This is a genomic window from Rathayibacter sp. AY2B5, from assembly GCF_002931645.1.
Lineage (GTDB): Bacteria > Actinomycetota > Actinomycetes > Actinomycetales > Microbacteriaceae > Rathayibacter.
Genome location: NZ_PSUE01000001.1, coordinates 1 through 56822, shown reverse-complemented (window position 1 = coordinate 56822; position 56822 = coordinate 1). Strand labels below are relative to the sequence as shown.

Below are 56822 nucleotides of genomic sequence, written 5' to 3'. Positions count from 1 at the left end.
GCGAGAGGGGCCGTCGTCGGTCCCGGGAGCGCTGATCGACGGCCCCGCTCCGACGGCCGTGCTCGTCCGGCTCGGCTCAGCCGGCCGCGATGCTCCGCGACCCGGCCTCGAACCGGTCGAGGTCGCCCGTCTCCCCCGCCCGCACCGCGCGCCCGCCGACGACGATCATGTAGAAGAGGAACGCGCCGAGGGCGAGCGCCCCGATCCCGATCTTGAGCCACCAGGGCCAGGGCGCCGGAGTGACGAACCCCTCGATCACGCCCGAGACGAGCAGCACGAAGACCAGGCCGATCGCCACCGTGAACAGGCTCCGCGCGTCCTCGGCGAGCGCCTGGCCGCGGGTGCGCGCGCCGGGAGCGATCCAGGCCCAGAAGATCCGCAGTCCCGCGGCCGCGGCGACGAACACGGCCGTCAGCTCGAGCTGGCCGTGCGGCGCGATGTAGAGGAAGAACGTGTCGCCCTCCCCCACATGGAACATCACCGCGATCGACGTGCCGAGGTTCTGCGCGTTCTGCAGCAGGATGTACGGCACGTAGACGCCGACGATCCCGAAGGCCACGCACTGCGCCGCGATCCAGGCGTTGTTGGTCCAGACCTGCCCGGCGAACGAGGCGGCGGGGTTCTCGGAGTAGTAGTCGATGAAGTCGCCTCGGGCGAAGCGCCGCAGCTCCTCGTCGTCGCCCAGCGCGGCGAGCAGGCGCGGGTCGCCGAGGATCCAGAGCGCGTAGAGCGTCGCCACCACCGCGGTCGCGAGGGCGACGGCGAGCGTCAGCCAGCGCAGCCGGTGCAGAGCGGCCGGGAGCGAGAGGACGACGAAGCGGGAGACCGCGGCGAGCGGCTCGTCTCGCGTGCCGGTCAGGCGTCCCCGAGCCCGCGAGAGCGAGACGGCGAGCCGCGTGCCGACGGCCGTCGATCCGGCGGTGGAGGAGATCGTGGCGAGGTCCGCGGATGCCGCCTGGTAGCGCTCGATCAGCTCGTCCGCCTCGGCTCCGGTCAGGCGGCGCCTGCGCGAGAGCTCGTCGAGGCGGGTCCACTGCGCAGTGCGGGCGGCCGAGAGAGCGTCGATGTCCATCTCCTGACAGGATAGCCAGGCACGCCGCCGAGGCCGAGCATCCGGGAGGAGCACCGTGGAGGAGCAGCGCACCGAGTTCGACGACGCCGACCTGGTCACCGGCGAGGCGATCGCGCTCGAGGTGCCCGTCACCTCGTTCGTGCTCCGCGCGGTCGGCGCGATCATCGACCTGATCGCGGAGCTCCTGCTCGCGCTGGGCCTGTTCCTGCTGGTCTCCTCCCTCTCCGGGGACGGCGGCCTGGACCCCGCCGCCTCGGCCGCCGTGGCGATCGCGGCCCTCGTCATCGCCGTGGTGATCGTGCCGGTCACCGTCGAGACGGCCAGTCGCGGCCGCTCGCTCGGGAAGCTCACCGTCGGCGCTCGCGTCGTCCGCGACGACGGCGGTTCCATCGGCTTCCGGCACGCCCTCGTGCGCGGCCTCACCGGCGTCCTCGAGATCCTGATGACCTTCGGCGGGCTCGCCGCGGTCGTCGGCCTCCTCTCGCGCCGATCGCGCCGTCTCGGCGACGTCCTCGCGGGCACGCACAGCCAGCTCGAGCGCGTTCCCCGCGCGGAGCCGCTGGTCGTCGAGATCCCGGAGCCGCTGCGGGGCTGGGCCGTCACGGCGGACACCGCGCGCCTCCCCGACGCCCTGGCGCGCCGACTGGCGCAGTTCCTCCGCCAGCGCCACGGCATGACGGAGCCGTCGCGCTCGCAGCTCGCCGCCGCGCTGGCCGACGAGACCGCGGTCCACGTCTCCCCGCTGCCCGCCGCGCCCGCGGAGGACTTCCTCCTCGCCGTGGCCGCACTCCGCCGGGCGCGGGAGGAGCGCGCCCTGCTCCTGTCCGACCAGCGCCTCGAGCGGCTGGCCCCCGTGCTCTCGAGCACGCCGCGCGGCTTCCCCGAGCGGCCCTGACGCGCGCGGCAGCGGCCTAGGCGGGCCCCGCGCCGTAGCGGACGGTCTCCCAGCCGCGCGGGACGAGGAGCCGCCGGTCGTGCTCGGCGCAGAGGTCATAGCCGTGCGGATCCGGCGCAGGACTCAGCGGCCCGACCGCCACCAGCGAGTCGCGGTAGTCGTAGGTCAGCGTGACGACGGCCTGCGCGCGGCAGCCCGTCCGCGAGCAGTGCCGTCCGGTCATCGCCGCCCACAGTAGCAATAGGCTGGAGCCATGCCCCGTGCTCGTCGTTCCGCCGCTCGCCCGACGAGCGGGTCGCGCGGAGGCTCCCGCGACCGGCACGGCCGCGGCGCACGAGCGCCGATCACCGGTCCGCACCTCCCCCTGCTGCAGACCCGCTCCGACTTCTTCGAGGCGACGATCGGCTCGGCCTTCGACTACCTCCGCGGCACCTGGCCGGAGGAGCTCGCCGGCATCCGCGTCGACGTCGCTGCGACTCCCGACGTCGACCCCGACCGGCTGCAGGGCACGGGCATCGCGCGGTGGCGCGTCGACCACGCCGCGCGCCGCATCACGCTCTACCGCGTGCCGATCGAGCGCCTGGCGAAGCTGCGCCGCCGCGACGAGTGGCACCAGCGCATGCTGATCGAGAGCTACGTGTTCCGCGCCGTCGCGGAGCTGCTCGGCCGCGACCCGTGGGACATCTCCCCGGACCGCTACCGGCACCCCTGATGCGCCGGCAGCTCTGAGGCGCCGGCACCGCCGAGGCGCCGCCGCCCCGCGTCTCAGTGCGAGTAGACCTTGATCGGCGAGGAGAGCGGTCCCGGCGGGACGATCGTGTACGAGGCGATCCGCCCGTCGCGCGCGATCGAGACCGAGGCCTGCACCGGCTGGGTGCTGCTGACGACCGCGCCGTCGCCGTCCAGCGGGGTCGCGAGAGCCGCGAACGGGCCGAGCTCGAGCGTGCGGGTGCCGCCCGGGGCCTCGATCTCGACCGAGGCGGTCGAGTCGCTGCCGTTGACCAGGTGCAGTCGCGCGTCGCCCTCGCCCGTGCCGGCGACGCCGAAGGGCGTCGTGGTCGCGGTGCCGGAGGCGAACCAGGCGAAGTCCGTGCCGGCCGAGCCGGTCGAGGTCGTCCGCCCCGCCGCGACGATCGGCTGATCGGCCCGCAGGACGATGCGGTAGGAGCCGTCCGCCAGGCCCGTGAGCGGGACCTCGCCGACGAGGCCGGCGGGGACGACGACCTGGGTGGAGGCGCCCGACCCGCTCGGGTCCTCGTTGGTGACCTCGACCGAGACCGTGCTGTCGGCGTCGCCGGGGGTGAGGATGCGCAGCACGGGGCTGCCCGCGCCGCCGCTGCCGTCGTCGCTCGCGGTCTCGGCCGGAGGCGACGTGACGGTGAAGCCGGCGATCACGGCGAGTGTGTCCGGGCCGGCGGAGGGGCCGGTGGTCTCGACGCCCTCCGGGGTGAGCCCGGAGATGGCGCTGCTCTGCATGCTCGCGGCGACCTCGCCGCCCCGTGCGGTCACGTGCACGACGGGCTGGACGACCCCGGGGGCGAGCCCCGCGAGCGGGAGCGCGCGGACCGCTCCGGCCGGAACGACGATGCCCGTGGCGCCGGTGGCCTGGACGGTGCCGGTCTCGGAGAAGAGCGTGAGGTCGACGGTGGAGGCGACCTCGCTCGGGTTCGCCAGGATCAGCACGGAGGTGCGCCCGACGTCGGTCGAGCCGGCCACGAGCCAGCTGTCGGCCGAGGGCTCGGCGCAGGCGCGGGCGGACAGTCCGGAGAGGGTGTCCGTGCCGATGGCCTGGACGGTGGCTCCACCGGGAGCGGGGTCGGAGCCCGCGGGCACGCTCAGACCGGTGATGCCGGTGCCCGGTGCGGCGACATCGTCCTCGTCGAGGACCGTGGGGTCCGAGGTGGAGCCCTCGGGCCGGACCGCGGTCGCCGCGCCGTCGAGGGCGCGCAGCTGCTCCGGCTCTCCGGCGTCGATCAGATCGCCGCCGCAGACCAGCGAGCTGTCGGCCGCGACGGGCGTCACGACGACGCCCTCCGCGGCGCTCGAGACCAGGGGGGACGGGAGGAGCTGGGGCACGACCACGGCGGCCGCGGCGATCACGACTCCGGCCGCGACCACCGCACCGCGCAGGGCCGTCCGGCGCCGACGGGCGGCCGAGGGTGCGCGATCGGGCGTCGATGCCGCGGAGCGATCGGCGCGGCGCTCCGCGCGGGAGCGGCGGGCGGAGGACTCGGGCATCTGCTTCTCCTGGTCGGCGGGGTCAGACATCGTCGTTCCCGTCGTCGAACTGGCCGGTGGCCTCGCCCGGCTCGTCGTCGATCCCGGCGACCGCGCCGCTGGAGCGGCCCCGCTCGAGGGAGAGCCCGGTGGGCACCGCCAGCAGGAGGGCGACGACGAAGACAAGGAGGAGGGCGATCGTGTAGGCGATCCCGAAGGGTCCGACCACGCCGGACGGAGCGGCCTCGGTGCGGGTCCCCTCCGTGTCGACGGCCGTCCAGAGGAGCCCGTAGCGGGTGTCGCCGACGGCCGAGAACGCCGCGTTGCCGTCGAGGGAGACGGCCGCCCGCGCGCGCACGGCGGCGGCCGCGTCGCCGACCTGGGTGCCGGCCGGCTCGGTCAGCACGACGAAGCGCACGCCGAGGCTCTCGAGCGCGGAGGGGACGTCGTAGCCCGTCCGCGAGACGAGGTTGCCCGCCAGCTCGTCGATCGCGTCCGTGCTCTCGGCGCCGGTGTTCGCGAGGGTCGACTGCTGGTCGAGGGTCGCGCCCGCTCCGCGCTCCAGCCGGGCGAGGACGCCGCCGTCCGCCTGCGGGACGAGCACGATCGTGCCCACCCGCGGGTCGTTCCGGGCCTCGGCCGCCACGTAGGCGGGGAGCGAGCGGTCCGACGTGGTCGACACCGACGTGCCGGCGCCGGTCGGGAAGGCCACCACGAGCGGACCGACCAGTGCTGCCGCCGCGGCCGTGACGACGAGCGCCGGCACCACGCGCACCGAGCGCACGGCGGCGAGCGAGAGCGACGCGCCGATCACCAGGCCGAGCCAGTAGAGGCTGAGACCGGTGCCGCTCCAGACGGAGACCGCCTCGGAGCCGGTGGTCGCGACCTGCACGCCCTGGGCGAGCGAGGCGGTCACGAGGCCCGCCGCCGCGACGCCGACGCCGCCGAGGGCCGAGAGGTTGTTCGGGAGGAGGAGGGCGGCCAGCGCCGCGACGATCAGCGGCACGACGAGCACGGCCGTGACCAGCGGGGCGGCGGAGGCGCCGATCCCCAGACCGCCGAGGAACGCGAGCCATCCGTCGGGCAGACCGGCCGGGAAGCCGGCGAGCAGCGCGACGAGGTCCGACTGCGCGGAGGGCAGCGGGACGCCCGGATCCGCGAGGACGCCGAGCCAGTCGCCCCGCGGTGCGCGGGCGACCACCAGCGGGAAGAGCAGGACGGCCGCGGGGATCGGCAGGCCGAGGAAGCGGCCGATCCGCCGCCCCGAGGTGGCGACGACGACGAGCCAGATCACCAGGAGCGGCACGGCCAGCACCGGCGCGCATGCGACGACGGCCGCAGCCAGGATCGAGGCGCTCGCGGAGGCGGACCAGGAGCGGTACGCGCCGAACCCGGCGAAGAAGAGCCAGGGAAGCAGCACGTGCACCAGCAGCGGGGCGGGGCGCCCGTCGGCCTGCGCGGCGAAGAAGGCGGGAGCGAGGATGTAGACGAGGGCTCCGGCGGCGCGGGCGGTCGCGCGCGGGGTGAGCCGCGCGATCATCAGCCAGGCGCCGAGGGCGGCAGCGGGGAGCGCGACGAGGTAGAGCAGCACCATCGAGTAGCTGGGCGACCAGAAGGTCAGCGAGCCGAGCACGGCGAGGACGGCGGCGAACGGGTCCGCCGCGCCGATGAACCCCGAGCCGAGGTCGCGCCAGCCGTAGGCCGCGTTGCGCCACAGCTCGCCGACGGTCGGCGAGAGCGTCAGCAGACCGCCGCCGCTGAGCGCGGGAGCAGCGAGGAGCGGCGTGTAGACCACCAGGCCGGCGAGCGCGGCCATGAGGACGACCCACACTCCCCCGCCCTGGAAGAAGTGCAGCGGATGGCGGTCCCGCCCGGCCTGCACGCGCACGGCGTCGTGGCGCACCGAGCGCAGCTGCCGCACCACGTCCAGCGGGATGCGCAGCGGCGCGACGGCCTTCCAGCCCACGTTCTTCGATGAGCGGAGAACGGTGCGGGCCCGCAGCACCTTCGTCCCCCCGAAGGCGACGACGAGGGCCGCCAGCAGCTCCCCTCCGACCAGCCCGGGCTGCTTGCGCAGCAGGCGCACGACTGCGCGGCCGATCGCCAGGGGGACGAGCGAGAGCCAGTGCAGGAGGAGGAGCGCGACGGGCGCGTAGGCGAGCCGGCGGTGCAGCTGCGCGGTGCGGTGCTGGCGCGCGCGGCGCCGCTCCCCGCTGTCGATGCGGCGGCCGTCGGGGCGCTGCAGCCCGATGCGGGCGGTGGTGACGCGGGCGTCCGGCACGCGGCTGACCCGGTGCCCGGCGAGCCGGGTGCGGATCGAGAAGTCGAGCGCGTCGTCGACGACCGGCAGGCCGGGGTCGAAGCCGCCGAGCTCCTCCCAGAGGGAGTGGCGCACGAGCATGCCGCCGGCGGCGACGGCCAGGACGTCGGGCGTGGAGTCGTGCTGGCCCTGGTCGAGCTCGTCCTCGACGAGGTGGACGGTCGTGCCGTGCTTGGTGATCGACTCGCCGTAGCTGCGGATGTAGCCGGAGCGCGTCCAGTCCATGATCTTGGGACCGGCGACGGCGACGGAGGGGGCGACCTCGACGGCTCCCAGCAGCGCCGCGAGGGCGCCGGGCTCGGGGGCGGAGTCCTGCGCGAGCAGCCACAGCCACTCGTCCTCTCCGGCCGGCGGCTGCATCACGCGGACAGCGCGGGCCACGGCCTGGCCGAAGGGGAGGTGCTCGGCGACCTGCACGAGCTGCGTCGGACCCCAGGACGCGAGGAGCTCGTCGGTCGTGTCCTTCGAGCCTCCGTCGACGAACACCGTCGCGTCGGGCTGACGGGTCTGCGCCCGCAGGGCCGCGAGGGTTCGTTCCAGATAGGACGCGCCGTTGCGCGCGACGAGGACGGCGGTGACTCGTGGATACATCGCGGACAACCCTAAGCGATGCCGCCGCGCCGCCCGCCTGCGGCTCGCCGCCCCGTCGGTCGGGTCGCGGCGAGGAGGGGACTAGGCCCGGCGGCGCAGCTTCCGGCGCTCGCGCTCGGAGAGGCCGCCCCAGATGCCGAAGCGCTCGTCGTTCTCGAGCGCGTACTCGAGGCACTGCGCCCGGACCTCGCACGAGGTGCAGATCTTCTTGGCGTCGCGGGTCGAGCCGCCCTTCTCGGGGAAGAAGGCCTCGGGGTCGGTCTGCGCGCACAGCGAGTCGACCTGCCAGGAGAGCGCGCCCCCCGGCGCCTCGGTCGCGGTGTCGATCCCGGGTCGGACCCCGGGCACGCCCAGACGGACCGGATCGACGAACCAGTCCTCGGGGACTCCGGAGTGCTGTTCCGGAAGCGTCATGCCGTCTCCTACCCCGCCTGCGAACCGATGATCGGCGGCCGCTCCTCCCGGAGCCACTGCCTAGGTAATTACAGCGGTGTCATTCGCTCAGGTCAAGTCGCGGACCATAAACCCTCAACCCGCCGTGGAGGGTTCACGACACACCGGCGTGTCGCGAACGTGAGATCCGATCAGGCGGTCGCGGCGCTCCGTGCGCGCCAGGCGCTCTCCACCATCTCGGCGACCGTGTGCCGCATCTCCCAGCCCAGGTCGCGGGCCGCTGTCGCGCCGGAGGCGACGATGCGGGGCGGGTCGCCCGGCCGCCGCGGGGCGACCTCCGGCGTGAAGGCGATGCCGGTGCTGTCGGCGATCGCGCGCATGATCTCCCCGACGGAGGCCCCGGATCCGCTGCCCAGGTTGTAGACCGGGTCGATCGGCTCGCCGGCGGCCAGGCGGCGCGCCGCGGCGACGTGCGCGAGCGCCAGGTCGGCGACGTGGATGTAGTCGCGGACGCAGGTGCCGTCCGGCGTCGGGTAGTCGTCGCCGTTGATCCGGGGCGTGCGGCCGTCCAGCAGAGCCTCGAAGACGAGGGGGAAGAGGTTGTGGGGACTGGTGTCGTAGACGTCCGGGTAGCCGGACCCGACGACGTTGAAGTAGCGCAGGGAGGCGTGCCGGACGCCGTGCGCCCGCCCCGCGTCCGCGAGCAGCCACTCGCCGATCAGCTTCGACTCGCCGTAGGGCGACTCCGGGCTCTTGGGGGTGTCCTCGGTGACGATCTCGACGTCGACCGCGCCGTAGACGGCAGCGCTCGAGGAGAAGACGATCGAGGAGACCCCGGCGCGCTCCATCGCCGCCAGCACGCGCATGGTGCCGGTGACGTTCTGCTCGTACGTGTGCAGGGGGCGCTGCACCGAGACTCCGGCGTACTTGAACCCGGCGACGTGGACGACGCCCTCGATGTCGTGCTCGGCGAGCACGCGGTCGAGCAGGGCCTCGTCGAGGATCGAGCCCTGGTGGAACGGGACGCCCTCGGGCACGAACGACGCGTGCCCCGAGGAGAGGTCGTCGAGGACGACGGGGTCGATGCCCTGCTCAGAGAACGCGCGCACCACGTGCGCCCCGATGTACCCGGCTCCCCCGGTGACCAGCCATGCCATGTGGATCCTCCTCGGTGCGGGCCCGCGACTCCGCGCGCCGGAAGACACCCTATCGGCGGGGATCGACGGCGTGGATAGGCCGGATGACGACGGGTGGCGATATCCTGCCGCCGTGCTCCGCTCCGTCGCCCTCCTCGCCCTGCCCGGCCTCGCGCCGTTCGAGTTCGGGGTCGTCTGCGAGGTGTTCGGGATCGACCGCGGCGCCGACGGAGGGCCCGCCCTCGACTTCCGGATCGCCACTCCCGATCCGGGCCCCGTCCGCACGAGCCTCGGATTCGACCTGCTGATCGCCGATGGTCTCGACGCGGCCCGGGACGCGGACCTGATCGCCGTCCCCGCCCACGGCCGCGGGCCCGCCGACGAGCGGGTCCTCGACCTCCTCCGCGAGGCTCACGAGCGCGGCGCGTGGATCCTCAGCGTCTGCAGCGGGGCCTTCACCCTGGCGCAGGCGGGCCTGCTCGACGGCCGGCGCGCGACCACCCACTGGATGCACGCCGCCGAGCTCGCCCGGCGCTTCCCCTCCGTCACGGTGGACCCCGAGGTCCTCTACGTGCAGGAGGGGCGCATCGTGACGAGCGCGGGCACCGCGGCCGGCATCGACGCGGCGCTGCACGTGGTGCGCGAGGAGCTGGGCGCGACGGCGGCGAGCGTCGTCGCCCGGCGGATGGTCGTGCCCCCGCAGCGCCACGGCGGGCAGGCGCAGTACCTGCGGACCCCCGTTCCCGAGGCGCGCGCGGACTCGCTGGCCGAGGTCACCGAGTGGATGCTGGAGCACCTCGACGAGGACCTCTCGATCGAGGCGCTGGCCCGTCGGGCCCTGATGGCCCCCCGCACCTTCGCGCGCCGCTTCCGGGCCGACCTCGGCACGACTCCGCTCGCCTGACTCACCCGCCAGCGCCTCCTCCGGGCGCAGGTGCTGCTGGAGGAGACGGAGCTGACCCTCGAGGCGATCGCCGCGCGGGTCGGCTTCGGCACGGCTGCGGTGATGCGCCACCACTTCACGCGCGTCCTGCGGACCACGCCGGCGGCCTACCGCCGCACGTTCGCCGCCTGAGCGGGCGGCACCGGGATCGCTGGAGGGGTCAGACCGTCGCGACGAAGAGCCTGCCCCGTCCGGTGACGGCGAGGGCGCCCTCCGACGGCGTCACGAACACACTGCCGCCGCGCTCGACGCGGACCGAGCCCTCGCCGCCCTCGAGCGAGAACGAGCCCTCGGTCGCGATCGCGATGGCGGGCCCGTGCAGGGCGACGCGGGCCGGCGTCTCCGACTCCGGCTCCACGACGGCGAGCACGAAGTCGGGGACGTCCGGACGGTAGACGCGCACGCCCGGCCCGGCCTCCTCGGCCGGGAGGTAGGGCACGGGCAGCGGCGAGAACTCGAGCACGCTCACCAGCTCGGGCACGTCGATGTGCTTGGGCGTGAGGCCCCCGCGCAGCACGTTGTCGGAGGCGGCCATCAGCTCCACGCCCGTGCCCGCGAGGTAGGCGTGGATGTTGCCTGCGGGCAGGTAGAGCACCTCGCCGCGGGCGAGGCGGACGCGGTTGAGCAGGAGCGAGAGCACGATTCCGGGGTCGCCCGGGTAGCTCTCGGCCAGGTCCCGGACCGTGGTCGTCTCGAGGCGGTCGTCGCCCGCGGACGCCGCGACGACCGCGGACACCAGCGCGGCGACCTCGGCACGGTCGCCGTCGGCGAGCAGCCACGACACGGCGCCGCGGAGGACCTCCGAGGGCTCGCCCTCGAGCGTCCGGGCGAACCGCGCGATCGCGGCCGCCTCCTCCGCCGGGGCGCGCCCGGCCAGCTCGGCGAGCAGCGCCCGGGCGTCCGCCGGCTCACGGAAGCCGCAGAGCGCGTCGAAGGTCTCGCTGAGCGCGTAGATCAGCTCGGGCTTGTGGAACGGGTCCTTGTAGTTGCGATCGGCGGCGTCGCGGGGGATGCCGGCCTCCTCCTCCTCGACGAACCGGCGCCGGGCCCGCTCGGACGAGGGGTGGGCCTGGAGCGACAGCGGCCCGCCCGCCGCGAGGATCTTGAGCAGGAACGGCAGACGGGGAGCGCCCGAGACCGGATCGACCGACCCCTCCACTCCGGCGAGCGCCGCCTCGGGGTGCTCGGCGATCCACTCGGCGAGCGTGCCGGCGCCGACCGAGGCGGGGTCGAGGACGCGCGCGGGCGAGCCCGGGTGCGCGCCGAGCCAGAGCTCGGCCTCGGGGGCGCCGGAGGGCGCGGTGCCGAGGGCCTCCGAGATGCCGGTGAGCGAGCCCCAGGCGTAGTCGCGGGGGGTGTTGCCGATCGGGATGAACACGGGAGCGCTGGCCTTCCGTCCGAGGGGTGGGTCCGAGCCGCTCAGCCGGACGCGCCGGGGCCGCTCCGCTGCGACGCTAGCAGGATCCACAACGCGGGCCCGGGAGGAGGGCCCGCCTGTTGGTGCTCTCCGCCAGAGGACGCGGCACTCGCAGGCGCGCTTCGTACGCTGGGAGTCGCAGCACTGTCGCCGTCGGAGCGGTCGCCGTGCCGCATCCGACGAGCGAGGGAGCACAGAGCATGGACAGCACGACCTTCGAGACCCTGGGGGCCGACTTCTACGGGTTCGAGGCGGCGCTCACGCCCGCCGAGAAGGAGCTGCTGGTCGGCGTCCGCGCGTTCCTCGAGGAGCAGGTGCGGCCGATCGCCGACGAGTACTGGGAGCGCGCGGAGTTCCCGCGGCAGCTGATCCCCGCGATCCACGCCACCGGCGTCATCGGCCTCTCCTGGCCCGAGACCCGCGCGATCGAGAACTCCGCCGTGTTCCGCGGCTGGGTGGCGCTCGAGCTGGGCCGGGTGGACGCGGGCATCGCGACCTACGTGGGCGTGCAGAACGGCCTGGTGATGGGAACGGTCGGCGTCGCCGGCTCCGAGGAGCAGCGCGCCGAGTGGCTGCCGAAGCTCGCCTCGGGCGAGGTCGTCGGCGCCTTCGGCCTCACCGAGCCGCACTCCGGCTCCGACTCCGCCCAGGGCCTGCGCACCACCGCCCGCCGGGACGGCGACGACTGGATCCTCGACGGCGAGAAGCGCTGGATCGGCAACGCGACCTTCAGCGACGTGACCGTGATCTGGGCGAAGGACGCGGAGGACGGCCAGGTGAGGGGCTTCCTCGTCCCCACCTCGACGCCGGGCTACCGCGCCACCGCCATCGCGCGCAAGCAGAGCCTGCGCACGGTGCAGAACGCCGACATCGTGCTCGAGGGCGTCCGCGTCCCGGAGTCGCTGCGCCTGCAGGGCGCGAACTCGTTCCGCGACACCGCGAAGGTGCTCCGGCTCACCCGCGCCGAGGTCGCCTGGCAGGCCATCGGCGTCGCGATCGGCGCCTACGACGCGGCGCTGCGCTACGCGAAGGAGCGCGTGCAGTTCGGCAAGCCGCTCGTCGGGCACCAGCTGGTGCAGGACCTCCTGGTCAAGAGCATCGGCAACATCACGGCCAGCATCGCCCTGGCGACCCGCGTGTCCGAGATGCTCGACGCCGGCGAGCAGCGCGACGAGCACTCCGCCCTCGCGAAGGCCTACGCGACGGCCCGGATGCGCGAGACCGTCGCCTGGTGCCGCGAGGTGATGGGCGGCAACGGCATCGTCCTCGACTACGGCGTCGCCCGCTTCTTCGCCGACGCGGAGGCCCTCTACTCCTACGAGGGCACCCGCGAAATGAACACGCTGATCGTCGGCCGCTCGATCACCGGCACCGCCGCGTTCGTCTGAGCCTCCCCGGCCGGGGAGCGAGCGGCGGCGCGCCCGGCACGCCGCCGCGCCGCCCCCGCTCCCTAGACTGGTCGCCATGATCCGACGCGCCGCCCCCGCCGCTCCCCGAGCGCTCGCGGTGGCGGTGCTGGCCGTGCTGCTGGCCGGCCAGTCGCTGCGGAACCTCGCCGGATGGTGGGGCTGGGGCGTCGTCGTCGCGCTGCTCCTGGGCGCCTCGATCGCCGTGCTCGTCCGCGCCCGCCCCCGCCCGCGCTGGGCCCGCACGCCGAAGTCGCTGGTCCTCTTCCTCGGGCTCGCGGTGCTCTCGCTGCTGTGGTCCGCCTATCCGGGAGCGAGCGCGATCGGAGTCACGGCGCAGCTCGCGACGACGCTCGGCGGCGTCGTCCTCGCCGTCACGCTGAGCAGCCGGGAACTGCTCACGGCTCTCGGACGGGCCCTGCGCCTCTCCGTCGGCCTCTCGCTCCTCTTCGAGCTCGTGATCGCGGTCGTCGTGCAGCAGCCCGTCCTGCCGTTCGGCGTCGAGCCTCCCGCCGACGGACCGACGCCCGACGCCTTCTACTGGTCGCAGGCCGCCCTCTTCACCGGCGAGCCCGTCCAGGGGATCGTCGGCAACCGCAACCTCCTCGGCTTCCTCGCCCTGCTCGGCCTGATCGTGATCGCGATCGAGCTGGCGGCCCACTCGATCCGGCGCCGCTGGGGGGCGGTCTGGGTCGCCCTGTACGTCGCGACCCTCCTGCTCACCCGCTCGGCGACCGTCCTGCTCTGCCTCGTCGCCGTCGTCCTCGCGGCCGCGTTCGCGCTCTGGGCTCGCCGGAGGGGCGAGTCCCGCCGCCGTCCCGTCTACCTGACCGCCGCAGGGCTGGCGGTGGCCGCCGTCGCCGGAGGCGCCGCGGGCTGGGGCGCCCTCCTCGGCCTGCTCGGCAAGAGCGAGGACGCCACGGGCCGCCTCGACATCTGGGACTCGGTGATCGCGCTCACGCTGCAGCGCCCGGTCCTCGGCTGGGGCTGGGTCAGCTACTGGGCTCCCTGGGCCGCCCCGTTCGACACCCTCGCCGAGCGCAAGGGCGTGCTCTACCTGCAGGCCCACGACGCCTGGCTCGACGTCGCCCTCCAGCTCGGAGCGGTCGGCCTCGTCCTCTTCGCGGCGCTCGCCGTCTCGACGCTGTGGCGCTCCTGGTTCCGCGCGGTCGACCGCCCGCGGCGCGACGCGACCTCGACCCTCCCCTACACGGCCGCCAGCCTCGCTCCGCTGCTGATCGTGGTCGCCCTCCTGGCGCAGTCGCTGTTCGAGAGCCGGATCCTGATCGAGGGAGGCTGGCTGCTCCTCGTCCTCTTCGCGGTGCAGACCAAGCGACCGGCGACCGAGACGCCCGAGGTCCTCGCCGCGACCCCGCTCCCCCTCGCCGACGCCTCCCCGAGGCGATGAGGCCCCGCCGCCCCTCGCTCCCCGCCTCCGTCGCCGACGCGACGGCGTCCCCGCAGTTCGCGGCGGCCCTCGCGCAGACCACTCTCGTCACCGTCCTCTGCGCCCCGGCGGTCCGCGGGCTCATCGGCTGGCCCGGCTACATCGCCGCCGTCGCCACGCTCACCGCCCTCGCCGCGGTCATGCTCGTCCTGCGGCGCGGGCGGCTCGACTGGGAGGGCCTGCTGCCCACGAGCATCCTGGTGTTCCTCGGCTGGATCGCGCTCAGCGTGCTGTGGAGCGACTACACCTGGGCCACGGTCTCGAGCGTCGTCTACCAGTTCGCCCTGGCGTTCCTGGCGATCGCGATCGGCCTCACGCGCGACATCATCCAGATCATCCGCTCGGTCGGCGACGTGCTGCGGGTCGTGCTGATCGCCTCGCTGGCCGTGGAGGTGCTCTCGGGGGTGCTGATCGACCAGCCGCTGCGCTTCCTCGGCGTGGAGGGCCTGCTCGCGGTCGGCGGGCCGATCCAGGGACTCGTCGGCACGCGCAACCAGCTCGGGCTGGTCTGCCTGCTGGCGATCGTGACGTTCTCGGTGGAGCTGATGACCCGCTCCGTCGCCCGCGGGCCGGCCGTCGCCTCGCTCGCCCTCGCCGCGGTCACCCTCCTCTTCACGCGCTCCGCCGTGAGCGCGGGCGTGCTCGCCGTGGCCGTCGTCGTCGCCCTCGCTCTGCGCTGGGTGCGCCACGGCGACGGCACCCACCGCCGTCGGCGGCAGTTCGCGGTGCTCGGCGTCGCCGCCGCGGCCTCCCTCACCGTGTGGCTCCTGCGCTACCGGGTGATCGAGCTGCTGAACGCGGGCAGCGAGTTCGAGTTCCGGCTGCGGCTCTGGCAGCAGGTCTGGCGCTTCACGGACCTCGCTCCGATCGTCGGCTGGGGCTGGGTGGGCTACTGGCGGCCCGACCTCTACCCCTTCACCGCCATCGACTACCTCTCGGGCCGCCCGCACTCGTCGAGCCTCAACGCGCTCTTCGACGTGGCCCTGCAGGTCGGCGCGGTCGGGGTGGTCCTCTTCGTCGTGCTGATCGGCCTCGCGCTCTGGCGCTCCTGGCTGATCGCCTCCGAGCGCAAGGCGGTCGTGCACGTCTGGCCGGTGCTGGTGCTGACCGTGCTGATGGTCACCGCGCTGGCCGAGAGCTCGATCCTGCTCGACGCCGGCTGGCTGCTCGTGGTGCTCTGCGCGATGCGCGCGGCCCAGGGACTGAGCTGGCGCCGGCTCCTGCACCCGCGGGACTGACCGGACTCCTCAGCGCCCGCGCCGCCGCGCCACCTGGCGGAGCACGGCGAGGTGCTCCTCCCGGCAGCGCTCCCAGCTGAAGGACCGGGCACGCTCGACGCCGAGCGGGCCGAGCTCGCCGGTCCGCTCGATCGCCTCGAGGATCCCGTCCGCGATCGAGCGCGGCTCGAGCGGATCGACGTAGACCGCGGCGTCCCCGCAGATCTCCGGGAGCGAGCCCGCGTCGGAGGCGGCCACCGGGCATCCCGACGCCATCGCCTCGATCGGCGGGAGGCCGAAGCCCTCGTAGAGGCTCGGGAACGCCAGCACCGCGGCTCGGCGGTAGAGGTCGGCGAGCTCCTCCGGAGTGACGTGGCCGCGCCACTCGACGAAGTCCGGCAGCGGGCCGAGGCGGTCCAGATCCCCTCCTGTCAGCACGAGGCGGAGGGCGTGCCCCTCCTCCCGAAGCAGGCGCACCGCCTCGAACAGGCGGGCGTGGTTCTTGTGCGGCCAGGCGCGCGCCGGGTAGAAGACGAAGTCCTCGCGTGTGCCCAGATTCGCGACGAAGCGCCGGGTGTCCACGCCGAGATGCGACACGTGGATCCGCTCCTCCGGGATGCCCAGCAGCTCGACGATCCGCCCCTTGGTGAAGGCGCTGATGGTGATGACCGCGTCGGCGCGGCGAGCGGTCGCCTCGTAGGCGAGCCGGCGGAAGACGCGCTCGACGCGGGGGAAGAGGTGCGGGAGGTCGCGGTGCTGCAGATCGAACAGCATCTGCACGTGCCCCTGCCGCCGCGACGGCCACGGGAGCGGGACCGTGAACGGGAAGTAGAGCACCGCGTCCCGGCCGAGGCGCCGGCGCAGGCTCGGCGTGCGCAGGAGCGCCTGGAGCATCCCCACGGCCCGGCGGCGGTGGCCCGCCCCGCTGACGACCCCCTCGGCCACGACCTCGGGCACGCCCTCGCTGAAGCCGCGCGCGTTCTCGGGGACGAGCACCTGCACGTCGGGCCCCTCCTCCCCCGGCCGCGGCGCCAGGAGGCGCGTGAGCGCGCGCGCGTAGGTCTCGCCGCCGCCCATCCCGCCCGGGTCGACGGTGAGCACGGCGAGCGTGACGGGGCGGAGTTCCGGCATGGCGTCCAATCGGTCCGAAGCCCGGCCAGGATACCGGCGGGCCGCACCGCTCCCGGCGCCCGGCCGTGCCCGTGGGTAGTATGTGTCCCGCTGTCATCGACCCCGACGAATTGGACCACCACGTGCCCCGCGCTTTGATCACCGGAATCACCGGCCAGGACGGCCTCTACCTCGCCGAGCTCCTCCTCTCGAAGGGCTACGAGGTCTTCGGGCTCGTCCGCGGGCAGAACAACCCCAAGTACGAGCTGGTCCGCCGCACCGTGCCCGAGGTGACCCTGCTCACCGGCGACCTGACCGACGTGTCGAGCCTGGTGCGCGTGCTCGCCGCCGCCCAGCCCGACGAGGTCTACAACCTCGGTGCGATCTCGTTCGTCGCCTACTCGTGGGAGAACGCGTCGCTCACCACCGATGTGACCGGCAAGGGCGTGCTCAACATCCTCGAGGCGACCCGCCTCTACGCCGGCTCCGACATGTCGCGCGTGAAGTTCTACCAGGCCTCCTCCTCCGAGATGTTCGGCAAGGTCCAGCAGGTCCCGCAGAGCGAGGAGACGCTGCTCTGGCCGCGCTCGCCCTACGGAGTGGCCAAGGTCTTCGGCCACTACATGACCATCAACTACCGCGAGTCGTACGGCATGCACGCCTCCTCCGGCATCCTCTTCAACCACGAGTCGCCCCGCCGCGGCCCGGAGTTCGTCACCCGCAAGATCAGCCTCGCGGTCGCCCGCATCAAGCTCGGCCTCCAGGAGACGCTGGAGCTCGGCAACCTCGACGCGAAGCGCGACTGGGGCTTCGCCGGCGACTACGTCGACGCGATGTGGCGCATGCTGCAGCAGCCCGAGGGCGACGACTACGTGGTCGCGACCGGCGAGACCCACGAGATCCGCGAGTACCTCGACATCGCCTTCAACCACGTCGGCATCGAGGACTGGACCCCGTACGTGACCCAGAACCCCGCGTTCATGCGTCCCGCCGAGGTGGACCTGCTGATCGGCGACCCGGCGAAGGCGCGCGACGTCCTCGGCTGGGAGCCGAAGGTCTCGTTCCCCGAGCTCGTGGCGATGATGGTCGAGAACGACCTCGCCGAGCAGTCCGCGCTGATCAAGTAGTCATGCCTGCCGCTCTCGTCACCGGAGCGAGCGGTCAGGACGGGGGCTACCTCGTCGAGCGCCTGCTCGCCGACGGCTGGGAGGTCTCCGCGCTCGTGCGCGGGACCGACGACGCCGCTCTTCCCGCCGCCGTCCGCGCCTTCGAGGGCGATCTCCGCGACGCCTCCGGCCTCGGCCGTATCGTCGCGGAGGCGCAGCCGGACACGGTCTTCCACCTCGCCGGCCTCTCCTCCGTCGCGCTCTCGTGGAAGGAGCCCGTGCTCACGGCCGAGGTGACCGGCACCGCGGTCGCCGCGCTCCTGGAGGCCTCGCTGGCGCTCCAGGAGTCGGCGGGCCGGGAGGTCCGCTTCGTCCAGGCCTCCTCCTCCGAGATCTTCGGGGCCGCGACCGAGAACCCGCAGACCGAGCGGACCCCGATCCGCCCCGTCTCCCCTTACGGAGCCGCGAAGGCGTTCGCGCACCACCTCGTCGCGGTCTACCGCGGCCGAGGGCTCCACGCCTCGTCCGGCATCCTCTACAACCACGAGTCGCCGCGTCGGCCGCTCGGCTTCGTCACCCGCAAGATCACCTCCGGAGTCGCGGCGATCGCGACGGGCGCCGAGTCGGAGCTCTCGCTCGGCAATCTCGACGCGCGCCGCGACTGGGGCTGGGCTCCCGACTACGTGGACGCCCTCGTGCGCGCCTCGCGCGCCGAGGAGGCGGGCGACTACGTCGTGGCGACCGGAGTCGCGCACTCGGTCCGCGACTTCGTCCGTGCCGCCTTCACCGCGGCCGGCATCGACGACTGGGAGCAGCGGGTCACGATCGACCCGCGGTTCGCGCGCCCCGTGGACGCCCCCGAGATGCGCGGGGACGCCTCCCGGGCCCGCGAAGTGCTCGGCTGGGCGCCGACCGTCGGCTTCGAGGAGATCGTCGCCCGCATGGTCGAGAACGACCTCGAGCTGGCGCGCCGCTCCAACTGAGCCGCGCGCACCGCGTGCAGAAGGCCCTCGCTGCTCGAGCGGGGGCCTTCTGCACGCGGTGGATCGAGGACGCCTAGGCGGTCGCGTCCGACTGCTCGGCCCGGGCCCGCTCGTCGACGCCGTCTCCCTCGACGAGGTACGACCAGACGCGGGCGGCGTACTCGTCCCAGGTGCCGCCGTCGATCGCGAGCGCCTCCGCCGAGAGCCGCGCGTGCAGCTCGTCCTCGGTCAGCAGCCGCTCGAGGGCCGCGGCGATGTCGTGGTCGTCGTGCGGATCGACGAACAGTGCGCCGCCCGAGGCGGAGACCTCGTGCATGCTGCCGAATCCGGAGGTCACGACCGGGGTGCCGACCGAGATCGACTCCACGATCGGGAGACCGTAGCCCTCGTTGATCGAGGGGAACACGGTGCACCGGGCCAGGCGGTAAGCGCTCCAGAGCAGCGCGTCGGTGATCTTGGAGAGCGAGCGGACCGGACGGCCCTGGCCCTCGAGGACCTCGAGTCGGTACTCGAACTCGGCGCTGCTCCAGGCGTTGCCGCCGATGAAGACCAGGCTGAAGCGCACGCCCCGGCGCCAGAGCAGCTCGGCGGCCTGGAGCACCGCCAGGTGGTTCTTCCGCGGCTCGTGGCTGCCGACGCAGACGACGAGCGGGAGGTCACCGGTCACCAGCGAGCGCGCGGCGGTGGCCAGCTCCTCGTCCGAGACGCTCTCCGGCTGCGAGGGCAGCAGGATCGGCCGGATGTCCGGCCCCTGCATCCCGACGCTGCCGAGCATGTGGCGCCAGCCGGAGTACTCGGTCGCGGCCGCCTCGGAGATGGTCGCGATGCGGTCCATGTGCGACACAGCGACGAGCGTGCGCGAGAAGGCGGCGCTGATGCCGGTGCTCGCCGTCTCGGCGGTGGTGACCGGCACGCAGTCGAAGCCGATGGTGCCCGTGCGGTTGCCGCTGAACTCGGCGAGGGCGGAGACGCGCGACGTCCGCTCGTCCTCCACGGCGAGCTCGGGCAGGAGGTAGGTGCCCTGCCACGGGACGATCACGCGGGAGCGGTCCTCCGCGGCGTCGGGCACGTCGCCCGAGACGGCGTTCCGGCTCTGCTCCGGGGTGAGCATGACGAGCGACTCGTGGGTCGAGTCCCAGCCGGCGAGCAGGATCTCGTGGTCGCGCGTCCAGCGGACGAGGCTCTGGCGCACCACGCGCTGGATGCCCGTGGCCAGTCCCGTGCGCGCGGTGTGGTGAACGTCGACGACGACCGCGCCGACGACCACCTCGACCTCGGGGTGGTGGAAGCGGGCGAAGACCCGGTTCGAGGCGATGGTGGACGCGGCGTGGGTGAGCAGACCGGCGGTGCCGTCCAGCCGGGCCCGGCGGCGGCCGTCGACGACGTCCTCCCGGCGCGGGAGCGTGCCGCGGAGGACGGCGAGCACCAGCCAGACCTCGCGGTCGGTGGGGGCGGGCAGCAGAACGCTCAGCTGTCCCGTGAGGGCGTCGACGCTGCCCAGCGGCTCCACGGTGGGGGCCAGGGTGCGCACCAGGGTGGCGAGACGGTCGACCAGGTACTGCTTAGAGCGCACGGGGCGCCTCCTCGTGCTCGATGAGGGCCGAGGGGCCGATCAGGGCGGCCCACAGCTCCCGGGCGTAGTCGTCCCAGGTGCGCTCGGGCCGCTCGGCCGCCTCGAGGCGGAGCTCGTCGACGAGCTCCGGCGACGTCAGCAGGCGGCGCATGCCGTCGGTGATCTCCTCGTCGGACTCCGGGTCGATCAGGACGCATCCGCCGTGCTCGGCGATCTGCGCCGTGCTGCCGTAGCGCGAGGTCAGCACGGGGAGCCCGATCGACAGCGCCTCGGCGACCGGCAGGCCGTACCCCTCGTGCAGCGACGGGAACGCCAGGAACAGCGCCTCCCGGTAGCTCGCGATCAGGACGTCGTCGTCGGCTCCGCGGAGCACCTCGACCGGGCGTCCGGCGGCGACCAGCTCGCGCACGCGGGGATCGAAGACCTGGTGCGCCCACGGGTTGGCCCCGCCGATGAAGCGGACGCGGAAGCGCAGGCCCTCGCGCCAGAGGACCTCGGCGGCGTGCAGCACCGCGAGGTGGTTCTTGCGGGGCTCCTGGCTGCCGACGCAGAGCACGAGCGGCAGGCCGGACGCGCTCCGGCCCTCGGAGCGCAGGCCGTCCGGGAGCTCCACGGGCAGCGGGATCGGGACGACGGTCGGGCCGGTGAGGCCCTGAGCGGGGAGCGCTCGCACGAAGCCCTCGAACTCCAGCGCGGCCGCGGTGCTCACCGTGGCGACGCGCTCGGCGTGCTTGACCACGGAGAGGAAGTTGACGAAGCGCACCGTCTCCTCCGGCGGCACCGTGTCGGCGCTGACGACGGGGATGGCGTCGTGGCCGAGGACGACGACCTCGTTGCCGGAGTACTCGGCGAGGGCCGCGAGCGGCCCGCACTGGTTGTAGTCCGGCACCGAGGGGATGACGACGACGCTGCGGTAGGGCACGACGAACTCGATGCGCTCCGGATCGCCGTGCTCCCAGTCGCGCCGCCCGGCGGAGGACCAGTCGACGACGCGCTCGTGCTCGATCGCGCTCAGCCGCCGGAAGGACATCGATCCGTGGACCCAGGCGACCGGGACGATCTCGTGCTCGGCGTCCCAGCGGGACACGGTCTGGCGCACGACCCGCTGGACGCCGGTGTTGTGCCCGTGGCGGGCGGGGAAGTCGACGTCGATCAGGACGGCCCCGGTGACGACCTCGACGCGGGCGTCCAGATCGGCGAACCCGGTCGCGGTGCGGGAGCCGGCCTCGAGGAAGATGCGCAGCGCCGCCTCCTCGGAGGCGAGCTCGAGGGCGCGGCGGAACCAGTCGAACAGCTCGCTCGTCGGGTACGCGGCCGTGAACGACACCAGCGCGACCCAGGTCAGCTCGTCGTCCTGGCGCGAGCGGATCTCGCGGGCCACCTCGTCGAGGTACGGGCCGGGCCCGCGGGTGCGCAGCGAGGCGCGGCGCTCCTCGTCGAAGAGGAGCGCGCCGATCTGCTCCAGGCGCTGCAGCATCGCCTCCGTGCGGTGGGCGCGCGCGGCGGCCGCGCCGGCGGCCGAGACCTGCGACCGGTCGCTCATCGCGCCCGACCGGACAGGCGGCGCTTCACGAAGCGCGCGCTGTGGCCGACGGCGCCCGACAGCCCGAGCTGCTCGACGCGGATCTGGAAGGTGCGCACCAGGCGGAGCGGCTTCGTCACCCGCCAGGAGAGGGTGCGTTCGAAGCCGGAGGCGGTCACTCCGCCCACCTGGATCCGCTCGACCCACTCGTCGAAGGGGTCGTTGAGGAGGGAGTCGACCTGCGCGCGCAGGCGGGCGAGCTCCTCGTCCGGGGACTCGGGCTCGGCGAGACGGGGCTCGATGGGAGCCCCGGACGTGCGGGCGGGCTCGGCCGGGACGGCGGCGGGAGCGGCGTCGCCGACGGCCGACTCGAGGCTCGGGTCGGGAGCGGGAGGAGCGTCCTCGCCCGTGCCGCCGAGGACGGGGGCAGGGTCCCCAGCGCTCTGCGGCGCCGGGTCCAGGGGGACGTCGGAAGGCTGCGTGGGCATGGCGAACACCTCGTTCGTGTCGTTCAGTCGGCGAGCGGGAGCAAGACTACCCGCCATGCGCCGCGCACCGGCACGCCAGCCAGGGGGCTCCAGGGTGGGCCGCACGTATAATGATGCGGTCCGTCGCCCGGCGGAGGCCGAGAGCTTGGAGTTCCATGCCCAGCAAAGCTGTGGATCGCGCGCGCGCGATCGCCGACGAGCCGTTCCAGATCGCCGGCACCACGTCGGCCGTCGGCGGCGGCTCGGGCGGCTTCGTCGCCTCCCTCGCCGAGATCCTGCGGCACCGCGAGCTGCTCCGCCTGCTCGTGGGGCGCGAGCTGAAGTCGCGCTACAAGGACAGCAGCCTGGGCTTCGTCTGGAGCCTCGTCCGGCCGCTGATCATGCTCCTCATCTACTACGTGGCGATCGGCCAGATCCTCGGGGCCTCTCGCGGCGTCCCGAACTTCGCGATCTTCGTCTTCTCGGGGCTCACCCTCTGGGGCCTGTTCAGCGAGATCGTGACCGCGGGCACCACGTCGATCCTCGGCAACGGCGGACTGATCAAGAAGGTGTACCTGCCGCGGGAGATCTTCCCGGTGGCGGCCATCGGCTCGGCCCTCTTCAACTTCGGTGTGCAGTTCGTCGTCCTGATCGCGGGAGCCGTCCTCACGGGCTCGCTGATCTTCGGCGTCCAGCTCCTCTACATCGTGCCCGCGCTGGCGATCGTGCTCGTGTACGGCCTCGCGCTGGCCCTGGCCCTCTCGGCCCTCAACGTCTACCTCCGCGACGTCCAGTTCCTCGTCGAGGTCGGGCTGCAGATCTTCTTCTGGCTCTCCCCCATCGTCTACGCGTGGAACTTCGTCGTCGCCGCCTCGACCGGAGCGGGCCACGGCTGGGCCGAGCAGCTCTACCTGATCAACCCGATCTCGAACGCGATCCTCGCCTTCCAGCGCGCGATCTGGGGAGACGGCTCGCGCGTCAGCATCATCGACGGCAACGAGATCGCCCCCCAGGTGTGGCCGCCGGACATGGAGCTGCGCCTTCTCATCGTCCTCGTCGTCGGGCTGGTGTTCGTGTGGATCGGCCACCGGATCTTCCGCCGCCTCGAGGGCAACTTCGCCCAGGAGATCTGATCGTGACCCTCACCAGCAAGCAGGAGTCCGTGCCCGCCTCCTCCGGCACCCCGACCGTCGTCCGGGTGCGCAACGCCTCCAAGCGCTTCGTCATCCGCAAGGACAAGTCGTTCAAGGAGCGGATCGTCAACTTCGGCCGCGGGCGCAAGCACCGCGACGAGTTCTGGGCACTCCGCGACGTCGACCTCGAGATCCCACTGGGCTCGACCGTCGGCCTCATCGGCGCGAACGGATCGGGCAAGAGCACGCTCCTCAAGCTCATCGGCGGCATCGTGCAGCCGACGACCGGCACCGTGGAGCGCCGCGGGCGCCTCGCCGCGCTCCTCGAGCTCGGAGCGGGCTTCCACCCCGACCTCACCGGGCGCGAGAACGTCTACCTCAACGGCGCGATCCTCGGACTCTCGCGGAGCGAGCTGGACAGCAAGTTCGACTCGATCGTCGACTTCTCCGAGATCGCCGAGTTCATCGACACCCAGGTCAAGTTCTACTCGTCGGGCATGTACGTGCGGCTCGCCTTCGCGATCGCGATCCACACCGATCCCGACCTGCTGCTCGTCGACGAGGTGCTCGCCGTCGGCGACGAGCCGTTCCAGCGCAAGTGCATGGACCGCATCCGCGCCTTCCAGCGCGCGGGGAAGACCATCGTGCTGGTCACCCACTCGCTCGAGCAGGTCGGCGAGCTCTGCGACCGCACCATCGTCCTCGAGAAGGGCACCGTCGTCTTCGACGGCGAGACCTCGGAGGGGCTCCAGGTCCTCCGCGAGAGCTTCGAGGACCGTCGGGCCGCCCGCCAGGAACGCGAGGCCGAGGCCGCCGAGGCTGCGGACGAGCCCGCCCCCCAGCTCATCGAGATCCTGGGCTGCCGACTGCGCGGCGGATCCATCGAGCACGGCGGCACGGTCGTCCGCAGCGGCGAGACCCTCGAGTTCGACGTCACGGTGCGCACCAGCCGCCCGGTCGACGACTGGAACATCGGCATGGGCATCGACACGCCCCTCGGCCAGCGCGTCTTCGGGACGAACACCGAGCGCATCGGCACGCCGCTGAGCGCGGTCGACGGTGAGATGACGGTCACCTTCACCCTCCCCGACCTGCACCTCGGCGCCGGCAACTACGCCGTGCACGCCTCCTCGGCCACCTTCTCGCAGGGCGAGACCATGCGGATCCCGGTCGCCGCGACCTTCACGGTCGAGCGGGCCTCCGTGCACGACGGCGTCGTCGACATCGACTCCACCGTCCGCCTCAGCAGGCCGTGACCGCGCGGCGCCGCCGCCTCCTGGTCGACGCGACCGCCCTCGCGGCGCCGCGCCTGACCGGGGTCGGCCGCGTCCTGCTCGGCCTGCTGCACGCCCTGGACACCGACGCGACCGCCGCAGACGTCGAGGTGCTCCTTGTCGTGCCGGCGAGCGAGGCCGGCTCGCTCGAGCGCTTCGGCTTCCGTACGCTGCGCGTCCGACCGGTGCCGCTGCCCCGGCCGGTGTGGAGCGCACTGACCCGACTGCCCGCGCCCGGGATCGACCTCCTGCTCGGCCGTGGCGCCTACTTCTTCCCGAACTTCCGGAGCTGGCCGCTCGCCCGCTCCCGCTCGCTCACCTTCGTGCACGACGTCTGCTTCGCTGTGATGCCCGAGCTCGTTCCTCGCGAGCGCCGAGAGCTGCTGTCGCGGTCGGTGCCCCGGTGGATCCGGCGCAGCGATCTGGTCCTGACCGGCACCCCGTCGTCCGCAGCCGAGGTCGAGAGCGCTCTGGGCGTCGCTCTCGAGCGCGTCCGCGTGCTGCCGACCACGATCGACGCAGACCTCTTCCATGCCCGTGGGGAGGAGGAGGTGGCGCGGGTCCGCGCGCAGCACGGGCTCGGGTCCTACCTGCTCTTCGTCGGATCGATCGAGCGCCGCAAGAACCTCGTCACCCTGGTGGACGCGTACCGGCAGGCCGAGCGGCCGGAGAACCACACCCTGCTCCTGGTCGGCGGGGACGGCTGGGACAACGAGGACGTCCACTCCGCCGTCGCCCGCGCGGTGGCCGCAGGAGCCGACGTGCGCTTCGCCTCCTCCTACGTCGCCGACGAGGATCTGCCGGCCCTGCTCACGGGGGCCGACGCCGTCGCCATGCCCTCCTGGCACGAGGGCTTTGGCCTGCCCGCCCTCGAGGCCGTCGCCTGCGGCACTCCGGTGCTCGCGGCAGACATCCCCGGCCTCCGCGACGCGCTCGCCGGGCGGGAGTCCGCCGCCGTCTTCATCGACCCGGCGGACCGCACCGGGTGGTCGGCCGCGATCGGAGAGGCGCTGCGCCGTCCCCGGCGACTCGCACCGGAGCCCATCCCGGGGTGGGACCGCACCGCCCGGCGCCTGCTCGAGCTGGCCTTCGACGACCGCTGATCAGCGCCGGGTCGTGAACAGCAGCCAGCGCCCGGAGACGGAGGCGACCTCGGGCTCGACGTCCCCCGTCGCCGCCTCGACGTAGGCCCGCCAGCCGTCGGGGTCGTCGGTGTAGCCGGCGGTGTCCACGTAGACGGCGCAGGCGCCGCTGCCCGCCACGGCGTCGGCGAACTCCGCGGGGTCGTCGACGTCGCCCCAGACGTCCCAGCCGTAGGTGCCCTCCACCGCCCCGTAGCTCCAGCGGAGGCGTCCCTCCTCGGTCGCGAGGTAGGGCAGCGCCTCGTCGTAGTCGGAGAGCGCTCCGATCCGCCCGCTGTCGGGGAAGCTCTTCAGGGGGAGCTCCACTACTCCGCAGCCGTCGTCCAGCTGCGCGTCGGCCTCCGACACGAACGAGCGCATCTCGGAGTCGTCGGTCGGAGCGATCGGCACCGCGGCCGATACTCCGGCCAGCTGATCGACCACGGCGACGGCGGCGAGGAGCGCCGCCACGAGGATCCGGACACCGCCACGGGCCGTGATCCGATCGAGCAGGAGCGCGAGCACGCCGAGGACGAGGACCGCGATGACGATCGACATCCGCGCCCACGCACGGATCGTCGGCCCCGCCACCAGCGAGACCACGACGCCCAGGCCCGTCACCGTGTAGAAGAGGAGCGCGGCCAGTGTCGCCACGGCGAGGACGCGCACGCGGGCGTCCGAGAAGAACCGGCCGACCGCGGTCGCACGGAGCGCCCGTCCGCCGCCGAGCGCGGAGATCGGGAGCGCCACGAGCGTGATCAGGAGCGCGACGCTGGCGAGGATCGAGAACCCGGGCGGCTCCGTCGTCGGCGCCACGCCGGACTGGCCCGCGTAGGTGTTGAGCAGGCCGTACCCCTGCGGCAGCCCGGTCCCCGACCAGGGCAGGCCCAGCAGCACGAGCTTGCCGGCGTAGGCCTCCGACTCCCCCACGGTCCGCGACGTGAAGTACGGGCTGTAGCGCTCCCCGAAGTCGAGCGAGAGCAGCAGCAGCGAGAGCCCGACGAACACGCCGAGCGCGAGGATCGGCACCGACGAGACCGCGAGCACGCGCAGCCGCTCGCGGGAGAGGAGCCCGGCGGCCGTGCTCACCGCCCAGGTCGCTCCGAGGACCAGGACCGCGAAGACGTAGTAGTAGCCGCCCGTGCTCGCCACCAGGAGCCCGAGCACGACTCCCGGGACGACGGAGCGCAGTACGCGGCTCCTCCGCGTCGCGCCCCGCTCGGCCCAGGCTCGGAGAGGATCGGTGCGCGGTCCGGCGACCATCAGCACCATCACGCCCAGGAGCGGGATCGCCCAGTAGTTGGCGAGGAACGCGTGGCCGAATCCGATCCGGAGGAAGTGGTACGGCAGCAGCGACAGCAGGACCGCGGAGAACGCCGCGACCCAGGGCCGCGTGCGGAGGGCGCGGAAGAACACGTAGCCGGTGACGGCGACCGTCGCGAACGTGCCCAGGTAGAAGACGTTCAGGAGCGTCGTCCCGTCGCGCACCACGAGGGCCAGGACCGACACGGCGAGGGCGGAGGCGACGTCGAACTGCGCGCTGAAGAAGGCGTTGAACCCGTCGGGGAAGCCGAGCGCCGCGTTGCCGTCGAACGGGAACGCCTGCGTGGCGCTGGTGAAGAGCGTGTAGTGCAGGATCTGGTCGTCGCCGCCCACGGTCCAGCGGGCCGTCAGGTCCTGCGGCCCGATCCCGAGCGCGAGCACGGCGGCGACGACCGAGACGAGGGCGGCGACGAGGGCCCATCCGAGCTCGACGAGCGTCCGGCGCCGCCGACTCGCCGTCCGCGGGCCGCGCACGTCAGTAGCCCCGCTCACGGCGCTGCTCCTCCACGCTGGTCTGGACGATCCGGTTCAGCTCGGTCTCGCCGTCGGTGCCCGCGTAGTCGTAGATGTCGAACCCCCCGCAGGCGACGATATCGGAGGGAGCGCCGAGCGTCCCGCGCGCGAGCCCCGCCCAGTCGGGCGAGCGGTCGGCCAGGACGAAGCTGTACTGCCGGTCGCGGTAGTCGCTCAGGTTGTTCATCCACAGCTGCACCGTGAAGTCGAAGTTGACCTGCTGGACGTGCAGCGAGGCCGGCCCGTAGAGGTCCAGCGGCCGCGTGGACCAGAACGAGCCGACGCCCGCGAGCTCGCGGCCGTCGATCCAGCGCTCCAGGCAGTCGGCGTCCGGGTCCGATCGCGCCTCGGCCGCCGCGGAGGCGACCGCCGTTGTGGCCGGCACGGCGGCGACGACGAGGCCTGCGGCGGCCAGCGGGGCGACGACGCGGACGACCGGCGCCAGCCGCGCGCCCGCAGCACGCCGGTGCGCCGCCGCGGCGCCGATCAGGGCGATCACGACCACGGTCGCGGTCACCGGGATCGGCATCAGGTAGCGGCTGACCGAGCTGCCGGTGAAGACCTGCACCACCAGGAGCACCGCCGTCTGCGCCGGCAGGAACGCGCACACCGCGAAGCGCGCACGGGCCGCCTCGTCGAGGGCGGCTCCCCGCGCCAGTCGGGCGACACCGGCCACGACGACGGCGAGGGCCGCCAGCAGCAGCAGACCCAGCAGCGCCACCTCGAGCTTGCCGATCAGCGGCGCCTTCAGCACCAGGAACTGCACGATCAGGTCGTCCAGTGCCGTCCCGGCGAGCGGCAGCCGGAGGTACCCGCCGGCGTCGGTCCCGATCAGGAAGCCGAGCGGGACCCGCAGCGCGGCTCCGAGCGCGGCGGCCCCGAGGACCGTGCCCGCGACGATCAGGACCGCTCGGGGAGCAGCGAGAGCGAGCACCAGCAGCACGACGAGGACCACCAGCAGGGGGCCGACGAACTGCACCAGGAGGAGCGGATCGGAGAGGGTCGTCGCGGCGACGGCCGCTCCGACCAGGAGCAGCGGACGCGCGGCCGGACGGCGCTCGCGCAGCGCGCCCAGGGCGACGGCGAGCCCGGCGAGGCCTGTGAGCACCGCGCCGTAGTAGTAGGTCGTGAGGAGGAAGGTGGTCGCCAGGGCCCCCTCGTTGTTGAGCGCGCGGCCCTCCGTCAGGCAGAGCACCAGCAGCACGGCGATGCCGGCGAGCGCGGCGGCGGGCCGCAGCCGGCGGTGCCGGTCCGCGACGAGCCGTCGCGCGAGCATCCGGAGCACACCGTAGAGGAGGACGACGTTGAGCACGGCGTTGACCGCGAGCGCCGCCGCGGGATCGCCACCGGTCAGCAGCCACGCGACGCCGAAGACGGGGAGCTCGGGGAAGAGGAAGAGCTGGCTCGTCATCACCCACGCCGCGGGGCGGCCCTCGGCGAAGGACTGCAGGATCAGCGGCAGCGCCAGCGAGTCGCCGTCGCGGAAGAGCAGCGGCCGCCACGGCGTGCCGACCATGAATCCGAGCACGAGCAGGGTCCCGCTGACGACGACGGCGAGGGCGGCGAGCTCGAGGAGGGCCCTCCGGGTCCGAGGGGATCCCGTCGGACCCGCCGTCACCGGTGCTTCCCGCCGAACCGGATGGCCAGGACGAGCAGGAGGTTCTTCAGGAGGGTGTCGCTCGGGATCTTGGAGTTGCCGACCGTGCGGTCGAGGAAGACGATCGGGATCTCCTTCACTCCGCGGGCCCGGCGCAGCGCCCGGTACTTGAGCACGATCTGGAAGCCGTAGCCGGCTGCGCGGATCGTCTCGAGGTGGAGGGTGCGCAGGAGGTCCGCGCTGAAGAGGTTGAAGCCGCCGGTCCAGTCGGTGATCTTCGAGCCGAGGAAGAGGCGCGTGTAGAGGTTGCCGCCACCGCTCAGCAGCTTGCGGTCGAGCGTCCAGTCGGGAGTGCCCCCGCCCGCGATGTAGCGGGAGGCGACCACGAAGTCGGCGCCCGCGCGCACCTCGCGGAGGAAGGCGTCGATGTAGTCCGGGTCGTGCGAGAGGTCGGCGTCCATCTGCAGCAGGTAGTCGTAGCGGCGCTCGGCCGCGAGGAGGTGCTGGAAGGCCCAGATGTACGCCGCGCCGAGCCCCTCCTTCTTCTCGCGCGACAGCACGAGGACCTCGAAGGTGTCGGATCCGAGCTCGGCCGCGAGCTCGCGCGCGCGGTCCGCGGTGCCGTCGGGGGAGCTGTCGTCGATGACGGCGACGGTCACGTGGAAGTCGGGGTTGCGGGACGCCGCGAGCGCGACCCGCGGCAGCGCCGTCGCGATGTTCGCGACTTCGTTGTAGGTGGGGACGACGACGGCGAGGGAGCGCATGAGGCGGGGAGGATCCGTTCTTCCGGTGCACCGGCTGACCGGTGAGAGCCCTGCGAGTATAACGAGGCGGTGCTCGCGAGCCTCCGAGCGCGCCCCGCGGCCCGCCGCCCCGCCCGCGCACTCTCTCAGGAACATGGCACCGGCCGTTCGACCGCCCGGCAGGGGTCCGCGGTTACGATGGACGACAGTGCACGGCGGTTCACCCCTTGTTCGCCTGCCCCGATGGACGCCCGTCGGAGCCCGACGGTCGGGCATCGACGCCAGAGGGGGACGGGAAAGAGCACCGCAGATGAAGAGACTCCTCGAATCGCAGAAGGTCCGCTTCCTCATCGCGGGCTGCACCAACACGGCGATCGACTTCCTCATCCTCAACACGCTCGTGCTCCTGCTCGGTCTGCCGACCCTCGTCGCCAACGTCTTCTCCGTCCTGGTCGGCATCACGATCTCGTACGCGCTGAACCACTTCTTCGTCTTCCGCCACCCGGGCAGGGTCTCGGTCGCCACGTTCGCGAAGTTCTTCCTCGTCACCGGGTTCAGCTCGCTGGTCCTGCAGTCGGCGATCATCTACGGCTTCGAGGTCTTCTTCGACACCCGCTTCGGCAACTCGCTGCTCTTCCTCCCCAGCTCCGGCGAGAACGCCTTCCTCGCGATCAACATCGCCAAGGCCGTCGCCGTCCTCGTGGGACTGGTGTGGAACTTCTGCATGTACAAGTTCGTCGTCTTCCGCCGTCCGGCGCACGATGCTCTGCCCGCGATCGAGACGGTCTCCCCCGCCGCCGTGGCCGTCAGCACCGAGCCCGTCGACATCGTCCGCTGAGGGCCGCAGGCTCCCGGGCCCCGCTCGAGCCGCGTGCTAGCCTCGTCGAGTTCTTCCGACGGGGCACTCCTCCCGTCGACGCCGCACCACCCGGAGGCTCCCATCGCACGCTCGACGTTGCCCATCGCGGTCATCGTCGTCACCCACTTCTCGGGTGAGGTCCTCCGCGCGTGCCTCGAGTCCGTGCCGGAGGCGACGGAGCACGACGTGCGCATCGTGGTGGTCGACAACCTGACCACGGACGACTCCGTCCGCAGCGTCGTCGAGCGCCTGCCCCACGTCGAGTTCCACGAGACCGGGCAGAACCTCGGCTACGGCCGGGCCGTCAACTACGCGGTCGACCGCCTCGGGCCCGAAGTGGAGTGGATCCTGGTGACCAACCCGGACACGGTCTTCCTCCCCGGCTCGATCGACGCCCTCTACGCCGCCGCGACGGCGGACGACCGGATCGGCTCGATCGGGCCGCGGATCCTCGACTCCGACGGCACGATCTACCCCTCCGCCCGCGCTCTGCCCTCGCTCGGCACGGGCGTCGGGCACGCCGTCTTCGCCCACGTCTGGCCCGGCAACCCGTGGTCGGCGACCTACCGGCGCTCGCGCGCGGTCGAGACCCTCCGCCACGGCCGGATGGAGGCGGGCTGGCTCTCCGGCGCCTGCGTGATGGTGCGCCGCACGGCCTTCGAGGAGATCGGCGGGTTCGACGACCGCTACTTCATGTACTTCGAGGACGTCCAGCTGGGCGACTCGCTCGGACAGCGCGGCTGGACCAACGTCTACCTCGCCGACGCGGTCGTCTCCCACCTCGGCGGGCACTCCACCCGCCTGGCCTCGGCGCGGATGCTCGCGGTCCACCACCGCAGCGCCTACCTCTACCTCGCGCAGAAGTACGGGGCCTGGTATCAGGCGCCGATCCGCGCGGCGGTCCGCGCCGGGCTGGGCGCCCGGGTCGCGCTGATGCGCCTGCGCTCGAAGAGCTGATCCGCTCCGATCGGGCGGGCCGCCTGGCCGGCGCCGGGCGGCCCGCCCACCGGATCGGCGGTCAGGACGCGGAGTCGAGCTCCGTGTAGAAGGCCCGCGCCTCGTCCCAGGTCGGCAGCAGACCCTGCGCCTCGGCCTCGGCCAGCGTCGGTGCGTCGGTGTCCTTCGGCGAGAGGAGCAGCTCGCCGGCCTCCTCCGGGAAGCGCAGGCCGATCTGCTCGTCGAGCGGGTCGATACCCTTCTCCCGCACCGGGTCGAAGGTGGCGTTCACGAGGTACGAGACCACGGCGCCCTCGGTCAGCGCCACGAAGGCGTGCGCGACCCCCTCGGCGATGTAGACGGAGCGGCGGTCGACGTCGTCGAGCAGGATCGACTCCCAGCGCCCGAAGGTCGGCGACCCGACGCGCACATCGATCACGTAGTCGAGGACCGCACCGGAGAAGCACGAGACGTACTTGGCCTGCGACGGCGGGATCTGCGCGAAGTGGATGCCGCGGACGGTGCCGCGCCGCGAGACGGAGGTGTTGCCCTGCCGGAGCGAGAGCGGGTGCCCGACCTTCTCGGCCAGGCGGTCGAAGCGGTAGAACTCGTAGAAGACCCCGCGATCGTCGGGGAACTGGCGCGGAGTCACTTCGTAGACGTCGGGGATGTCGAGCTCTCGGATCTGCACGGTCGCCAGTTTAACGACGGCGTGTCACGGGCCCGCGACGCCTCTCTGCGCCACCCGGCGGCGTGCCGGAGCGCCGACCGTCGGCCGACGGACCGCTCGGGCATGATGAGGAGGTGACCTTCCTCATCACGGGCGCCTCCGGCATGCTCGGCACCGACCTGCGCGCGGCCCTCGGCTCCCGCCCCAGCACCGCCCTCGGCCGCTCCGACCTCGACGTGACCGACCTCGACGCCGTGCGCGCCGCCGTCGCGGGACACGACGCCGTGGTGAACTGCGCCGCGTACACCCGCGTCGACGACGCCGAGACCGACGAGGAGGAGGCGCACCGCGTCAACGCCGTCGGAGCGCGCAACCTCGCCCTCGCCACCGCCGAGACGGGAGCCGCACTCGTGCAGGTCTCCACCGACTACGTCTTCGACGGCTCCGCGACGACCCCCTACTCCGAGGACCACCCCCGGAACCCGATCTCGGCCTACGGCCGCACGAAGGCCGAGGGCGAGCGCCTGGTGCTCGATGCCAACCCGGACCGCGGGTACGTCGTCCGCACGGCCTGGCTCTACGGCGAGCACGGCGGCAACTTCGCTAAGACGATGGTGCGACTGGCGGGTGCGCACGAGACGCTGACCGTGGTCGACGACCAGCACGGCCAGCCCACCTGGACCGCCGACCTCGCCGCGCGCCTGATCGAGCTGGTCGACGCGGAGGCCCCGGCCGGCGTCTACCACGGCACCAGCTCCGGCGAGACGACCTGGCTCGGCTTCGCCCGTGCCGTCTTCGCCAAGGCGGGCCTGGATCCCGAGCGCCTGCGCCCGACCGACAGCGGCTCGTTCGTCCGCCCCGCTCCGCGTCCGGCCTACTCGGTCCTCGGACACGACGGCTGGAGCCGGGCGGGCCTGCCGCCGCTGCGCTCCTGGCAGGACGCGCTCGCCGCCGCACCCCTCGAGGCGGTGACCCCGTGACCACCACTCTCCGCGTCGTCGTCGACCAGATGCTCGCCCGCGTGCCCGGCGGCATCGGCCGCTACACCGAGGAGCTCACCCGCGAGCTGATCGCGACGGCTCCCCGCGACTGCGAGGTGGAGGCCGTCGTCTCCGCCCACCCGCCCGAGAAGGAGGAGGAGCTGCGCCTGCGCCTGCCCGGCCTCGCGCGCATCCACCGGCTGCCGCTCGGGCGCCGCGAGCTCTCGCGCGCCTGGCAGTACGGGATCGCCATCCCGGCCGGCGGCGGCATGATCCACGCCCCGAGCCTCTTCGCCCCGTTGCGCAGCCACGACGGGAGCGAGGGCGAGCAGATCGTCGTCACGATCCACGACACGGTGCCGTGGACGCATCCCGAGACCCTCACTCCGCACGGCGCGAAGTGGCACCGGGCGATGGCGAAGCGCGCCCGCAAGCACGCGGACGCCGTCGTCGTCCCCACCCACGCCGTCGCCCACCAGCTCTCCCAGCTGATGGACTTCGGCGATCGACTGCGCGTGATCGGCGGAGCCGTCGGCTCCGGCCTGGTCGTCCCGGAGGACGCCGACGAGCGCGCCACGGCGCTGGGCCTCCCCCCGGAGTACGTGCTGAGCGTCGGCACGCTGGAGCCGCGCAAGGGCCTGGTCTCGCTGATCGCGGCCTTCGGAGGAGCGTCCGCCCCGGCGATCCCGCTGCTCCTGGTCGGCCCGACCGGCTGGGGCGACCTGGACGTGGCCTCCGTCGCCGACGAGCAGGGCCTCGACGAGACGCGCGTGCGCGCCCTGGGAGTCCTCAGCGACGCCGACCTCGCCGTCGTCCTCCCGCGGGCCACCCTCTTCGTCTACCCGAGCATCGCCGAGGGCTTCGGCCTGCCCGTGCTCGAGGCGATGCACTTCGGAGTGCCGGTGGTGCACTCCGACGACCCCGCGCTGATGGAGGTCGCCGCGGACGCCGGCGTCGCCGTCGAGCGCGGCGACGCGAAGGACTACCCGGACCGCCTCGCCCTCGCCATGAGCAGCGTGCTCGCCGACACCGGTCTGCGCGAGCGGATGTCGGTGGCCGGCCGCGACCGCTCCCGAGCCTTCAGCTGGCGCGACTCCGCCGAGCGCGTCTGGGCGCTGCACGCCGACCTCTGAGGCGTGCGGCACCCGGCCGTCTACGGCGCGGAGTCGCCCGACAGTCCGGCACTCACCAGCGAGTGCACGACGTCGTAGTCCGGGTCCTCCGGGTCGACGGCCGGCGGGACCAGCTCGATCGGATCCACCGGCTGCGACTTCGTCTTGAGCCCCAGCTGCACGAAGTAGCCGAGCATCCCCTGCGGGACGTCCGTCTTGATGACCTGGGACCCGGCGGACGCGACGTCCTGGAACTTGGCGGGGACGTTGCCCGGCTCGAACTGGGCGAGCAGCGCCTCCTGCACCTGCCGCTGGCGCGCCATCCGGTCGTAGTCGCTCGTGGTGTAGCGAGACCGGGCGTAGGCGAGGGCCTGCTCGCCGTTGAAGTGCCAGTGCCCGGGATCGATCCACTGGTTGACGCCCTGCATCACGCCGTCGGAGTCGGGCAGCCCGCCCAGGGGCAGCGGCTCGTCGGCGACGTAGTCGATGTCGATGCCGCCGAGCGCATCGATCAGCTGGGCGAAGCCCTCCATGTCGATCAGCGCGTAGTACTGGATCCTCAGATCGAGGATGCCCTCGACCGCGTCGCGCATCGCCTCGATGCCGGGCTCGCTGCCGTGGTCGACGGCGTCGGGGTAGAGCTCCGGGTGCTTCAGCTCGACCTCGGTGTAGACCGAATTGAGCTTGCAGACGTCGACGGCGCAGTTGTCGGTGTCGTAGCCGTCGGGGTAGAGCTCGTGCATCGGGCTGGTCTCGGGGAACGGGAAGTCGACGAACTCGCGCGAGACGCCGATGATCGAGGCCTTGCCGCTCGACGCGTCGATGCTGACCACCGAGATGCTGTCGGGGCGCAGACCGTCGCGGTCCTCTCCCGCGTCGCCGCCGAGGAGCATCACGTTGTAGCGGCCGTCGATCGGCTGCTCGATCGCTCCGCCGCCGAAGATCGACGACAGCGTCCCCCGTGTCACGCCGAGCAGGTAGGTGCCGTAGGCGGTGGTGCCGACCGAGATCGCCATCAGCGCGATCGTCGCGAACGCGAGCACGCCGCGCATCCGCGGGCGCACCCGGACGACGCGGATCAGGCGGAGGGTGTCGAGCGTCAGCACGGCCCAGACCACCCCGTAGACGACGAGCGCGGCCTGGAGCGCGAGCATCGAGACGTCGAAGGTCGCGAGCGTGTAGAGGCCGGTCGGGAAGACGAAGTAGAGGAGCACCGCGACCAGGAGGGCGACCCAGAGCCCGAGGGTGAAGCCGAGCCCCAGGCGCCCGAGCCGGCGGTTGCCCGCGAGGACCTGAGCGGACCCGGGCACCAGCAGGTTGACGATCAGCAGCCACCACGCCCGCCGCGTCATGAAGGCGCGGGAGGCGACGTCCGGGTGCCGCAGCGGCAGGGCGACGGCCGTCACAGGCCCGCCACCAGGGCGTCGTTCTTCGCGGCGACCTGCACCTCGAGGTCGGCGGCGAAGTCGTCGAGCGCTGCGGAGAGGGCGTCGTCCGCCGTCGCGAGGATCTTCACCGCGAGCAGTCCGGCGTTCCGCGCTCCGCCGATGGAGACAGTGGCGACGGGGACGCCCGCCGGCATCTGCACGATCGAGAGGAGGGAGTCGAGCCCGTCGAGGCGGGCGAGCGGGACCGGCACTCCGACGACGGGGAGCGAGGTCACGGCGGCGAGCATGCCGGGGAGGTGGGCGGCTCCGCCCGCTCCGGCGATGACGACCTTCAGGCCGCGGCCGCGGGCCTCGCGGCCGTACGCGATCATCGCCTCCGGGGTGCGGTGCGCGGAGACGACCCGGACCTCGTGCGCCACGCCGAACTCGGCGAGGACGGTGGACGCCGCCTGCATGACGGACCAGTCCGAGTCCGAGCCCATCACGACGCCGACGAGCGGCGCGGGCCCGTTCACGAGCGCGTCCGCGCTCACGAGAGGGCTCCGGCAGGGGTCGGGGAGGTCGGCAGGCTCGTCACGGCGACCATCGTACGGGTCAGTCCGTGAGAACGGCCGCCGCCGCGCGAGCCTCGTAGACCACGAGGTCGAGGTCGTCGCCGGTGGCGTTCACGTGCCCGACCTTGCGGCCCGGTCGCGGCTCCTTGCCGTAGTTGTGCACCTTCACGCCCGGGTGATCGGCGAGCACCCGCGGATAGCGGTCGGTCAGCGACTCCCCCACCGGGCCGCCGAGCACGTTGACCATCACGGTCCACGGATCGCGGCAGCCCGTCGCGCCGAGCGGCAGGTCGAGGACCGCGCGCAGGTGCTGCTCGAACTGCGACGTGGTCGATCCGTCCATCGTCCAGTGGCCGCTGTTGTGCGGGCGCATGGCCAGCTCGTTGACCAGGATCCGGTCGTCCGTCGTCTCGAACAGCTCGACGGCCAGGACGCCGGTGACCCCGAGGCTGTCGGCGATCGTCTGCGCGATCTCGGCCGCGGCTGATGCGAGCCGGCCGGCGGACGCGGGGGCCGGAGCGATCACCTCGGCGCAGACGCCGTCGCGCTGCACCGACTCCACCACCGGCCAGAGGATGCTCTCGCCGGAGGGACGCCGGGCGACGAGCTGCGCGAGCTCGCGGCGGAAGCCCACCAGCTCCTCGACCAGGAGCGAGCCGCCCCGGCCGTCCTCGGCGAGGGCGGTGAACCAGTCGTCCGCCTCGTGGGCGCCGCGCACCACGCGCACGCCCTTGCCGTCGTAGCCGCCGCGCGCGGTCTTCACCACGGCGCTGCCGCCGTGCTCGGCCAGGAACTCCCCCAGCTCCTCGGCGGAGGAGACCTCGGCCCACTCGGGCACGGGCACGCCGAGCTCGGTCAGGCGGCGCCGCATCATCAGCTTGTCCTGGGCGAACAGCAGGGCGTCGGGGCCGGGGTGCACGGCGACGCCGCGGGCGACGAGCTCGCGGAGGATCGGCTGGGGAACGTGCTCGTGGTCGAACGTCACCACGTCCACGGTCTCGGCGAAGGCGAGCACGGTCGCCTCGTCGCGGTAGTCGCCGACCCGTGTCGCGGCGAGCCCCGCCGGGGCGCCCTCGCTCTCGGCGAGCACGGCGATCTCGATGCCGAGCTCCACCGCCGCGGGGATCATCATCCGGGCGAGCTGGCCGCCCCCGATCACGCCGACGCGCATGGCGCTCCTCCATCTCCGCCCGCTGGCGCGGGGCGGCTCCATGCTACCGAGGCCCCGACGCGCTCACGCGGGCGGCGGCCACTCCGGCTCGAGAGCGGGAGCCGCGCCGATCGCCTCCCGCAGCAGGTCGGCCGTGAGCTCCGGATCCGGCAGGTCCCGCAGCACGAACACCTCGGCTCCCGCCTGCAGGATCCGGACGTCCCCGCACCGGGCGAGGCGCTGGCCGAGGGAGCGCTCGACCACGACCTCCATCCTCCGATCGAAGACCACCTCGGCCCGCCGGATCGACGCCACGCCCCGGCGCGCGCTGAGGCCGGAGGCGGTGACGCGGTAGCGCACGCTCGCCCAGCCCGCGATCCCGGGAGCGCAGAGGAGCAGCACCAGAAGTGCGGTGCCGAGCCCGATGATCCAGCGCTGCAGGGCGAGCTCGAACTGCGCGGCGAAGTAGAAGCCCGTCCAGGTGAGCAGGAGGAGGCCGACGACCGGTGCGACCGCCCGGCGGGCGCGCGGGGTCAGCCGCGCCAGCTCGCGGTCGGCGGGGTCGGTCCTGGCCATCAGGAGCGCAGGTGCGTGACGTCGCCGGCCGTGAACGAGCGCAGCGCGCCGCCCTGCTCGAGCAGGAGCGAGCCGTCCGGGGCGAGTGCGGCGGCGGTCCCCTCCTCCTGCGTGCCGTCGGGCAGCTCGAGCCGGACGCGCGTTCCGAGGGTGCCGCAAGAGGCGCGGACGGCGGCGGCCGCTCCGGAGGCCTCGGCGTCGCCCTGGGCGAGCAGCGGAGCCAGCAGCCCCTGGAATCCGGTCAGGAACGCGGCGAGCACCTCGTCGGCGCTCGTCGTCCGTGCTCCGGCGAGGGCGAGCGAGGTGGCGGTCGGGACCGGCAGCTCCGCCTCCGTCAGCAGCAGGTTCACACCGGTGCCGACGACGACCCGTCCGTCCGGCAGGCGCTCGGCGAGGATCCCCGCGACCTTCCGGCCGTCGATCAGGACGTCGTTGGGCCACTTGACGGCGACGTCCCCGTCGACGAGGGGTGCGAGGGCCCGGGCGAGAGCGGCGCCGGCCACGAGCGGCAGCCAGCCGGAGGCCTCGGCGCCGAGGGCGGAGGCGTCGACCAGAGTCGAGGCCGCGAGCGTGCGGCTCGCGGGCGCCTGCCAGACGCGCCCCAGCCGGCCGCGCCCGGCGCGCTGGTCGCCGGTGGCGACGACGGAGAGGTGCGGCCACACGGTGGGGTCGGCGGCAGCCCGCTCGCGGAGCTCGTCGTTCGTCGACCCCGCCGACTCGAGCGCGAGGACGCGGGGGGAGACGGCGGAGGAGAGCGGGAGGAGCATGCCGCCACGGTAGCGGCGGCTCCCGCGAGGCCGCTCCGAGCGCCGCGCGCGACGTCCCGCCCTTGTCCGGATCCTCCCGTTCGGAGCGGCCCTCCCTGTGCGAGTGCGACAAGAGGAGGCGTCCGCCCCGCCGGTAGGGTGAGCGGGTGACCGCGAACACCGAACGTCCCGCGCCCGATCTGTACACGACCGCGGGGAAGATCGCGGACCTCAGGAACCGCTACCACGAGGCCGTCACGGCCAGTGGCGAGGCGGCGATCGAGAAGCAGCACGCCAAGGGCAAGATGACCGCACGGGAGCGGATCGACACCCTCCTCGACCCGGGCTCGTTCGTCGAGCTGGACGAGTTCGTCCGCCACCGCACCCACGCCTTCGGCATGGAGAAGAAGCGCCCCTACGGCGACGCCGTCGTCACCGGGACCGGCACCATCCACGGCCGCCAGGTCGCCGTGTACTCGCAGGACTTCACGATCTTCGGCGGCTCGCTCGGCGAGGTGGCCGGCGAGAAGATCATCAAGGTGATGGACCTCGCCCTGAAGACCGGCGTCCCGATCATCGGCATCCTCGACTCCGGCGGAGCACGGATCCAGGAGGGCGTGGTCGCCCTCGGCAAGTACGGCGAGATCTTCCGCCGCAACACCGCGGCGAGCGGCGTGATCCCCCAGATCTCGATCATCTGCGGCCCGGCCGCGGGAGGCGCGGTCTACTCCCCCGCCCTGACCGACTTCGTGATCATGGTCGACAAGACCAGCCAGATGTTCGTCACCGGGCCCGACGTGATCAAGACCGTCACCGGCGAGGACGTCGGCATGGAGGAGCTCGGCGGCGCGCTGACCCACAACAAGATCTCGGGCGTCTCGCACTACCTCGCGAGCGACGAGAACGACGCGCTCGACTACGCGCGGACGCTCCTCTCCTTCCTCCCGGACAACAACCTGTCGCCGGTACCCGTCTTCGAGACCGAGGTCGATCTCGAGACGACCGACGCGGACCGCTTCCTCGACACGGTCATCCCGGACAGCCCGAACCAGCCGTACGACATGCGCGCCGTCATCGAGCACATCGTCGACGAGGGCGACTTCCTCGAGGTGCAGCCGCTGTTCGCGCCGAACATCGTGATCGGCTTCGGCCGCGTCGAGGGCCGCTCCGTCGGCATCATCGCGAACCAGCCGAGCGCCATGGCGGGCACGCTGAACATCGAGGCAGGCGAGAAGGCGTCCCGCTTCGTCCGCTTCTGCGACGCGTTCTCGCTGCCGATCCTGACCCTGGTCGACGTCCCGGGCTACCTGCCCGGCACCGACCAGGAGTGGACCGGCGTCATCCGCCGCGGCGCGAAGCTGCTCTACGCCTACGCCGAGGCGACCGTGCCGCTGGTCACGGTGATCCTGCGCAAGGCCTACGGCGGCGCGTACATCGTGATGGGGTCCAAGCAGCTGGGAGCCGACATCAACCTCGCGTGGCCGACCGCCGAGATCGCCGTCATGGGCGGCCAGGGCGCGGTGAACATCCTCTACCGCAACGAGATCCGCAAGGCGGAGGAGGCCGGCGAGGACGTCGCAGCCGTCCGGACGCGCCTGGCGAACGAGTACACCTACAACGTCGCGAGCCCGTTCCTCGCGGCCGAGCGCGGCGAGCTCGACGGCGTGATCGAGCCCTCGGCGACGCGTGTCTCCGTCATCAAGGCGCTGCGGGCGCTGCGCACCAAGCGCGCCAACCTGCCCGCGAAGAAGCACGGCAACATCCCGCTCTGACCCGGCCTGCTCGGACGCCGCGGCAGGAGACGGGAGACCGTCCGTGCCGCGGCGTTCCGCTGCGCCCGCCTCCTCACGGGGCGGAGGGGCGGAACGATCAGTCGGAGGAGCCGGGGCCGGTCCGTCGGGCAGCGGACTCCGCGGGAGCATCGGGCCGCACGACGGGAGCGTCCGGCTCCGCGGCCGAAGCGTCCGGCTTCCCTGTCGCGGAATCGGGCTCCGCTTCCCGGGCATCCGCCCTCGCAGCCGGAGCACCCGCCTTGACCGCAGGAGCACCCGCCTTCACCCCAGGACCGTCCGGCTCGGCTGTCGGAGCACCCGCCTTCGCCGCAGGAGCGCCTGCCTTCGCGGCCGGAGCATCCGGCTTCGCCGCGGGTGCCTCGGACGGCTTCTCCTCCGGCTTCGCCCCGACCACCCGCGCGAACGCCAGCGCCTGCGCGGCGGAGAGGTCCGGCAGGTAGGCGCGACCCAGCGCGGCTCCGATCCGCGGCAGCTGCAGCGCGTCGGGGTAGGTCATCCAGAGGCCCGCGTAGCGCGGGTGGAACTTGGCCTTGAAGCGGAACAGCGACGTGAAGCCGTAGGCCGGCTCGAGCGTCCGCGAGAGGAACTCGAGCAGGCGCGAGAGGACCGTCGGCTCCGGAGGCTCCTCCCCCTCCTCGACCGGTGCGGTGGCGAGCGGTGCGCCCGAGAGCGAGAGGAACTCGGCACCCTCCTCCTTGACGCGCAGCGCCGCGGAGGCGATGAGGAACTCCATGATGCCGGGCATCGAGTCGTCGGAGCGGCGCATGAAGTCGAGGGTCCAGCCGACCACGCGACCCTCCCTGTGCACGGGCAGCCAGCTCGTCACTCCCTGCAGCACGCCGTCCGGTCCGACCGCGAGCAGGAGGGCGACGTCGGGATCGCGGACCTCGTCGATGCCGCCGAGGGTGAAGCCCATCTCGGGCAGCGCCTTCTCGGCGACCCAGCGCTCCGACAGGTCGACGATCTGGTTGGCCATGCCGAGGGAGAGCTCGGGCCAGCTGGTCCACTGCGCCTCGATGCCCAGCTTGATGCCGCGCGTGAGCGGGTAGCGCACCTTCTGCCACCGCTTGCCGGTGAGCTCGAAGGAGGGGAGCTCGATGATCGTCTCCTCGCCGACCGAGAGGCGCGACCAGCCGAGCCGGTCGAAGACGGGGAGCAGCTCGTCGTGGATGCTGTAGAAGACGGGCGTCCAGCTGCGCTCGTCGCAGAAACGCACGAACTCGGCCACGACGTCCTCCCGCCGCTCGGGAGCGCAGGCCGGGTCGGAGAGGGTGATCGCCACGCCGCCGATCACCCGGTAGGCGACTCCGCCGGTCCCGTCGGCCGAGATCCAGTGCGCGTTGCCCTCCCAGGTCCCCTGATGGCCGAGGCTGCCGGCGCCGTGCAGGGACAGGAGCGCGCGGTACCGCGCCTCGTCGCCGCGGTTCCGCTGCACGTCGGTGGCCCGGAGCAGGGCGACCACCGCGACGACGACCACGAGCCAGAACACCGGGCCGACCCACTCGAAGACGATCCGCGCGACGGGCTCCCGCGGCACGGCGAGCAGTCCGGCGCCGCCGAGGAAGCTCACCGGGACGAAGCGCAGCAGCCCGTCCAGGAGGAGTCTCCCGAGGCCCAGGAGCGGCTCGAAGCTCGTGCGCACGCCGGCCGAGAGCGCCAGGTAGCCGCCGAGGGACACGACGAAGGCGATGGCGACGACCCGCGTCCAGAGCCTCGCGGCGGCACGGGGCGCGCGGATGCGGAAGTGCCTCCTCCCGATCACGAGCATCGCCACGACGGCCAGCGGCACCAGCACCGTCGTCGCCACCCAGAGCAGGTACTCGGCGTAGTACAGGAACTCGGGGTGACGGGCGGCGCGCTGGAGGGAGAAGACCTCCAGGATCGCGATCGCGATGTTCACCCCGACCGCCAGCAGCAGGCCCAGGCGGCGCCCGGAGCGCAGGCCGTAGGCGGCGACGAGCAGGAGGACGAGCGGGACGAACGTCAGCAGGATCGGCCCGGGGGCGACCAGGCTCAGCTTCACGTGGTGCGCGCAGTGCCGGAGGGCGCGGCTGCACGGGTCCTCGAGGTCCGTCGTCCCCGTGAAGGCGCTCTGCAGCAGTCGGCCGAGGAACGAGAACGGACCGTAGCCCGAGTCGGAGAGGACGGCGACGAGCGGACCGATCGCGGTGACGACGACGACCGCCGCCAGCAGCCCCCGGGACTCGCGGTGCGAGCTCGGCGCCGGACGCTGCGGACGCAGCCCCGACGCTCCCCGCGCGAGCACCGCGCCGAGCACGAGCCCCGCGCCGCCCGCGAGGAGCCGGTACGCGTCGGCGGAGTCGCCCGCGTAGAGCACGAACATCAGCACGACGGCGAAGACGGTCACCCGGAGCCTGCGACGCCACAGAGCGCCCATGAAGGCGGTCGAGGCGATGAGGGCGCCGACCGCGCCGATCAGCGGGTCGAAGGTGTGGTCGCCGACGGTGTCGCCCGCCCACCACTCCCCGACGAGAGCGCCGATCGACTGCACGGAGGACCCGACGACGATCCCGACGGCGCCGGTCACGAGGAAGGCGAGGAGGGTGCGGGCCGAGCCGAGGCGGCGCTCCGCGGCGAGGAGCATCGGGAGCACCAGCACGACGTCCAGGAGCAGCTGCAGCGGGTCCGCCGCGATCAGGAGGGCGGTCACCGCCGTCCACGGACGGCCGTCGAGGGTCGTCATCGGGCCCGCCGCCCACCAGGCCGTCGTCTCGGCTCCCGCGGGGGCGACGAGCGTCCCCGTGATCGCGCTCGCGGCCAGGAGGACCAGGACGACCGAGACGGCCGCCGGCGACCTCCGGACCAGCAGACGCAGGGGGCGCAGCGCCGCGGCACCGCTCCTCGGGAACCACGTCGGCATGCGGGGACGCTCCTGTTCGCAACGGACGGACGACGCTCCGGCGGCATCCGGCGTCAGCATAGCCATGCCCCGCCGACCGGCGCCGTGAACGGCATGCGATAGCGTCGCGGGATGACCGCCTCCGACTCCGCACCCGCCGTCGTCATCTCCACCCCCGGCCTCGACGCCGCCGAGATCGCCGCCGTCACGGCCGTCGTCACCGCACTGACCTCTCGCACCGAGGCCGAGCCGGAGACCCCGCAGGAGCTCAGCGGGGGCTGGAACGACCGCGCCGCGGCGGTCCGCGGGCCGCTGCGGCCGGCACCGGGAGCGTGGCGCTCCTTCTCCGGCTGAGCGGACTCGCAGACGCAGCCCGTCGGGGAACGAGCGATCCGCGACGCGGAACGTGAAATTTGTCCCCCGATTAGTCCCCTAAAGTGCTGACTATGCGCCTCCTGGCGGAGCGAGCAGACTAGTGGACGTACGGTGCTCCTCCTTCGGAAGGGGCACCGCCAATCACTCGCCGACCAGGGTAAGCAGGCGGGTGTGTTGGGGGCGAGTGAGGGTAATATTCGGGTTGTTACCCTCACTCGGGGTTTGACGGCGGGCCGGGCCCCCTCTTCGGAGGAGTGGACGGCCCGCCGCACTCCGTTAACGGGCTTTCGTCCTGACGCGCTCTGCGCTCAACGGGCTCTGCCCATGACGGCTCTGCTCACGCTCGTGCCGCGCCGTGCCGCGCCGCGCCGACGATCGGTCCGCTCCGAGAGACCGGGCGCGCCGAGACCTGAGCTGTGCTGAGAGCCGGAGCGTACCGCCCGCGGCACCGATCCGAGATCCGCACGCCCTCCGGGGCGGGTCGCCGCCGGTCGCTGCGCATGCGGACGGCCGTGCCGTCCCGCGCGCGCTCCGCCGCTCAGACGTCCCGTCCGCCGACGCCGTCGCGCCGGATCTCGACCCAGGCGTCGACCTCGTCCCCCGCGTCGTCGGAGCCGAGGGCGCCCGCGCTGCCGTCGCCGGCCGTCCGCAGGCCCACCACTGTGACCGCCGAGGCCGAGTCGGCCGACGCGGTGCGCACCACCACGCGGTCGACCTCCTCGCGGATCCCGCTCAGAGCCTGGGCGAGCTCCCCCAGCACCCGTCGGCTCTCGCCCTCGGAGGTGCGGTCGAGGCCGCCGTCGTCGAGCACCGACACGGTCACGCCCCGCCGCCGCGCGTCGAGCACGAGACGCCGCACCTCGTCGTCCAGCAGCCGCCGGCCGCGGATCTCGTCGCGCACGGCCGCCTCGAGCAGCCGGCACTCGCGCCGCTCCTCGTCGGTGAGGCCCGGTCCCGGCTCGGCGATGCGCAGCAGCATGTCGGCGGCGAGGGCGCGCGTCTGCTCCAGCCGGACCTCGCGCTCCGTGAGGTGCGCCTCCTCCGCGGCCCGCCACGACGCGGCCGCGCGCTCGGCCGCCTCGAGCACGCGCGCCTCGGAGCCCGCGCGCCCGAGCTCGACGATGAGCAGCTGCGCGATCGCGACCCAGGCGATCCCCCCGACGACGCCGAGAGTGGCCAGCGCGGCCGGGCCGGCCCAGAACACGGTGTGCACGATCAGGAAGCCGACGCCGACCCAGGCGCAGGCCGGGCGCCGGCGGGCGCACACGATCGTCATGAGGGTGCCGACCGCGGCGATGTACCAGGTGGAGTAGCCGTTGGAGGCGCCCGGATCGAGCGACGGCGCGACCAGCAGCGGCAGAGCGACGGCGACCGCGGTCATCCCGACCGCGACGGGCAGGGCGAGCCGGGTCGTCGCTCCGGGCCAGAGGGCGACGACGGTCGCCGCGACGTACAGCGCGACCGCGACGAGGTCGGCCGGCGTGGCCGGGGAGATGCGGAAGGAGAAGAAGGCGAGCACCACGTGGTAGAGCGAGAAGCCGGCGCCGAGCGCCTGGAGCAGGGGGCGCGGGTAGGCGATCACGGCCCTCCTCCCGCGTCCGCCCGCCAGGAGAGGACGACTCGGGTGCCCTCGCCCGGAGTCGAGTCGACCCGCGCCGAACCCCGCGCGTTGTGCACCCGCTCGAGGATGGAGAGCCGGATGCCCAGCCGCTCGCGCGGGACGTCGGCGAGCCGGAAGCCGCGGCCGTCGTCCTCCACCACGACCTCCACCGCGCCGTCGCCCAGCAGCCCGTGCACGGCGCGGTGGACGCTGCCGCTCGGACCCGCGTGCTGAACGCTGTTGGCGAGCGCCTGCCAGACCGCGCCGAGCAGGGCCTCGGCCACCGGGCGCGGCAGCGTCGTCGCGCGCGGATCCACTCCGTCGGCCGTCGCGACTGCGATCTCGGTCCCGAAGGTGGACGCCGCGTGGGCGAGCTGGCGCTGCAGGAGCTCGAGCGGGACCAGCCCCTCGGGCGGCTCCGGCTCGTGGTCGGGCAGCAGCACGGCGAGGGTGCGCTGCGCCATCGAGGAGACCAGCGCACGCTCGGCCGGCGACTCGGCGGAGGCGGCGGAGAGCAGCGTCGCAAGCACGTTGTCGTGCACCAGGGCGTCGACCTCGACCCGCTCCACCTCGCCGGCGTGCTGGCGCATCGCCGCCTCGTACTGCTCCATGGCCGTCGTCTGCGCGCGATCGATCTGGTCGGCCGACTGCCGGAGCACGGTGATCAGCACCAGCATCACGAAGCCGACGATGCCCACGTAGGCGGCGTCGAGGATCGCGCGGGTCGGCTCCGCCCCGCCGCCGGAGGGGAGGACGCGCAGCAGCCCGAACAGCACGGTCGTCACCGACACGTACGCGATCGCGATCCGGAGGGGAGCCGCGATCGTGCAGAAGGCGGTGCCGATGGTCAGCAGGTACCAGATCCACGGGGTCTCGCGGTCCGCGCCCCCGGTGGCGACGGCGGCCGGCCAGGTCAGGAGGGCCACGAGGACACCGACCGCGACCAGGACCGCCGTGATCCGCGTGCCCCGCCGCAGCACGGCGGTGACCACGGCGGCGGTGAGCGATCCGAAGACCAGCACCAGCACCGGCCAGGCCACCTCGGGGCGCAGGAGGGGCAGCTGCGCGAGGATCGGCGGGACGGTCTGCACGCCGAAGCCGAAGCCGAAGAACGACACGACCGTGCTGATGATCCGGTCGATGCGCTCGCGCCCGGCGTTGCGGCGGGCGATCGGCGCCTCAGCGCCCGCCATCGCCGTCGTCCGGGTCGATGCCCGGCAGGATGCCGTCCTCCACCGCGCGCCGCAGCAGATCGACCTTCGTCGGGGCGGGACGGCCGATCTCGACGTACTTGTCGCGGATCCGGTCGAGGTACTCCTTCGCCGTCGACACCGAGATCTGCAGCCGCTCGGCCACCAGCTTCAGTGGCAGCCCCGAGGCGTAGAGGTGCAGGACGTCGCGCTCGCGACGGCCGAGCACGGCCCGCGCGAAGTCGTCGTCGGCGTCGATGGCCGAGGCCCACTCCAGATTGTTGAGGACCTCGCCGCGGGCGACCGTGCGGATGGCGGCGACGACCGTCGACATGGGCGAGGACTTCGGGATGACGCCGGCCGCTCCCGCGGCGAGCGCCTCCCGCACGGCCACGACGCGGTCCGCGATGCTGTGGACGAGGACGGCGGAGCCGCGCACCTGCCCCCACTTGACGTTGCTGGTGATGCTCGAGCCGTCGTTCAGGGACAGGTCGAGGACGAGCACCTCGATCTCGGCGCCGCCGATCGTGCTCTCGAGGGCCTGGACGGTCTCGGCGGCGGCGACCACCTGCATTCCCGCGCTCTCGACGGCGGCGGCCACGCCCAGGCGCACCGACTCGTGGTCGTCCACGATCGCCACGCGCACGCGCGGGGCCTCGGCTGCGTCGACGTGGGGCTCCATCCCGCCCATGGTACGCAGACGCGGGCCCGCGGTCAGTCCTCTCGGCGGACCAGTCGCGCAACGGCCTCCACGTGGGAGGTGTGCGGGAAGAGGTCGAAGCTTTCGAGGCGCTCCAGCTCGTAGCCCGCCCCGGTCAGGGCGCCCACGTCGCGGGCGAGCGCGACCGGGTCGCAGGCGACGTAGACGAGCTGCGCCGGCCGCAGCTCCGCCAGAGCGTCGGTGACCGCTCGGCCGGCGCCCGAGCGCGGCGGGTCGAGGACCACGGTCGCCGCGCGCCACCGCGCCCGCTCGCGCGTATCGGCCTGGGCGACGACGTCGCGGAGGTAGCGGTCGACGCGGGCGGTCACCGCGCGGGCGCCGACCTGGTCGGCCAGGTTCTCGAGCGCGTGCTCGGTGGCGCGGGAGTCGCTCTCGACGCTGGTCACGCGCACTCCGGCGCCGAGGCGGTCGGCCAGCGCCGCGGCGAGCAGGCCCACCCCGCCGTAGAGGTCGTGGTTGGCGGCCGACGGGTCCGCCGCGTCCGCGTCGACGGCGGCCTGCACGGCCTCGAAGAGCGCGGCGGCGGCTCCGCGGTGCACCTGCCAGAAGCCGGTGCGGTCGACCCGGAAGGTGCGGTCGGCGACGAATTCGCTCACCACCGTGCGGTCGCGGCGGGCGCGCTTGTCGGAGGGGTCGTGCACGAGCACCGCGGCTCCCTCGGACCCGGCCGCGTCGACGAGGTCGACCACCGAGCCGGGAGCGAGGCGCTCGCCGAGCGGTGCGGCCAGGGAGGAATCGGCGGTCGCGAGGGGCAGCGACTCCACGGTGACGACGTGGTGGCTGCGTGCCGCGTAGGGGCCGACCCGTCCGTCGTCGTCGACGTGGAGGCGGTTCCGCGTGCGCCAGCCGAGGCCGCCGGACGCGTCGTCCCCGCCGATCGGCGCGACCTCCACCTCGATCTCGCGACGGGCGAAGCGGGAGAAGGAGTCGACGAGCACGAGGCGCTTCAGCTCGCGCTGGTAGGCCAGGTCGGCGTGGCCGAGCTCGGCGCCGCCGACGCGCTCCTCCGGGCGGCGGTCGAGGGCGGCCTCGGGCCAGACGTGCTCCACCCGGTGCTCGGACGCCTCGAGCACCTCGAGCGCCTCGGCACGCCAGAAGCTGTCGTGCCGGACCTCGCTGATCCGCGCCCGCACGCGCTCGCCGGGGAGGACGTCCGGGACGAAGACGACGCGGCCCTCGTGCCGGGCGACGAACACGCCGCCGTGGGCGACGTTGCTAATGTCGAGCTCGATCTCGGTCCCGAGTGCGTCGTCGGCCCCGTCGGGGCGGGCGGATGCTCGGGACGGGGTCTGTGCCATCCGTCGAGCATCCCACAGCGTGGGCCCGGCCGCAGGGAGCCCTCGTGCGCCTCTACCTCGCCTCCACCTCCCCCGCGCGCCTCGCGCTCCTGCGGGCCTCCGGGATCGAGCCCGTCGTCGTCCCCTCCGAGGTGGACGAGCCCGCGGCCGTCGCCCGGGCCGAGCAGGAGCGGGGCGCGGCGCTGGACGCGGACGCCACCGTCTCGCTGCTCGCCCGCGCCAAGGCGCACGCCGTCCTGCGCCCGGACATCGACGGCCTGGTGCTCGGCGGCGACTCCGCGTTCGTCCTCGACGGGGTCGTCCACGGCAAGCCGCACGAGCCGGAGCGGGCGCGGGAGCGCTGGCGCGCCCAGCGCGGTCGCACCGGCCGCCTCCACTCCGGCCACTGGCTCGTCGACCACCGCGGCGGGAGGATCGTCGCCGAGGCCGGAGCGGTCACCTCCGCCGCCGTCACGTTCGCCGACGACATCGACGACGCCGAGATCGACGCCTACGTCGCCACCGGCGAGCCCCTCGAGGTGGCCGGCGCCTTCACCATCGACGGCCGCGGCGCCGGCTTCATCACCGCGATCGAGGGCGACCCCTCGACGGTGATCGGGATGTCGGTGCCGACCCTCCGCACTCTGGTGCGGAGCCTCGGCGTCGACTGGACCGCGCTCTGGAACCGCTGAGGCCCGTCCCGCCCTTGTGAGGAACCGACGAAGGCCCTCCGCTTCTTTGTGGTGAGCCGCGCCGGGCCGGGCGGAGCCGCCCCCTAGGGTTGGGGACCATGCCGAAGATTACGAAGGTGCTCGTCGCCAACCGGGGCGAGATCGCCGTCCGAGTCATCCGCGCCGCCCGCGACAGCGGGATCGCCTCCGTGGCCGTCTACGCCGACCAGGACCGCGACGCCGTGCACAGCCGCCTCGCCGACGAGGCCTACGCCCTCGGCGGGACGACCAGCGCCGAGACCTACCTCGTCATCGACAAGCTGCTCTCGGTGGCCCGCCGCTCCGGTGCCGACGCCGTGCACCCCGGCTACGGCTTCCTCGCCGAGAACGCCGACTTCGCCCGCGCCGTCATCGACGCCGGCCTGATCTGGATCGGCCCCGGCCCCGAGGCCATCGAGCGCCTCGGCGACAAGGTCTCGGCCCGCCACGTCGCCGAGAAGGTCGGCGCGCCGCTGGCCCCGGGAACCCTCAACCCCGTCTCCGGCGCCGCCGAGGTGCTCGAGTTCGTGGACCAGTACGGCCTCCCCGTCGCGATCAAGGCGGCCTTCGGCGGCGGCGGTCGCGGCCTCAAGGTCGCCCGCGAGCGCGACGAGGTCGAGGAGCTGTTCGCCTCCGCCACGCGCGAGGCCGTCGCCGCCTTCGGCCGCGGCGAGTGCTTCGTCGAGAAGTACCTCGACCAGCCGCGCCACGTCGAGACCCAGTGCCTGGCTGACGCGCACGGCAACGTCGTCGTGGTCTCCACCCGCGACTGCTCCCTCCAGCGCCGCCACCAGAAGCTCGTCGAGGAGGCGCCCGCGCCGTTCCTGACGGACGCGCAGAACACCGAGCTCTACCGCGCCTCGAAGGCGATCCTGCAGGAGGTCGGCTACCTCGGCGCCGGAACCTGCGAGTTCCTGATCGGCAAGGACGGCACGGTGTCCTTCCTCGAGGTGAACACCCGCCTCCAGGTCGAGCACCCCGTGTCGGAGGAGATCACCGGCATCGACCTCGTGCGCGAGCAGTTCCGCCTCGCCGAGGGCGGCGTGCTCGACTACGACGACCCGGCGCCCCGCGGCCACTCCTTCGAGTTCCGCATCAACGGCGAGGACGCGGGCCGCGGCTTCCTCCCCGCTCCGGGCCCGGTGCACGTCTTCAAGGCCCCCGGCGGACCCGGCGTCCGCGTCGACTCCGGTGTCGTCGCCGGCGACGTGATCTCCGGCTCCTTCGACTCGCTCCTCGCGAAGCTGATCGTCACCGGCGACAGCCGCGAGCAGGCGCTGGAGCGCTCGCGCCGCGCCCTCGCCGAGTTCGAGGTCACCGGACTGCCGACCGTCCTCCCCTTCCACCGCGCGATCGTCGAGGACCCGGCCTTCGCCCCCGAGGGCGGCGCGCCCTTCACGATCTACACCCGCTGGATCGAGACCGAGTTCGAGAACACGATCCCGGCCTGGAGCGGCGAGCCCGGAGCGACCGACGAGCCGGCGGCCCGCCGGAACGTGGTCGTCGAGGTCGACGGGCGCCGCGTCGAGGTCACTCTCCCCGGCGACCTGGTCGGCTCGGGACCCGCCCGCGGGGCCGCTGCCGCCTCCCCGAAGCGCCGCGGCTCCTCCTCCGTCAGCACCGTCACGGGCGACTCCGTCGCCTCGCCCATGCAGGCCACCATCGTCAAGGTCGCCGTCGCCGAGGGCGACACGGTCGTCACCGGCGACCTGGTCGTCGTCCTCGAGGCGATGAAGATGGAGCAGCCGCTCACCGCCCACAAGGACGGCGTCGTGAAGGGCCTCGACGCGACGGCCGGAGCGACCGTCCCCGCGGGACACGTGCTCCTCCAGATCGTCTGAGCCCGTTCCGGGCCGCTCCCCGCGCGGCCCGGCGCGGTCGGCTCCTCGACGTGAGGGGTACCGCCGAGCGGGTCGCGTCGCGCTGCCGTCAATCGCTTCGCACGCGATTCCCGGTCGTGCGCTCTGCCGATGAAGGGCCGCACCCCGCGCGGCCCGGCGGAGTGGCGCGTCAGGTGACGATGTGCATGGCGCGCGCGGCGTCCGAGATCGAGCCGGTGAGGCTCGGGTAGACGGTGAAGGCCCGCGCGACCTGGTCGACGGTCAGGCGGTGCTCCACGGCGAGGGCGAGCGGGAAGATCAGCTCGCTCGCCTTCGGAGCGACGATGACGCCTCCGATGACGGTGCCGGAGCCGGTGCGCGCGAACAGCTTGACGAAGCCGTCGCGGATGCCCATCATCTTCGCCCGCGGGTTCGCGGCGAGCGGGAGCTTGTAGATCTCGCCCTGCGCGATGCCCTCCTCGATCTCGCGCTGGCTCCACCCGACGGTCGCGATCTCGGGCTGCGTGAAGATGTTCGCCGCGACGTTGCGCACCTCGGTCGGGTTCACGGCGTCGCCCATGGCGTGGAACACGCCGGTGCGGCCCTGCATGGCGGCGACGGAGGCGAGCGGGAGGAACGTGGTGCAGTCCCCGGCCGCGTAGATCGAGGGGACGCTGGTGCGGGCGACGCGGTTGACGCGGATGTGCCCCGACTCCGTCAGCTGCACCCCCGCGTCCTCGAGGCCGATGCCCGCCGTGTTCGGCACGGAGCCGACGGCCATCAGGCAGTGCGAGCCCTCGACGACGCGTCCGTCCGAGAGCACGGCCTGCACGCCCTTCTCGGTCCGCTCGACGCGGTCGGCGCGCGACTTCGAGAGCACGACCATGCCGTTGCGCTTGAAGACGTTCTCGATCACGGCGGCCGCGTCGGCGTCCTCGCCGGGCAGCACCTGGTCGCGGGAGGAGATGAGGGTCACGCGGGCGCCGAGCGCACGGTAGGCGGAGGCGAACTCCGCGCCGGTCACGCCGGAGCCCACCACGATCAGGTGCTCGGGGACGGACTTGAGGTTGTAGAGCTGGGTCCAGCTGAGGATGCGCTCGCCGTCGGGAGCCGCGGTCGGGAGCACGCGCGGGCTGGCGCCCACCGAGACCACGATCGTGTCCGCCTCGATGCGGTCGAAGTCCATTCCCTCGCCGCCGGCCGCCGTCGAGACGATCAAGGCGTTCGAGCCGTCCAGGCGCCCGTCCCCCTGGACGATGCGCACGCCGTGGTGCACCAGGTTCGCGCGCATGTCCTCGGACTGCTGGCGCGCGAGCCCGAGCAGGCGCTTGTTCACCGTCGCCAGGTTGACCGCCACGTCCGGGCGCACCGGCTTGTTCTGCTCCGAGCGGGTGAAGAACTGCACGCCCAGGTCGGCGGCCTCGCCGATGGCGTTGGTGGCCTCCGCCGTCGCGATGAGCGACTTCGACGGGACGACGTCGGTGATGACGGCCGAGCCGCCCACTCCGACCCGCTCGACCAGGGTGACCTCGGCGCCGAGCTGCGCTCCCGCGATGGCGGCTTCGTAGCCGCCCGGCCCCCCTCCGAGTACAGCGATCCTCTGCGCGCGCTCGAACTCGTAAGCCATGCTTCCCATTGTCCTCTCTCACTGAGTGTTCGCCCAATCGCGGGGTGTCGGATCAGCCGCGGGAGTCGCCCTCCGCCGCCGCGCAGCCCGTCGGTAGGGTGGGAGGATGTCCGACCAGACCCTGCACCCCCTCGACGCCCCCGACGCCGATCCCTTCGAGATCGCGGCCCGCGCGGCCGCTCAGATCGCCGAGGCGACAGGGGTCGAGAAGCACGACATCGCCCTCACCCTCGGCAGCGGCTGGGGCAAGGCCGCCGACGCGATCGGCGAGACGACCGCGACGGTGGAGGCCACCGAGATCCTCGGCTTCTCCAAGCCGGCCGTGCACGGGCACGGCGGCACCCTGCGCTCCGTCCTGCTCCCCACCGGCAGGCGCGCGCTGATCATCGGCGCCCGCACCCACTACTACGAGGGCTACGGCGTGCGCCGCGTCGCGCACAGCGTCCGCACCGCCGCCGCGACGGGCGCGACGGTGATGATCCTCACCAACGGCGCGGGCGGCATCAAGGAGCACTGGACGCCCGGGACCCCCGTGCTGATCAGCGACCACATCAACCTCACCGCCGACTCGCCGCTCGAGGGCGCGACCTTCGTCGACCTCACCGACCTCTACTCCTCGCGCCTGCGCGACCTCGCCCGGGGGACGCGTCCGGAGCTGGACGAGGGCGTGTACGTGCAGTTCCGCGGGCCGCACTACGAGAGCCCGGCCGAGGTGCAGATGGCGAAGATCATCGGCGGCCACATCGTCGGCATGTCGACCGCCCTCGAGGCCATCGCCGCACGCGAGGCGGGCATGGAGGTGCTGGGCATGTCGCTCATCACGAACCTCGCCGCCGGCATCCAGAAGACCCCCCTCAGCCACGAGGAGGTGCTCGAGGCCGGCCGCGACGCCGAGGACGACCTCGCCCGCCTGCTCGCCGGGATCACGGGCGCCCTGTGAGCGCCGACGTCCGGGAGCTCGCCGAGGCCTGGCTCGCCCAGGACCCCGACCCGGAGACGCGGGAGGAGCTGGTCGCCCTGCTGACCGCCTCCGACTCGGGCGACGCCTCCGCCCGCGCCGAGCTCGAGGACCGCTTCGGCGCCCGCCTGGCGTTCGGCACCGCGGGCCTGCGCGGCGCCATTGCGGCGGGATCCAACCGGATGAACCGCGTGCTGGTCTCGCAGGCCGCCGTGGGCCTGGCCGACTTCCTGCTGGCGCAGGGCGTCCAGCGGCCCGTGGTCGTGATCGGCTACGACGGCCGGAAGAACTCGCGCGTCTTCGCCGAGGACTCCGCCGCGCTGATGGCGGGCGCCGGCGTGGACGCGGTGCTGCTGCCCCGGCTCCTGCCCACCCCCGTGCTGGCCTTCGCCGTGCGCCACCTCGGCGCCGACGCCGGAGTGATGGTCACGGCGAGCCACAACCCGCCGCAGGACAACGGCTACAAGGTGTACCTCGGCGGCGCCGACGAGGGCTCGCAGATCGTTCCGCCGGTCGACTCCGAGATCGCCGAGCGGATCCTCGCGGTCGCGCGGGACCGGCGCGTTCCGGAGCTGCCGCGCGGCGAGTACCGGCTCGCGGACGAGTCCGTGGTCGCCGCCTACATCGAGGCGACGGCCGCCGTCGGCCGCCAGTCCGCTCCGCTGCGCATCGTCTACACGGCGATGCACGGGGTCGGCTGGGAGACGGCGCACCGGGTGCTCTCCGCGGCGGGATTCGACGAGCCGGCCGTCGTGGTCGAGCAGATCGAGCCCGACGCGGCGTTCCCCACGGTCGCGTTCCCCAACCCGGAGGAGGCGGGCGCCCTCGACCTCGCCTTCTCGACCGCGCGCTCCGGTCGCGCGCAGCTGATCGTGGCGAACGACCCGGACGCCGACCGCTTCGCCGCCGCCGTGCCCGACGCCTCCGCGCCGGAGGGCTTCCGGCGCCTCACCGGCAACGAGGTGGGAGCGCTCCTCGGCTGGCGCGCCGCCGAGCAGGCCCGCCGCGAGGGCCGCACCGGAGGAGCGCTCGCCTGCTCGATCGTGTCCTCCCCCGCCCTCGGTGCCGTGGCGGCCGACTACGGCCTCGACTTCGCCGAGACGCTCACGGGCTTCAAGTGGATCTCGCGCGTCCCCGACCTCGTCTTCGGCTACGAGGAGGCGCTCGGCTACCTGGTGAACCCCGGGACCGTCCGCGACAAGGACGGCGTCTCGGCCGCGCTCGCCTTCCTCTCCCTCGCGAGCGCGCTCGCCGCCGAGGAGCGCACGATCGACGACGAGCTGGAGTCGTTCGCCGAGCGGTTCGGGCTCTTCGGATCGGAGCAGATCTCGCTCCGCGTCACCGACCTCTCCGAGATCGGCCGGATCATGGCCGGACTGCGCGCGACGCCTCCGACCGCGATCGGCGGGCTCGCCGTCGAGCGGAGCGAGGACCTGCTCGCCGAGGGCGGCGCGCTGCCCCCGACCGACGCGCTCCGCTTCTCCCTGGACGGTGCCCGTCTCATCGCGCGCCCGAGCGGCACGGAGCCGAAGGTCAAGCTCTACCTCGACGCCTGGTCGCACGACTCCGACGCCGACGCCCGCCGGTCGGCCGTCTCGTCCCGCCTCGCCGCCCTGCGCACCGGCGTCGCGGAGCTCCTCGCGTAGGTCCCCCTCCGGTCAGCGGGGCGCGCGGACACCGATCCGCTCGCCCCGCTTCCAGAGCCACTCCACCGGACCGAGCTCGAACCGGCGCAGCCACAGGTGCGCCGCGAGCACGACGACCGCCGCGATGAGCAGGAACGCTCCGACGGTCGCCGGGACGCGCCACTGCGCGGCGGTCACCGCCAGCCCGAGTCCCCAGCCGTAGAAGAGGGCGCCGCCGAGCAGGTTCTGCAGGAGGTAGGCGCTCAGGGCGACCCGGCCGACCTCCCGCGCCCGGCGTGCCGCCCAGCCCTCGGCGCCCCGGCGGAGGCAGGCCTCGGCGAGGGCCGCGAGCAGGCCGAGCCCGACCAGGGGCGCGACGAGGTAGCGCTCGGCGAGCAGACCGGCGGCGCTCCCCCCGACGCCCAGCGCGAGGTCGACGGGGAGGGCGAGGGCGCCGAGGACCATCATGCGACGGCGGAGTGACGCGCCCTCGGCGGCGAGGACCCCCGCCCGATGGAGGCGCGCGCCGAGGAGGAACATCGCGAGGCTGAGGAGCCCGATGAGCACCGGCTCCGCACGGAAGACGCCCGCGTTCTGCAGCCGGAAGAGGGCGAGGCCGAGGAACGACGCGTCCGCGGAGGGGCTCCGGCCGGTCGGCCCCTGTCCGGCACCGTCCGGACTCACCGCCACGAGCGCCACGAGCGCCGAGATCAGGACGACGTGCAGAGCGCCGCAGACGAGGATCACGCGGCGCTGCGTCGTCGGCCGGGTGAGCAGCAGCCAGGCGACGACCGCTCCGGTGACGGCGTATCCCATGAGGACGTCGAACTCCGCGATCAGCACGTAGTTGACCGCGCCGTCCAGGAGGAGGAGCGTCGCGCGCCAGAGGTAGCGGCCCGGCCAGCGCGTCCCGCGCCGGACCGCGGAGGCGTGCTGGATCGCGAGGCCCACCCCGAAGGCGAGGGAGAGGAGGGCGAGGAACTTGCCCTGCGCCAGCGCCATCAGCAGGAGCTGCGCAGTCCCGGCGGAGGAGGAGGTCTCCGGCGTCACCGGGACGGAGAGCAGTCCGAGCATCCCCCAGGGGTGGGAGAAGATCCAGATGTTCGTGCCGAGGGTCCCGATGATCGCGACACCGCGGACGACGTCCAGGGTCGCGATGCGGCGGCCGGCTCCGGCACGGGGCGGCAATACGATCGTATTGGTCATGTCCGAGAGCGTAGCCTGCTCGAGCAGTCGAACGAGAGGGACGCCATGCCGGATCGGCGCGAGAGCAGGAGCGACATCCTCTCGGCGGTCGTCGCCGTCCTCTCGACCCGCGGGGCGGAGCACCTCAGCATCCGCACCGTCGCGGCCGAGGCCGGCGTCTCGGTGGGGGCCGTCCAGCACCACTTCCCGACCAAGCAGGCGCTGCTGGCCGGCGCGATGGCCCGGGTCGAGGAGCGCTTCCGCGAGCGGATGCGGAGCCGCCTGGAGGCCGAACCCTCGGCCGAGGTGCGGCTGCGCGTCTTCTGCGACGAGATCGCGTGCGTCGCTGACGAGGACGTCCCCGACGCGATCGTGTGGACCGCCTTCGCCTCCCGCGCCGGCACCGATCCGGAGATCCGCGCGATCCACACCGCCGGCTGGTCGCGCACGGAGGACGTCGTCCTGGAGCTGCTGCGCGCCGCGCATCCCGCGGCGTCGTTCGGCGCCGACGACGCCGCGCTTCTCCTCGCGGTCCTCGACGGCATCGCGGTCTCCCGCGCGGCCGAGCGGCCCGCCCGCCTCTCCCCCGCC

General features: G+C 73.4%; 48 protein-coding genes and 1 pseudogene. 22 read left to right on the top strand and 27 right to left on the bottom strand.

Annotated elements, in window-relative coordinates:
- Positions 1-76: 76 nt before the first annotated feature.
- Positions 77-1072 (bottom strand): stage II sporulation protein M, encoded by a 996-nt coding sequence (locus tag C5C30_RS00245; protein WP_104224139.1) that lies wholly within the window; start codon positions 1070-1072, stop codon positions 77-79.
- A gap of 55 nt (positions 1073-1127) precedes the next feature.
- Here C5C30_RS00245 and C5C30_RS00240 point away from each other — a divergent pair, with 55 nt between their 5' ends.
- Positions 1128-1967 (top strand): RDD family protein, encoded by an 840-nt coding sequence (locus tag C5C30_RS00240; protein WP_104224140.1) that lies wholly within the window; start codon positions 1128-1130, stop codon positions 1965-1967.
- Between the two features lie 16 nt (positions 1968-1983).
- Here C5C30_RS00240 and C5C30_RS00235 read toward each other — a convergent pair whose 3' ends face one another.
- Positions 1984-2190 carry a DUF3499 family protein gene (locus C5C30_RS00235; RefSeq protein ID WP_104224141.1) on the bottom strand — a complete coding sequence of 69 codons (207 nt, stop codon included), beginning with the start codon at positions 2188-2190 and terminating at the stop codon, positions 1984-1986.
- Between the two features lie 30 nt (positions 2191-2220).
- On the opposite strand from C5C30_RS00235, the gene C5C30_RS00230 reads away from it, so the two are divergent.
- Entirely contained in the window at positions 2221-2679 is a 459-nt protein-coding gene (locus C5C30_RS00230) for a metallopeptidase family protein (protein ID WP_104332963.1), read from the top strand.
- Positions 2680-2732: 53 nt separating this feature from the next.
- On the opposite strand, the gene C5C30_RS00225 is transcribed toward C5C30_RS00230, so the two are convergent.
- The 4 genes from C5C30_RS00225 to galE form a co-directional block, all read right to left on the bottom strand.
- Positions 2733-4235: a DUF5719 family protein gene (locus C5C30_RS00225; protein WP_146081454.1), complete on the bottom strand. Its 1503-nt coding sequence runs from the start codon at positions 4233-4235 to the stop codon at positions 2733-2735.
- Positions 4228-7095: a glycosyltransferase family 2 protein gene (locus C5C30_RS00220; RefSeq protein ID WP_104332961.1), complete on the bottom strand. Its 2868-nt coding sequence runs from the start codon at positions 7093-7095 to the stop codon at positions 4228-4230. Before C5C30_RS00220 ends, C5C30_RS00225 begins: the two co-directional genes overlap by 8 nt.
- Positions 7096-7176: 81 nt before the next feature.
- Positions 7177-7509, bottom strand: a complete 333-nt coding sequence (locus C5C30_RS00215) for a WhiB family transcriptional regulator (protein WP_104224145.1) — start codon at positions 7507-7509, stop codon at positions 7177-7179.
- 170 nt (positions 7510-7679) lie between these two features.
- Complete coding sequence (galE, locus tag C5C30_RS00210; protein WP_104232806.1) at positions 7680-8645, bottom strand: UDP-glucose 4-epimerase GalE; 966 nt, start codon at positions 8643-8645, stop codon at positions 7680-7682.
- Between the two features lie 112 nt (positions 8646-8757).
- On the opposite strand from galE, the pseudogene C5C30_RS00205 reads away from it, so the two are divergent.
- Positions 8758-9699: pseudogene (locus tag C5C30_RS00205) on the top strand (GlxA family transcriptional regulator).
- A gap of 28 nt (positions 9700-9727) precedes the next feature.
- Here C5C30_RS00205 and manA read toward each other — a convergent pair.
- On the bottom strand, positions 9728-10945 hold the full coding sequence (gene manA, locus C5C30_RS00200) for a mannose-6-phosphate isomerase, class I (RefSeq protein ID WP_104332960.1): 1218 nt from the start codon (positions 10943-10945) through the stop codon (positions 9728-9730).
- Positions 10946-11184: 239 nt separating this feature from the next.
- On the opposite strand from manA, the gene C5C30_RS00195 reads away from it, so the two are divergent.
- From C5C30_RS00195 to C5C30_RS00185, 3 genes are all read left to right on the top strand, one after another.
- Complete coding sequence (locus C5C30_RS00195) at positions 11185-12372, top strand: acyl-CoA dehydrogenase family protein (RefSeq protein ID WP_104332959.1); 1188 nt, start codon at positions 11185-11187, stop codon at positions 12370-12372.
- Between the two features lie 76 nt (positions 12373-12448).
- Positions 12449-13798 (top strand): O-antigen ligase, encoded by a 1350-nt coding sequence (locus C5C30_RS00190; protein WP_104332958.1) that lies wholly within the window; start codon positions 12449-12451, stop codon positions 13796-13798.
- Positions 13795-15075 (top strand): O-antigen ligase, encoded by a 1281-nt coding sequence (locus C5C30_RS00185; protein WP_104332957.1) that lies wholly within the window; start codon positions 13795-13797, stop codon positions 15073-15075. Before C5C30_RS00190 ends, C5C30_RS00185 begins: the two co-directional genes overlap by 4 nt.
- A gap of 9 nt (positions 15076-15084) precedes the next feature.
- Here C5C30_RS00185 and C5C30_RS00180 read toward each other — a convergent pair whose 3' ends face one another.
- Positions 15085-16185 (bottom strand): glycosyltransferase family 1 protein, encoded by a 1101-nt coding sequence (locus C5C30_RS00180; protein ID WP_104332956.1) that lies wholly within the window; start codon positions 16183-16185, stop codon positions 15085-15087.
- Between the two features lie 122 nt (positions 16186-16307).
- On the opposite strand from C5C30_RS00180, the gene C5C30_RS00175 reads away from it, so the two are divergent.
- Entirely contained in the window at positions 16308-17291 is a 984-nt protein-coding gene (locus tag C5C30_RS00175; protein WP_104275317.1) for a GDP-mannose 4,6-dehydratase, read from the top strand.
- Between the two features lie 2 nt (positions 17292-17293).
- Positions 17294-18253 (top strand): GDP-mannose 4,6-dehydratase, encoded by a 960-nt coding sequence (locus tag C5C30_RS00170; RefSeq protein WP_104225475.1) that lies wholly within the window; start codon positions 17294-17296, stop codon positions 18251-18253.
- 73 nt (positions 18254-18326) lie between these two features.
- Here C5C30_RS00170 and C5C30_RS00165 read toward each other — a convergent pair whose 3' ends face one another.
- From C5C30_RS00165 to C5C30_RS00155, 3 genes are read right to left on the bottom strand one after another with little or no spacing between them, the layout of a single operon-like run.
- Complete coding sequence (locus C5C30_RS00165) at positions 18327-19826, bottom strand: glycosyltransferase family 1 protein (RefSeq protein WP_104332955.1); 1500 nt, start codon at positions 19824-19826, stop codon at positions 18327-18329.
- A complete protein-coding gene (locus tag C5C30_RS00160) occupies positions 19816-21369 on the bottom strand; it encodes a glycosyltransferase family 1 protein (protein WP_104332954.1) in 1554 nt (517 codons plus the stop codon). Before C5C30_RS00160 ends, C5C30_RS00165 begins: the two co-directional genes overlap by 11 nt.
- Positions 21366-21836 (bottom strand): hypothetical protein, encoded by a 471-nt coding sequence (locus C5C30_RS00155; RefSeq protein ID WP_104223152.1) that lies wholly within the window; start codon positions 21834-21836, stop codon positions 21366-21368. Before C5C30_RS00155 ends, C5C30_RS00160 begins: the two co-directional genes overlap by 4 nt.
- A 155-nt stretch (positions 21837-21991) precedes the next feature.
- Between C5C30_RS00155 and C5C30_RS00150 the strand changes: the two genes are divergently transcribed.
- The 3 genes from C5C30_RS00150 to C5C30_RS00140 are packed head-to-tail and all read left to right on the top strand — an operon-like array spanning position 21992 to position 25325.
- Positions 21992-22948: an ABC transporter permease gene (locus C5C30_RS00150; protein ID WP_104223153.1), complete on the top strand. Its 957-nt coding sequence runs from the start codon at positions 21992-21994 to the stop codon at positions 22946-22948.
- A gap of 2 nt (positions 22949-22950) precedes the next feature.
- Positions 22951-24204 carry an ABC transporter ATP-binding protein gene (locus C5C30_RS00145; protein WP_244229465.1) on the top strand — a complete coding sequence of 418 codons (1254 nt, stop codon included), beginning with the start codon at positions 22951-22953 and terminating at the stop codon, positions 24202-24204.
- The gene (locus C5C30_RS00140; protein WP_104332953.1) at positions 24201-25325 is read left to right on the top strand and encodes a glycosyltransferase family 1 protein; all 1125 of its coding nucleotides are present in this window, start codon (positions 24201-24203) and stop codon (positions 25323-25325) included. The genes C5C30_RS00145 and C5C30_RS00140 overlap by 4 nt, the downstream gene beginning before the upstream one ends.
- Here the strand turns inward: C5C30_RS00140 and C5C30_RS00135 are convergent, their stop codons facing one another.
- The 3 genes from C5C30_RS00135 to C5C30_RS00125 are packed head-to-tail and all read right to left on the bottom strand — an operon-like array spanning position 25326 to position 29540.
- Positions 25326-27158: a hypothetical protein gene (locus C5C30_RS00135; RefSeq protein ID WP_146081453.1), complete on the bottom strand. Its 1833-nt coding sequence runs from the start codon at positions 27156-27158 to the stop codon at positions 25326-25328.
- On the bottom strand, positions 27142-28797 hold the full coding sequence (locus C5C30_RS00130; protein WP_104332951.1) for a hypothetical protein: 1656 nt from the start codon (positions 28795-28797) through the stop codon (positions 27142-27144). The genes C5C30_RS00135 and C5C30_RS00130 overlap by 17 nt, the downstream gene beginning before the upstream one ends.
- Positions 28794-29540 (bottom strand): polyprenol monophosphomannose synthase, encoded by a 747-nt coding sequence (locus tag C5C30_RS00125; RefSeq protein WP_104223157.1) that lies wholly within the window; start codon positions 29538-29540, stop codon positions 28794-28796. Before C5C30_RS00125 ends, C5C30_RS00130 begins: the two co-directional genes overlap by 4 nt.
- A 289-nt stretch (positions 29541-29829) precedes the next feature.
- Here C5C30_RS00125 and C5C30_RS00120 point away from each other — a divergent pair, with 289 nt between their 5' ends.
- Positions 29830-30357, top strand: coding sequence for a GtrA family protein (locus tag C5C30_RS00120; RefSeq protein ID WP_104223158.1), 528 nt, complete (start codon positions 29830-29832; stop codon positions 30355-30357).
- Positions 30358-30474: 117 nt separating this feature from the next.
- Positions 30475-31335: a glycosyltransferase family 2 protein gene (locus C5C30_RS00115; protein ID WP_258063399.1), complete on the top strand. Its 861-nt coding sequence runs from the start codon at positions 30475-30477 to the stop codon at positions 31333-31335.
- Between the two features lie 61 nt (positions 31336-31396).
- Here the strand turns inward: C5C30_RS00115 and C5C30_RS00110 are convergent, their stop codons facing one another.
- Entirely contained in the window at positions 31397-32005 is a 609-nt protein-coding gene (locus tag C5C30_RS00110) for a dTDP-4-dehydrorhamnose 3,5-epimerase family protein (protein ID WP_104232821.1), read from the bottom strand.
- 113 nt (positions 32006-32118) lie between these two features.
- On the opposite strand from C5C30_RS00110, the gene rfbD reads away from it, so the two are divergent.
- On the top strand, positions 32119-32964 hold the full coding sequence (rfbD, locus tag C5C30_RS00105; protein ID WP_104246678.1) for a dTDP-4-dehydrorhamnose reductase: 846 nt from the start codon (positions 32119-32121) through the stop codon (positions 32962-32964).
- Complete coding sequence (locus tag C5C30_RS00100) at positions 32961-34097, top strand: glycosyltransferase family 1 protein (RefSeq protein ID WP_258065738.1); 1137 nt, start codon at positions 32961-32963, stop codon at positions 34095-34097. The genes rfbD and C5C30_RS00100 overlap by 4 nt, the downstream gene beginning before the upstream one ends.
- Positions 34098-34117: 20 nt before the next feature.
- On the opposite strand, the gene C5C30_RS00095 is transcribed toward C5C30_RS00100, so the two are convergent.
- The 5 genes from C5C30_RS00095 to C5C30_RS00075 all read right to left on the bottom strand — a co-directional run bounded on the left by C5C30_RS00095 (position 34118) and on the right by C5C30_RS00075 (position 38511).
- Positions 34118-35482, bottom strand: a complete 1365-nt coding sequence (locus C5C30_RS00095) for an LCP family protein (protein WP_258065737.1) — start codon at positions 35480-35482, stop codon at positions 34118-34120.
- A complete protein-coding gene (gene purE / locus C5C30_RS00090) occupies positions 35479-35946 on the bottom strand; it encodes a 5-(carboxyamino)imidazole ribonucleotide mutase (RefSeq protein ID WP_104246749.1) in 468 nt (155 codons plus the stop codon). The genes C5C30_RS00095 and purE overlap by 4 nt, the downstream gene beginning before the upstream one ends.
- A 112-nt stretch (positions 35947-36058) precedes the next feature.
- Positions 36059-37189 (bottom strand): 5-(carboxyamino)imidazole ribonucleotide synthase, encoded by a 1131-nt coding sequence (locus C5C30_RS00085; RefSeq protein ID WP_104260500.1) that lies wholly within the window; start codon positions 37187-37189, stop codon positions 36059-36061.
- Positions 37190-37252: 63 nt separating this feature from the next.
- Entirely contained in the window at positions 37253-37744 is a 492-nt protein-coding gene (locus tag C5C30_RS00080) for a PH domain-containing protein (protein WP_104246680.1), read from the bottom strand.
- A complete protein-coding gene (locus tag C5C30_RS00075; protein ID WP_104332950.1) occupies positions 37744-38511 on the bottom strand; it encodes a biotin--[acetyl-CoA-carboxylase] ligase in 768 nt (255 codons plus the stop codon). Before C5C30_RS00075 ends, C5C30_RS00080 begins: the two co-directional genes overlap by 1 nt.
- Before the next feature lie 146 nt (positions 38512-38657).
- On the opposite strand from C5C30_RS00075, the gene C5C30_RS00070 reads away from it, so the two are divergent.
- Positions 38658-40262: an acyl-CoA carboxylase subunit beta gene (locus C5C30_RS00070; RefSeq protein ID WP_104223164.1), complete on the top strand. Its 1605-nt coding sequence runs from the start codon at positions 38658-38660 to the stop codon at positions 40260-40262.
- 97 nt (positions 40263-40359) lie between these two features.
- Here C5C30_RS00070 and C5C30_RS00065 read toward each other — a convergent pair whose 3' ends face one another.
- Positions 40360-43164, bottom strand: a complete 2805-nt coding sequence (locus tag C5C30_RS00065; RefSeq protein WP_181131398.1) for a bifunctional lysylphosphatidylglycerol flippase/synthetase MprF — start codon at positions 43162-43164, stop codon at positions 40360-40362.
- Positions 43165-43275: 111 nt separating this feature from the next.
- On the opposite strand from C5C30_RS00065, the gene C5C30_RS00060 reads away from it, so the two are divergent.
- A complete protein-coding gene (locus tag C5C30_RS00060) occupies positions 43276-43497 on the top strand; it encodes an acyl-CoA carboxylase subunit epsilon (RefSeq protein ID WP_104223166.1) in 222 nt (73 codons plus the stop codon).
- Between the two features lie 559 nt (positions 43498-44056).
- Here C5C30_RS00060 and C5C30_RS00055 read toward each other — a convergent pair.
- Genes C5C30_RS00055 through C5C30_RS00040 form a run of 4 tightly spaced genes read right to left on the bottom strand, consistent with a single transcriptional unit; the run spans position 44057 to position 48327 of the window.
- Positions 44057-45100, bottom strand: coding sequence for a hypothetical protein (locus C5C30_RS00055; RefSeq protein WP_104249487.1), 1044 nt, complete (start codon positions 45098-45100; stop codon positions 44057-44059).
- Entirely contained in the window at positions 45097-46311 is a 1215-nt protein-coding gene (locus tag C5C30_RS00050) for a sensor histidine kinase (RefSeq protein WP_104256321.1), read from the bottom strand. The genes C5C30_RS00055 and C5C30_RS00050 overlap by 4 nt, the downstream gene beginning before the upstream one ends.
- The gene (locus C5C30_RS00045; RefSeq protein WP_104223169.1) at positions 46298-46999 is read right to left on the bottom strand and encodes a response regulator transcription factor; all 702 of its coding nucleotides are present in this window, start codon (positions 46997-46999) and stop codon (positions 46298-46300) included. The genes C5C30_RS00050 and C5C30_RS00045 overlap by 14 nt, the downstream gene beginning before the upstream one ends.
- A gap of 23 nt (positions 47000-47022) precedes the next feature.
- Complete coding sequence (locus C5C30_RS00040) at positions 47023-48327, bottom strand: class I SAM-dependent RNA methyltransferase (protein WP_146081452.1); 1305 nt, start codon at positions 48325-48327, stop codon at positions 47023-47025.
- A gap of 44 nt (positions 48328-48371) precedes the next feature.
- On the opposite strand from C5C30_RS00040, the gene C5C30_RS00035 reads away from it, so the two are divergent.
- Together C5C30_RS00035 and C5C30_RS00030 are read left to right on the top strand one after the other, a co-directional pair.
- Positions 48372-48998, top strand: coding sequence for a nucleoside triphosphate pyrophosphatase (locus C5C30_RS00035; RefSeq protein WP_181027094.1), 627 nt, complete (start codon positions 48372-48374; stop codon positions 48996-48998).
- A gap of 98 nt (positions 48999-49096) precedes the next feature.
- On the top strand, positions 49097-50857 hold the full coding sequence (locus tag C5C30_RS00030; protein ID WP_104223170.1) for a biotin carboxylase N-terminal domain-containing protein: 1761 nt from the start codon (positions 49097-49099) through the stop codon (positions 50855-50857).
- Positions 50858-51026: 169 nt separating this feature from the next.
- On the opposite strand, the gene C5C30_RS00025 is transcribed toward C5C30_RS00030, so the two are convergent.
- Positions 51027-52463: an NAD(P)H-quinone dehydrogenase gene (locus C5C30_RS00025; protein WP_104223171.1), complete on the bottom strand. Its 1437-nt coding sequence runs from the start codon at positions 52461-52463 to the stop codon at positions 51027-51029.
- Between the two features lie 106 nt (positions 52464-52569).
- Between C5C30_RS00025 and C5C30_RS00020 the strand changes: the two genes are divergently transcribed.
- Positions 52570-53403 (top strand): purine-nucleoside phosphorylase, encoded by an 834-nt coding sequence (locus C5C30_RS00020; RefSeq protein ID WP_104238027.1) that lies wholly within the window; start codon positions 52570-52572, stop codon positions 53401-53403.
- Positions 53400-55067 (top strand): phospho-sugar mutase, encoded by a 1668-nt coding sequence (locus tag C5C30_RS00015; protein ID WP_104332948.1) that lies wholly within the window; start codon positions 53400-53402, stop codon positions 55065-55067. Before C5C30_RS00020 ends, C5C30_RS00015 begins: the two co-directional genes overlap by 4 nt.
- Positions 55068-55079: 12 nt before the next feature.
- Here C5C30_RS00015 and C5C30_RS00010 read toward each other — a convergent pair whose 3' ends face one another.
- A complete protein-coding gene (locus C5C30_RS00010; protein WP_104332947.1) occupies positions 55080-56252 on the bottom strand; it encodes a DUF418 domain-containing protein in 1173 nt (390 codons plus the stop codon).
- 45 nt (positions 56253-56297) lie between these two features.
- Here C5C30_RS00010 and C5C30_RS00005 point away from each other — a divergent pair.
- On the top strand, positions 56298-56822 hold a 525-nt coding region (locus tag C5C30_RS00005; protein ID WP_104317585.1), incomplete at its 3' end, for a TetR/AcrR family transcriptional regulator.

Coding starts and splice junctions, on each gene's coding strand:
- C5C30_RS00085 (WP_104260500.1), bottom strand. CDS start 37,189: ATGCGCGTCGGCGTGATCGGGGGCGGCCAGCTCGCCCGGATGATGATC.
- C5C30_RS00195 (WP_104332959.1), top strand. CDS start 11,185: ATGGACAGCACGACCTTCGAGACCCTGGGGGCCGACTTCTACGGGTTC.
- C5C30_RS00185 (WP_104332957.1), top strand. CDS start 13,795: ATGAGGCCCCGCCGCCCCTCGCTCCCCGCCTCCGTCGCCGACGCGACG.
- purE (WP_104246749.1), bottom strand. CDS start 35,946: ATGGGCTCGGACTCGGACTGGTCCGTCATGCAGGCGGCGTCCACCGTC.
- C5C30_RS00050 (WP_104256321.1), bottom strand. CDS start 46,311: ATGGCGGGCGCTGAGGCGCCGATCGCCCGCCGCAACGCCGGGCGCGAG.
- C5C30_RS00225 (WP_146081454.1), bottom strand. CDS start 4,235: ATGTCTGACCCCGCCGACCAGGAGAAGCAGATGCCCGAGTCCTCCGCC.
- C5C30_RS00075 (WP_104332950.1), bottom strand. CDS start 38,511: ATGCTCCTCCCGCTCTCCTCCGCCGTCTCCCCCCGCGTCCTCGCGCTC.
- C5C30_RS00125 (WP_104223157.1), bottom strand. CDS start 29,540: ATGCGCTCCCTCGCCGTCGTCGTCCCCACCTACAACGAAGTCGCGAAC.
- C5C30_RS00020 (WP_104238027.1), top strand. CDS start 52,570: ATGTCCGACCAGACCCTGCACCCCCTCGACGCCCCCGACGCCGATCCC.
- C5C30_RS00060 (WP_104223166.1), top strand. CDS start 43,276: ATGACCGCCTCCGACTCCGCACCCGCCGTCGTCATCTCCACCCCCGGC.
- C5C30_RS00045 (WP_104223169.1), bottom strand. CDS start 46,999: ATGGGCGGGATGGAGCCCCACGTCGACGCAGCCGAGGCCCCGCGCGTG.
- C5C30_RS00120 (WP_104223158.1), top strand. CDS start 29,830: ATGAAGAGACTCCTCGAATCGCAGAAGGTCCGCTTCCTCATCGCGGGC.
- C5C30_RS00160 (WP_104332954.1), bottom strand. CDS start 21,369: ATGAGCGACCGGTCGCAGGTCTCGGCCGCCGGCGCGGCCGCCGCGCGC.
- C5C30_RS00150 (WP_104223153.1), top strand. CDS start 21,992: ATGCCCAGCAAAGCTGTGGATCGCGCGCGCGCGATCGCCGACGAGCCG.
- C5C30_RS00155 (WP_104223152.1), bottom strand. CDS start 21,836: ATGCCCACGCAGCCTTCCGACGTCCCCCTGGACCCGGCGCCGCAGAGC.
- C5C30_RS00230 (WP_104332963.1), top strand. CDS start 2,221: ATGCCCCGTGCTCGTCGTTCCGCCGCTCGCCCGACGAGCGGGTCGCGC.
- C5C30_RS00010 (WP_104332947.1), bottom strand. CDS start 56,252: ATGACCAATACGATCGTATTGCCGCCCCGTGCCGGAGCCGGCCGCCGC.
- C5C30_RS00030 (WP_104223170.1), top strand. CDS start 49,097: ATGCCGAAGATTACGAAGGTGCTCGTCGCCAACCGGGGCGAGATCGCC.
- C5C30_RS00220 (WP_104332961.1), bottom strand. CDS start 7,095: ATGTATCCACGAGTCACCGCCGTCCTCGTCGCGCGCAACGGCGCGTCC.
- C5C30_RS00180 (WP_104332956.1), bottom strand. CDS start 16,185: ATGCCGGAACTCCGCCCCGTCACGCTCGCCGTGCTCACCGTCGACCCG.
- C5C30_RS00170 (WP_104225475.1), top strand. CDS start 17,294: ATGCCTGCCGCTCTCGTCACCGGAGCGAGCGGTCAGGACGGGGGCTAC.
- C5C30_RS00190 (WP_104332958.1), top strand. CDS start 12,449: ATGATCCGACGCGCCGCCCCCGCCGCTCCCCGAGCGCTCGCGGTGGCG.
- C5C30_RS00065 (WP_181131398.1), bottom strand. CDS start 43,164: ATGCCGACGTGGTTCCCGAGGAGCGGTGCCGCGGCGCTGCGCCCCCTG.
- C5C30_RS00025 (WP_104223171.1), bottom strand. CDS start 52,463: ATGGCTTACGAGTTCGAGCGCGCGCAGAGGATCGCTGTACTCGGAGGG.
- galE (WP_104232806.1), bottom strand. CDS start 8,645: ATGGCATGGCTGGTCACCGGGGGAGCCGGGTACATCGGGGCGCACGTG.
- C5C30_RS00245 (WP_104224139.1), bottom strand. CDS start 1,072: ATGGACATCGACGCTCTCTCGGCCGCCCGCACTGCGCAGTGGACCCGC.
- C5C30_RS00040 (WP_146081452.1), bottom strand. CDS start 48,327: ATGGCACAGACCCCGTCCCGAGCATCCGCCCGCCCCGACGGGGCCGAC.
- C5C30_RS00080 (WP_104246680.1), bottom strand. CDS start 37,744: ATGGCCAGGACCGACCCCGCCGACCGCGAGCTGGCGCGGCTGACCCCG.
- C5C30_RS00235 (WP_104224141.1), bottom strand. CDS start 2,190: ATGACCGGACGGCACTGCTCGCGGACGGGCTGCCGCGCGCAGGCCGTC.
- C5C30_RS00215 (WP_104224145.1), bottom strand. CDS start 7,509: ATGACGCTTCCGGAACAGCACTCCGGAGTCCCCGAGGACTGGTTCGTC.